Source organism: Bradyrhizobium sp. 21 (genome assembly GCF_023073335.1).
GTDB lineage: Bacteria > Pseudomonadota > Alphaproteobacteria > Rhizobiales > Xanthobacteraceae > Bradyrhizobium.
In genome coordinates, this window is record NZ_JADPJG010000002.1 from 361,346 (window position 1) to 415,836 (window position 54,491).

Here is a 54,491-nt window from a genome sequence, read left to right on the forward strand (position 1 = left end):
AGCCCGCTGCCACGACCAAATTATGTGGGAGCGGTCATCCCTCCCCATAAGTCATATTAGGCGCGAGCGCCCATCCACCCCAAGCGCCCATATGGCTCGACCCGTCCGGTTGTCCCCCCGGACGGGTCTTTTCTTTTGGGGCATCCGATTCTTTGAAGCCGCGCACGCGTTCAGCTTCCGGTTGAAAGACTGCGCCGCGTTCGCCGCCGCCGTGGACCAGGCAAGCAACACGTCCGCTATGCTTGTGCGAAGCTTGACTCGAAAACACGGCAAATCTCCGCACGACTACGGTGTTTTGCGACCGCGGCCGTGTCGTTGCTGGACAAGTCAAAACTTTTCCACAAAATATTCATGTCGCGTCTAAATTGATTCGTGTGCGTTGCGTCGCGTCCGTATTTATCTCCTGACGGGCTGGTTTATGACACATCGCCAAGAGGCTGTTCGCGACGTGGCTGTTGGCCGCGAGATTGCGGCACGCTGGTGCGCTCTCGCCGAGCAGCGGCTGCATCATCTCTCCGAAATGTTCGAGACCGGGCGCTGGCGTCGCTATCACAGCGAACTCGCATTCCTCGAAAACATCCAGGAAGCCAAGCGCGCCGTCCAGACATGGCGCGCGCTTGCCACCGGCGCCGATGTTGCCGCAGCGGCTGCAAGTGTTTCGCCTGCATTCGGCTGGTCGCCGGCGACCATGCCCCGGGTGGCGCGCGGCGAGCAGCAGGTGCAGACCATGCAGCCGAAGGCCGTCCACATCGTGCCCGAGACCGCCGTACCGGTCAGGCTAGATCCGAAGCCGGGCGTTCTCGCCGAAATCACCGAAGCCCCGATCGCGCCGCTTGCGGCGACGGCTCCGCTCAAAGTGCCAGCTGCCATGGCTCCGCCCACCGCGCCCGCCGCGATGACAGGGCCCAAGGTACCGGCCGCGATGGCGGCGCCCAAGGCGCCTGCTGCGATGGCGGCGCTTCTGCCGCAGTTCTCGCCGCCCGCCACCGAAATTGTCGCAGCCCCCGAGCGCCTCGTTGAGTTCACCTTCAGCCTCGACGGCCTCGAAGCGAAATACCCGCTGCTGAGGAACGCGTTCTAGCGTTTGTGAGCGAGGGCCGAGGGACAGCGCCTACCGCCGCACCGCATTCCCGCCGACCACCAATTGCGCAAATCGCTGCGCGCCGTCCGCCGACAGATCAGACGTCACGGCACGCGCGTGATCGAGCCCGACCACGGCGCCGCGCGGGGTCTCCGAGATCATGTTGTTGTTGACGAGCGCCGTGCCTGCGCCGGGCACGACGGATACCCCGACACCGGCCAGCGCCTTGCGGATCACGTTGCCGGTGATGGCGACGTCGCGGAGATATTTGCCCCAGCCGGCGACGATGCCATAGGACGGCGCATTCTCGATCACGTTACCGGTCACGGCTGAATCCGCCTCGATGTAGATGCCGACGCCGGCATCGTCGTCCGGCGCCGTGCCGATCGGCCGCTTCGGAATCAGATTGCGGATGATGTTGCCCTGGACCACGGCGATGCGGCCGCCTTCGTTGAAATTGCAGACGGAGACGCCGACGGCCGCGCCGTCGACAATGTTGTGGGCGATCACGGCGGCCTCGAAGGCGAATTCGGAATAGAGCGCGACCTCGCGCACGTCGCTGACGCTGTTGCCGGTGATGTGGATGTTGGAAGCCGAATTGCCGCGCACCGCCGAATAGTCGCAATTCTTGATGCGGTTGCCGCGCACGATCACATTGCCGGCGCGGAAAGCGTTGATGGCGTTGCCGTACTGCCCCGAGCCGCCCGGGCCGGCCTTGATATTCTCGATGCGGTTGTCGGCCACCAGCGTGCCGTCGTCACCGATGGCCGTGCGCAGGATTTCGATGCCGTTGTCGTTGGTGCCGACAATCGTGTTGCGCGAGACGCTGAGGCCCCTGGCGTCGAACGAAACCACCGCCGTCACCGCGATATCGGTAAAAATGTTGCCGGAGATCTCGCCCGACACCTGCTCGAGCCAGATGCCGCTGACGCCGGAGCCCGTGATCTCGCAATCGGTGATGCGGACGTCGCGCCCGCCGAGCACGTGGATCAGTCCGCGCCGCGTCGGCAGCGGAATGCCGCCGCCGTCGAAGGTGATGCCGGTGAGGCCAATCGAATCGGAGCGGTCGCTCTGGATCGCCGAGGCCCCGCCGGTGAAGACGAATTTTGTCGCGCCGCGCACGCCGATCAGTTGCGCGCCATTTGGCAGGCGCAACAGTCCGGTGCGGTAGATGCCGGGGGGCAGCGCCAGCGGCATCTGCGCCCGGGCAGCCTCGTCGATCGCACGCTGCAGCGCGCGGGTCTGGTCCTCGCTGCTGCCGGGTCGCACACCATACTGCGTGGCATCGCGGCCGAGCAGCGACGTCAGCGGCGCCGCACGCGCGGCGTCGGCAGGCATCGCGAGCGCGCCGGCGATGCCTGCGGTCGAAGCTCCGATGAGATGGCGACGATTGAGGTCCATGACGCGTCCTCCGGCGGACGCGGGGGTCCGCGGCGGTTAGGTAGCGCAGGGCGGCCGGTCGCGTGAGGATAGTTCGCGGTAGGGTTAAATGTTTACCCAATGGGGCTCAACGGCAACGCTGTATTCTGGTATCAAGAATAGTCGCGATATGGATCCAGATATGCCGAAGGCCGATCCGCGGCTGGCGCCGCTCAGCCCGTTTCCTCTTGAAGATAATGAAGCTCTCTTCATCAAAGACACGGTACGACGCTTCTATGGCGCGGATGCGGTGGTGCGTAATTTTGGCCCCGAAAGAGATCGTTTGATGCTGCATGTGGAGGCCAGTCAGCTTCCTGAGGGGCATGGCTACTGGGACTGCTGCGGAATCATCAATGCAAAGATCGATCGAAGCCAAATCTCTCTCTGCGTCACCAAGAGAGGGCAACGCCTCCGAGGTGAAGCGAAGATCGCCTATAGACAAGGGACCGTGCTCTAGGACGAAGTGCGCCCCTTCCGTGCCAACTGCACCATCTCCATCAGCATCGCCTCGCCGGCATCGACCAGTTCCTCCAGCGTGATCCGCGGCGCGCCCTTGCGGCGCACGGCGCCGCTGCGCGCGAGCAGGGGAATGTGGATGAACGCCGCAAGCTGCGGCCCGCCGGCCCTGACGTTCTCGATCGCGCGCCAGCTCAGATAATTGCAGAGATAGGCGCCGGCGTCGCGCGAGGGGCGCGCGTCGATGCCGGTGAGGCGCGCGGCGCGCAGCAGCCTTGCGGTGTGCGGCCCGAACGTCATCGCGTCCGCATTGCCGGCGATGCCGCGCTTGCTCGATCGGGTGTTGGCGGCGTCGGGCCACAGCATGGTGACGGCGTTACGCGCGCGGCTCTCGATGCGCAGATAGGGCGTTCGTGCCGCGAGGCCGAACATCAGCAGCGCATCCGGCTTCTCTTTCGCGAGCACCTCCGGCAATTGCCGGTCCACCGCGGCATAGGTCACCGGGAAGATGTGGCTGGAGATCGCGGCATCGTCGAGCGCCGGTCGGCGCAGTTGCGCCAGCCGGGCGACCAGCGGCTGGGTCGGGTTGTAAGGCGCGCCGGGGAACGGTCCGAAGCCGGTGAGGAGGATGCGGAGTTTTTCGCTCATTGCAGCAACTCTAGGATCTGCTCGGCGGCAAGCGCCGGCGTGAGATGGCCTTCGGCCACGTCAGCCTCGATCTTGCGGACCTTGGTCCGCACCGATGCCTCGCTGCGCAGCCGCGCCAGCATGCGCTGCTCCAGCATCGACCACATCCATTTCACCTGCTGTTCGCGCCGCCGCGCGCCGAAATCGCCGGAGGCATTCATCGCCTTGCGGTGATCCAGGACTTTTTGCCAGAGCTCGGCGATGCCGGTGCCGGCCAGCGCCGAATAGGTGACGACGGGCGGGTGCCAGTGCTCGGACCTCGGGGTCAGGATGTGCAGGGCGCCGCGATAGTCGGCGGCGGTGATGTTGGCGCGCTTGAGATTGTCGCCATCGGCCTTGTTGATCGCGATCATGTCGGCGAGCTCGACCAGCCCTTTCTTGATTCCCTGCAATTCGTCGCCGCCACCCGGCAGCATCAGCGCAAGGAAGAAATCAGTCATGTCGCAGACCGCGGTCTCGGACTGGCCGATGCCGACGGTCTCGACCAGCACGACATCGAAGCCGGCCGCCTCACAGAGCAGCATCGCCTCGCGTGTCTTGGCGGCGACGCCGCCGAGCGTGCCCGAGGCCGGCGAGGGCCGGATGAAGGCGTCGCCGGAAGCCGACAGCCGCGCCATCCGGGTCTTGTCGCCGAGGATCGAGCCGCCGCTGCGCGCCGAGGACGGATCGACCGCAAGCACCGCGACCTTGCTGCCCTGTTCGATCAGGTAAGTCCCGAGCACGTCGATGGTCGTGGACTTGCCGACGCCCGGCGATCCCGTGATACCGACGCGCACTGCCTTGCCGGTGTCGGGCAGCAGCATCTGCACGAGCTCGCGCGCCAGCGCCTGATGGTCGCCGCGCCGGCTCTCCACCAGCGTAATGGCGCGCGCCAGCGCCGCGCGGCTGCCGGCGCGGAGGTCGCGGGCGAGTGAGGCAATGTCGATGGATTTGCTACTGGCTATCATTGTCTTCGTGCGTCGTCACGATCGGTCCGACGTGCGAATGAAGGCTTCAACGCAGGATTTCAAGGAGGGGAGTTCGTTTTGAACAATATCCCATACAATTTCCGAGTTGGTTGCGTGGTAGGCGTGGCGCAGCACGTTCCCAAAATCGATCAGCCTGCGCCAGTCGATGGCTGGTGTGGATTGCTTCATTTCGCCCGGGATTGATCGCGATGCCTCGCAGATGATTTCGAGAAGCCGTTCCGTAGCCAAACGCGTCATTCGATCCGAAGCGAATCGATCGAAATTTGTGCCACGCAGGATATCTTCGATTTCAGCAACGGCTTCGAGGATATCCCGCAGCCGATCTTCTGCGGTTGGCGGCATTCAAAAGACCTCGACGAGATCGTCCGCGATACGTTCAGCTACGCGCGGCTTCAGGAGGTCGCGGATCGAAATTTGCACGCGGATACCAACATAATTTTCAATCATCTGCTGGATACCGAAATAGTCGAACCGCTGCGGTCCTCCTCGATCACCGGTTTCGACCAACACATCGAGATCGCTGTCGGACCGTGCGTCGCCGCGCACGCGGGATCCGAACAGGTATAGACGAGTGACGCCCGCCGCCTTCAGGGAGGGCGCAAGCTCTCGAAGCTTTCCGACAAGCGTTTCGAGTGAAATGTCTGCAACCTCGGTCATGGCTGGATACTAGCACAAGGTCGGCCCCCGGCCCAGCGATAGCGCGCCTGAGCGCGCCGATGGGACAGGCGAGCGCCTTCGGTTAAAAGAAGCCACGGGTCCCGGGTGGCAGTCCGCGCTTTCTGGTTAAGCCTTGCCAGCTAGGCCTTGGCAAAACCGGCTGCCTTCATGGCTTGACCCATCTGGCCATCCGCCTGGTCCATGAAGGTCGCGAACTGGCTGGCATCGCGCCACACGGTGCCGAAGCCCCGCCTGGTCATGAAGTCCCTGAACTCGTGGGAGTCATAGACCTTCTTCAAGGCCGCGATCAGCTTGGTGGCGGCCTCCGGGGCCAAACCCTTCGGCGCGCCGATGCCGCGCCATGAACTCGTGGAATAGTCGATGCCGAGCGCCTCTTTCAGCGTCGGGATGTCGGGGAAGATCGGGTTGCGTGCAGGCGCCATAATCGCCAGGCTCCGCGCCTGACCGGCCTCGATGGTCGCTCGTGCTTCGGGCACCGAGCAGGTGGTGAGGTCGAGGCTGCCTGCGACGAGATCTTGCATGGCCGGTGCCGCGCCATTCGACGCTGACCACGCGACCTGGTTGGCCGGCAATCCCATCGCCCGCATCCAGCCGACGAGTGCGAGATGCCAGATGCCGCCTTGCCCCGTGCCCGATGCCTTGAACTTTCCCGGTGGAGCCCCCTTGATGGCATTCGCGAGCTCCTTCACCGTCTTGTATGGCGATGACGTGGAGACCTGGATCGCGGGAGGGTCTTCGTTCATCAGCGCCAGTGGCGTGAAGTTTCGCGGCGTCAGAGGCGTTAGGGCTTGCCAATGCATCATCGAGATTTCCACGGTCAGCATGCCGATCGTGTAGCCATCCGGGACAGCGGTAGCGATCTCGGCATGGCCGACGACACCGGACCCGCCGGTGCGGTTGACGACGTTGAATGGCTGACCGAACTCCTTCTCCAGGAGCGTCGCGACGATGCGCGCGGTGGCATCCGTTCCGCCCCCCGCACCCCAGGGCACGATCAAGGTCACCGGCCGCGCCGGATAGGCTTGCGCGAGCGCAGGCGTGAGGAGAGCTGCAGTGGCCGCAGCCACAGAAGAGGCCGCAAAGGTGCGGCGCGAGATTCCTGGCATAGATGATCCGGCGGCGCCCTTCGGGAATCGGGCTCTTTTCAATGCAAACATTTTAGGCGGAATTGTTCTGATGTCGCAAGCAGCAGCACCGCCGCGCTGTGGGCAACGGGCTGCGTTCGAGCTTGAGGCAATCTTTGGCGCATGTGGCCAGCCACGGCCGTCCTGATCTCGTCAGTCGCGTCCAGAATATGGCCGATCCGGTCAGCAAAATTCGCGCACGTCAAAAAACTTCGAGGACGTCGTCTGCGATGCGCTGCGCAAAAAGCTGGGAGATGGACGCCGGACGGCTGCGTGGGGCTGCAAGCCGGTCGCATGCTCGATGATGTGCTCGACGTCGATCAGGGTGAGCAGTGAAAAAGACGTCTCCGGTTCGACTCGACCAGAAACCTGGCCGATTACCGGGCCCAATCGATCATTTACTCCGCCGCCTCGCTATGCCCGAGCCGGGCATTCAGCTTGCGGATCAGCTCCTCGGCCGCGTCCGCGATCACGGTGCCGGGCGGGAAGATCGCTTCCGCGCCGGCCGCATAGAGCGCATCGTAATCCTGCGGCGGCACCACGCCGCCGACGATGATCATGATGTCGTCGCGGCCCTGCTTTGTCAGCGCGGCTTTCAATTCGGGGACGGCGGTGAGATGGGCGGCGGCGAGCGAGGAGACGCCGAGGATATGGACGTCGTTCTCCACCGCCTGTCGTGCGGCTTCGTCGGCGGTGGCAAACAGCGGCCCGATGTCGACGTCGAAGCCGATGTCGGCGAAGGCGGACGCAATCACCTTCTGGCCGCGGTCATGGCCGTCCTGGCCGATCTTGGCGACCAGGATGCGCGGGCGGCGGCCTTCGGCCTCCTCGAAGGCGTTGATCAGCGCCTGAACCTTCTCGACCCGGTTACCCATGCTTGACGCCTCCCGCTTGTAGACGCCGGTGATGGACTTGATCTCGGCGCGGTGCCGGCCGAACACCTTTTCCATCGCGTCCGAGATTTCGCCGACGGTGGCCTTCGCGCGCGCTGCGTCGATGGCGAGCGCCAACAGATTGCCGTTGCCTTCGCCGGCCGAGCGCGTGATCGCGGCGAGCGCGGCGTCGACGTCCTTCTGGCTGCGCTCGGATTTCAGCCGCGTCAGCTTGTCGATCTGGAGCCGGCGAACGTTGGTGTTGTCGACCTTGAGGATATCGATCGGGGCTTCGTCTGACGGCTTGTACTTGTTGACGCCGATCACCGCCTGCTTGCCGGCATCGATGCGGGCCTGGGTCTTGGCGGAGGCCTCCTCGATTCGCAGTTTTGGCACGCCGGCCTCGATCGCCTTCGCCATGCCGCCGAGCTCCTCGACCTCCTGAATGTGGCTCCAGGCCTTCGCGGCGAGATCGCGGGTCAGACGCTCGACATAATACGAGCCGCCCCAGGGGTCGATGATGCGGGTGGTGCCGCTCTCCTGCTGCAGGAAGAGCTGGGTGTTGCGGGCGATGCGCGCCGAGAAGTCGGTCGGCAAAGCGAGCGCCTCGTCGAGCGCGTTGGTGTGCAGCGACTGGGTGTGGCCTTGCGTGGCCGCCATCGCCTCGACGGTGGTGCGCATCACGTTGTTGAAGACGTCCTGCGCGGTCAGCGACCAGCCCGAGGTCTGGCAATGCGTGCGCAGTGACAGCGAGCGCGGGTCCTTCGGATTGAAGGGCTTCAGCAGCTTCGCCCACAGCAGCCGCGCGGCGCGCAGCTTGGCGACTTCCATGAAGAAGTTCATGCCGATCGCCCAGAAGAACGACAGGCGCGGCGCGAAGCGGTCGACATCCAAGCCGGCGGCAAGGCCGGCGCGCAGATATTCGACGCCGTCGGCCAGCGTATAGGCAAGTTCGAGGTCCTGCGTCGCTCCGGCCTCCTGCATGTGATAGCCGGAGATCGAGATCGAATTGTACTTCGGCATGTTTTGCGAGGTGTACGCAAAAATGTCCGAGATGATCCGCATCGAGGGCGCGGGCGGATAGATATAGGTGTTGCGCACCATGAACTCTTTCAGAATGTCGTTCTGAATGGTGCCCGAGAGTTTTTCCGGCGCCACGCCCTGTTCGCTCGCAGCGGCGACATAGAGCGCGAGGATCGGCAGCACCGCGCCGTTCATGGTCATGGACACGCTCATCTGGTCGAGCGGGATGCCGGCAAACAGCGTGCGCATGTCGTAGATGGAATCGATCGCAACCCCGGCCATGCCGACGTCGCCGCCGACGCGCGGATGATCGCTGTCATAGCCGCGATGGGTGGCGAGATCGAAGGCGACCGACAGGCCCTTCTGTCCGGCAGCCAAGTTGCGGCGGTAGAACGCGTTGGAATCCTCCGCCGTGGAAAAGCCGGCATATTGCCGGACAGTCCAGGGCTGGTTGACATACATGGTCGGGTAGGGGCCGCGCAAATAGGGCGCGATGCCGGGATAGGTGTCGAGGAAATCGAGCCCGGCAAGGTCGGCCTCGCCATAGGCGGGCTTCACCAAAATGCCCTCGGGCGTCAGCCACGGCTCGGCGCTGCCGGTCGGCGCGGCGGTGGTGGCGCGCTCGAAGGCGACATCGGCGAAATTGGGAATGCGGCTCATGGTACCAACATATCATAGGCGCTCAATCGTGATCCGGATGCTGATGGCTGACGATGGTCGCCATCTTCTCCGGTCCGTAATTCTGCTGCGTGGTCTGGCTCGGCAAATTGGAGATGCCGACCACCCAGCCGAGGCGGGATTCGGTTCCGTACTGCCGCGTCGGCACAACGTGGTCGGGGCGGTCGAAGGCGCCGGTCATGATCTCGATCCGGTCGCCGTCGATGCGGCCGAAGCTCAACGGCGTGCCGCACGCCGCGCAATAGCCGCGCTCGGCGATCGTGGAGGAGCGGAAGAACGACGGCTGTCCCTTGGTCCAGGCAAGGTCCGCCTTGTTGATATCGGCGAAGGAGGCGAACGGCGCGCCGCTCGCCTTCTGGCACATCCGGCAATGGCAGATGGAGACTTTGTTGGGTGCTGCCGTCAGCGCAAAGCGGACCGCCCCGCATTGGCAGCCGCCGGCGAGAACGGGTTTGGTTGTCTCCGTCATGGCTGCTCCATCCGTCGATAGGCGTCGTGCAGCGTCGCAAGTGCATCGCCACCGGCGAAGACGAAGCCCGTGACGCCGGCCGCGCGCAGGGCCGCCTCGGCATCAGTCGGACGGCCTGCCAGATAGATATGTCGGCTACCTGCGGTTTGCAGGGCCTTCGCCGTGGGTTCGGCGTGTTCCGCATAGACCTTGTCGCTGGAACAAAGGCAGGCGAGCTCGGCACCGGAGGCCTTGAACGCGGCTACGAGCGTGGCCGGATCGGCAAAGCCCTCGCTGTCGACGGCCTGGATGCCGCCGGCCTCGAAGAAGCTTTTTGCGAAAGTCGCACGCGCGGTGAAATCGGCGGCCGTTCCGAGGTTCGCCAGAAACACTTTCGGCCGCGCGCCGCGCGTCTTCAATGCCGCATCGGATTTGTCGCGCAACGCCTCGAACGGTTCCGCAAGCCGGATCGGCGGCAGCGCATCGAACTTGTATTTTTGCTCGCCGTAAGGTGCGAGCGCAATTGGCGTCGCCGCCAGCACCGCCGTCTCGCGCTCATGCAGGTTCGGAAACTCGCTGGCGCCGGTCAGCACGTCGCGGCGCTTTGCGATGTTGGCGTCGCGCGATTTTCGCGCGGCCGCGACCTTGCTCTGGAACAGGCCCTGCTGAAGCGCGGCAAAGGCGCCGCCGGCCTTCTCGCTCTCCTGGAACAGCGCCCAGGCCGCTTCGCAGAGCTGCGCCGTCAACGTCTCGATGCCGCCTGCGCCAGCGGCGGGATCAGAGACCTTGGCGAGGTTGCTCTCTTCCAGCAGCAGGGCTTGCGTGTTGCGCGCAACGCGCCGCGCGAACGGGTCGGGCAGCCCGAGCGCCAATGTGTGCGGCAGCACGGTAATCGCATTGGCGCCCGCGAGCCCCGCCGCGAACGTCGCGATGGTTGCGCGCAGCATGTTCACGTAAGGGTCGCGCTGCGTCAGCATGCGCCAGGCGGTGTCGGCGGCGATGAACAGCGGTTTTGGCGTGAGCCCGCAGGCCGTCTCGATGCGCGCCCACAGCAACCGCAGCGCGCGGAATTTTGCCATGGTCAAAAACTGGTCGGCATCGGCGGCGAGCCGCGTATAGACCATGCCCTGCGCCTGTTCCAGGGGAACGCCGGCGCCTTCGATCGCGCGCAGGTAAGCGACGCCGCAGGCGAGCACGAAGGCGAGCTCCTGCACCTCGGAGCCACCGGCGTCATGGATCACGCGGCCGTCGGCGGAAGCAAACGGCCCCTTGAAGCCGAGCGCGGCGAGGCCCTTGATGGCGCCGGTGACGGCCGGAACGATCTCGTGCCAAGTATAGGGGCTGTGGCCCCACACCGCGCCGGCCGCGAGCGGGTCGAGCCCGAAGCGGATGTCGCAGGCAGCGGGATCGAGGCCGTTGCTCTTCACATGTTCCGCGACGTGGATCGCCGCCATCCGCGATTGCGGACCGATCTGGAGCTCGAGGCCGATGCCGGCATCGAGATGAATATCCTTCAAGACCTTTGCGACCGCTTCGGCCGAAGGTTCCAGCCCGAAACCGTGAGCGCCACTGCCCCCGGCGAACACCAGTGCAAGCCCCGTCGCGCCATTCTCCAGGTCCGTCAGCGCCTGCGCGTTCGCAAGCGCTGCATCGGGATGGTCGATCCGCTGCATGATCTGCCAGGGCGCCGCCGCCGGCCGTCCCACCACGGGTGCCACGCCCTTGGCGCGCGGATAGAGCGGATCGATCTTGATTCCGTCATAGGTCTTGCCGACCAGCTTCTCGAACGGCGCGCTCTTCAGCACGCCGTCGACCAGCTTGCGCCAGTCGTCGACGGTCGCCTTGGGAAAATCCGCCGCCAGCGGCAGGTCGTCAGTCACGGATGTCATGCGGCGAGGGGCTCCCGAAAATCTTGTTATTCGCAGGCGAAATTGCCACGGCCGGCCGTCTCTGCAAACGGTTGTTTTTGGTTAACCGGTATCCGGAAGCCGCTCAATGCCTTGCGTCGAGACGCTGGCGAGCCCGTCACGCACACGAATGCCTGATATCACGCGGTCAGGCGCGATTTCGGCCAGCGGCACCAGCACGAAGGCGCGCTCGAACAGGTGCGGATGCGGCAAGGTCAGGTCGGGCTTGTGCATCGACACATCGTCATAGGCGATCATGTCGAGATCGAGCGTCCGTGGCCCCCAGCGCCGCTCCTTAGTCCGCGTGCGGCCGAATTTCTGCTCGACCTTCTGCATCACGAACAGCAGCGCGTGCGGATCGAGGTCGGTCTCGATCTCGACGCAGGCGTTGATGAAGGGATCCTGGTCCTCGTCGCCCCAGGGCGGCGTCGCATAGTCTGAGGAGCGCGCGATCAACGCGGCCTGCGCCATGCCGCAGATATGGGCGATCGCCTTTTGGAACGTCGCGCGGACCTCGCCGACATTGCCGCCGAGCGCAATGAGGACGCTCGCCATGTCAGGGGTGCCGCGAGCGCGTCAGCATGATGCCGACGTCGTCGAAGATTGCGGCGATCGGCGCGTGCGGCTTGTGCACGGTGATCTTCACGGCGCGGATGCGCGGGAAGTGCGCCAGGATGGCGTCGGCCACCGCGCCGGCCGCGCGCTCCAGCAGCTTGTAGTTGGTGTTCTTGAACGCCGCGGTCGTGGTCGCCACGACTTCGGCGTAGGATACGGTATCGGCGAGCCGGTCGCTGCGCGAAGGCTCCGACAGGTCGGTATAGAGCTCGAGGTCGATGACGAAACGCTGGCCGACTTCGGTCTCGTGATCCATCACGCCGTGGCGGGCGTGGATCGACAGGCCGGTCACGAAGATCGTATCGGTCATTGCTTGCCTCTTGGCTTGCTCTCTGGCTTGCTCTCGATTGCGTGCGCCACCCGCAGGGCCTGCAAGGTCTCGGCGACGTCATGGGTCCGGATGATCTTCGCGCCGCGCTGGGCGGCAATCAGATGCGCGGCGATCGAGCCGGCGAGTCTTTCTTTCGGCTCAGACGGCGACACCGAGGCGATGAAGCGCTTGCGCGAGGCGCCGACCAGGACCGGCAGGCCGAACAGGTCGAAGTCACGCAGCCGCGCCAGTGCGGTCATGCTCTGCTCGGCGGTCTTGCCGAAGCCGATGCCGGGATCGAGCACGATCTTGTCGCGGGCGATGCCGGCTTGCGCCGCGATCTCCAGCGACCGCTGAAAGAACGCGGTCATGTCCGCGATGATGTCGATGGCGGGATCGACGCTGTCGCGGTTGTGCATGACGATGATTGGGACGCCCTTGGTGGCAAGCAGCGGCGCCATGCCGGCGTCGCGTTGCAGGCCCCAGACGTCGTTGGCGATCGCCGCGCCCTGGTCGAGCGCGAAGGCGACGACCTCCGCCTTCATGCTGTCGATCGATACCGGCACGCCGAGCGCCACGACGCCTGCCAGCACCGGCTTCAGCCGTACCAGCTCGTCGTCGGCCGTGACCGGCCGGGCGCCCTTGTAGGGTCGGGTGGACTCGGCGCCGATATCGATGATGTCGACCCCGGCCTCGATCATCGCCCGCGCCCGCACGAGCGCCTGCTCGGGCGCGATGAATTCGCCGCCGTCGGAGAAGGAATCCGGGGTGACGTTGAGCACGCCCATCACCGCCGGGATCGGCCGCTGCAATAGCGTCCGCAGCACGTCGGGCCCGACTGAACCGGCCGCCGGAACGGATGGAGAGGGCGAGGCATTCATGCGCGTGGCTTTGCGCGGTCGGGGAGGGGGAGTCAAGATGGCAGGGGGCGGTCGTTGCCTGCTCGCTGTCATTGCCCGCCTTGTGCGCATTTGCGCACTGGGGCGGGCAATCCAGTATTCCGAGGCAGTGCCATGATACGGAGAAGCCGCGGCGGTACTGGATACCCCGCTTTCGCGCGGGTATGACACCGAGAGCTAACGCTGCAATCTGTACGCTGAGAGAGATGCCGTCCTAATACGAAATCTTCGGCGCGAGCTTCTTCGCCTTGGCGATGATGTCGCCGACCGACTTTTCCGAGGGCAGGATGCGGAGGAGCTTTTTCTTCTCGTTGGCATCCCGCATGCTCTGGGCGAGCCTTGCCGGATTCCGATAGGCGAGCTCGCGCACGGTGGTGACGCCGGCGGCGCGGACCAGGCCGACCTTGGCCCGGCCCATGCCGGGGATGCGCATGTAGTCGGAGACGTTGGCCCATTCCAGCAGCAGCTGCTCGCTGATGCCGGTCTTGGCGGAGAGCGCCTTGCGGCCCCTCACGGTTGAGGCCGCCTCGAGCAGCGCATCGGTGGTGCGGATACCTTGCGCCTTCAGCTTGTTGGCGGCAAAGGCCGACAGGCCCTCAATCTCGGAAATCGGATATGTCATGATACTCGATATGAAATGCGCAAGCTTCAGGCGAACTGGCTGAGGCCCGGCGTCCCCGCAATGATCTTGCCCATCTGATCCGCTCCGATTTTGTCTCTGCCGAAGCGAAAAAGTTCACGAGCAATGTTCTGAATCTCGGACATGCCAAGTCCCAGGCCCATCAGGCGCGTGCCGACCGCCATCAGGCCGCCGCCCATCAGCCGCGACAGTCCGCCGCCGCTGGTGGATGCATCGATTGCGGCCTCCGCACCGGGGATATGATCGATCAGGGCCTGGACGCTGTCGGAAGGACCCTCGTTGCGGAGGAAGCCCAGGATAATGCCGACGGTCTTTTCAGCCACAGCACTATCTATGCTGGCGTTTGTCGCCAGCCGTCCGATCAGCTCGTCCATATGGCCTGCCCCTCAGCCGGTTCACATGCCGGGTATTGCTCTCGAAAATGATCTTGAGCCGGTGTGATGTGAAATACAAGCGATGAACGTAACCAACGTTCCGATTCATTCTCGAACGCGGGGAAAGTGTTGCAGCGATGCAAGAGCGGCGATGGAATCGGCGAAAAAATGCCGCGGTGCGAATGCGTCGTTCCTACTTTCGGCTGATGTCGCCCGCATGTTTCCGACAATGTCGCATGCTTGGAGCGCGTTGAATGGTTTTAATCGGCGTGCGACATGCGTTAAACTACGGAACTGGTGCATTCGAGTTTCAATACGCGAAACACGGCAGAGAGATCAGAGAGAATAATGGCCGCACAGGACAGCAAGCCCGGCGATACCGACGACAAGATCTTCGTCGGCAAGGGAGACGAGCAGGCATGGCTGACGCTGGCGCTCGCCAATCGCCATGGTCTCGTTACCGGTGCAACCGGAACCGGCAAGACGGTGTCGCTGCAAGTCATGGCGGAAGGATTTGCGCGCGCCGGTGTTCCGGTGTTCGCGTCCGACATCAAGGGTGATCTCTCCGGCATCTCCGAGGTCGGCGTGCCCTTGGATTTCATCGTCAAGCGCGCCACCGAGATGGGACTGACGTTCCAGCCCGACCAGTTTTCGACGGTGTTTTGGGACGTTTTCGGCGAGCAGGGCCATCCGGTGCGGGCGACCGTCACCGAGATGGGGCCGCTTCTGCTCGCGCGCATGCTCGACCTGAACGACGTGCAGGAGGGCGTGCTCAACGTCGCTTTCCGTGTTGCCGACGACGCCGGCCTGACCCTCATCGACATGAAGGATCTGCGCGCGCTGCTCGATGCCATCGTGCCGGATGGCGGCAAGAAGGGCGCGGATGTCGAGGACAGCTCGCTTGCCGACATCAAGAAGGCGGCGCAGGGTTTTGGCAACGTCACCAAGGCCACCGTCGGCACCATCCAGCGCCAGCTCCTGGTGCTTGAGAACCAGGGCGGCACCAAATTCTTCGGCGAGCCGGCGCTGACGCTGAAGGACTTCATGAAGACCGACCGTGACGGCCGCGGCATGGTCAACATCCTCGTTGCCGACAAGCTGCTCCAGAGCCCGCGGCTTTACGCGACATTCCTGCTGTGGATGCTGTCAGAGCTGTTCGAGGAGCTGCCCGAGGCCGGCGACCTGCCCAAGCCGAAGCTGGTGTTCTTCTTCGACGAGGCGCATCTGTTGTTCAATGACGCGCCGAAGGCGCTGATGGACAAGATCGAGCAGGTGGTGCGCCTGATCCGTTCCAAGGGCGTCGGCGTCTACTTCGTGACGCAAAACCCTATCGACGTGCCCGATCGCGTGCTCGGACAATTGGGCAACCGGGTGCAGCACGCGCTGCGCGCCTTCACCCCGCGCGATCAGAAAGCGGTCACTGCTGCGGCCCAGACTTTTCGGCCCAACCCGAAGCTCGATACCGCCAAGGTGATCATGGAGCTCGGCAAGGGCGAAGCGCTGGTGTCCTTTCTCGAAGGCAACGGGACGCCGGCGATGGTCGAGCGGGTGATGATCCGGCCGCCATCGGCCCGGATCGGACCGATCACGCCGGAAGAGCGCAAGGCGATCATGGATGCAAGCCCGGTGAAGGGCAAATACGACACCGCCGTCGATGCAGAGTCCGCCTATGAGATGATCCAGAAGCGCATTGCCGGCACGGCTGCGACTGCCGATCCCGGCGCGGCCGGGGGAGCTGGAGGCGGCATCCTTGGTCAGATCGGCTCGATCGTCGGCACCATCTTCGGCACCAACGTCAAGCGCGGCCGCATGTCGGCGGGCCAGGTCATCGCCCGCGACGTGACCCGATCGGTCACCAACCAGGTGATCGGGGGGATGGCGGCCAATATCGGCAAGTCGGTCGCCGGCCAGCTCGGTGGCTCGATCGGCCGTACGCTGGTCCGCGGCGCGCTCGGCGGGTTGCTGCGGCGGTAGGCAGCAAGCCTTGCTTGAGGCAGTTCGTCCACAAGCCGGCCGGTTGGGCGCGACGGTAAGAATTCGGGTGAAGGGGGCTCTCCAAGCGTCCGTCGGTCTGCTAGGTGCTATGGCCCCTGACTGGACCAAACCGTGACCTCACCTGAATCTTTCGCCGCACCCGGCGCATTCCGAACCCTGTCGCTGCGTGCCCCGCTCGACCTGCTCTTCGTGCTTTGCTGCTTCGTCCTGACCGCCGACGTTCTCGGTCCCGAGATCTTCGGCCACGGTAAGACCAAGGATTACGGGCTGTGGTACTGGGCCGGGCGGCAGGTCTTGCAGGATGGGCCGCTCTATCCCGGCGACATCCGTCAGTATTTCGAGTTCATCTACCCACCGCTGCCGGCGATCCTGCTGGCGATCCCGAGCTGGTTCGGCAAGATCGCGCTCTACACCGTGCTGTCGATCCTGAACGTGATGGCATGGTGGTACACGGGCATGTTCTCAAATGCCATGACTGGATCGGGCCGCAAGGCCGGCCCCTGGCTCGAAGCACTGCCGGCCCTCGCCACCGTGACCTTCGTGTTCGACATGTTCGATCTTGGCCAGCCGAACCTCGTCCTGCTGGCGATGATGCTCTACGGCTTCTGGAGCTTGCAGCATCAGCGCTCCTGGCTCGCAGGCTTCATGTTCGCGCTCGCCACCGCGATCAAGGTGTTTCCCATTGCGGTGCTGCCCTATCTGGTCTGGCGCAGGAAGTGGGGAGCCGTCCTCGCTACGGTCGCGTTCACCGGCATCCTGCTTTATGTCGTGCCGGCGCCAATTCGCGGCTTCGAGCGCAACGCCGCCGAGCTCAAGACCTGGTATCAGGGCATGGTGGGAGCGAGTTCGGAAAAGGGTTTTGGCCAGCGCGACGAGCAGAACTGGTCGTGGGTCAACCAGTCCCTCATTGCGGTGACGCACCGGCTGGTCCGCCCGATCAACTACAATCAGGAGGATCCCAACAAGCCGCCGCGCACGATGAATGTCATCGACGTCGACTACAAGACGGCGAACTGGATTGTACTCGCGGTCTCGGCACTGCTCGGGCTCGGCTTCCTCGCGGTGATGCCCCCGCAGGCGCGGCGAACAGCGCGCTCGGATGCGGAGGAGCTCGGCATCCTGTTCTGCCTGATGACGGTGGCATCGCCTCTGGCGCGGCAATACTACTTCATGTGGTTGTTCTTCCCGATGACGGTGCTGATGCATCGTGCCGCCTTCGACGAGCGGGCCAACGTACGCCTGGGAACCTGGCTCGCGCTTGGCGCCGCCGGAATCCTCATGCTGCTGGCGCTGCCATGGTTTCCCAATGTCCTCCAGGCCTGGGGCAATAACCTCGCGGCCACGGCGGTCCTCGCCGGTAGCCTCGCCTGGCACATCCGGCATCCGCCGGTTGCGGCTGGCTCCGACGCCGCGGCAGGGCTACAACCGCAGCCATCTTGAGACTCGAAAAGCAGGGAATACGACCATGGCCAATGCGCAGCTTCAATCCGTGCTCGACCACATCGACAAGGATTTCGACAACAGCCTGGAGCGCCTGTTCTCGCTGTTGCGGATCAAGTCGATCTCCGCCGATCCGGCCTTTGCGAAAGACTGCAAGGCGGCGGCCGAGCATCTTGCCAAGGACATCGCAAGCCTCGGCGTGGCCACCGAAGTGAGGCCGACCGCCGGTCATCCCGCCATCGTCGGCAAGACCGGGGCGGGCGGACGGCCGCATGTGATCTTTTACGGCCATTACGATGTGCAGCCGGTCGATCCGCTCGATCTGTGGCACCGTCCGCCGTTCGAGCCTGTCGTCACCGACCATGCCGACGGCCGCAAGATCATCGTCGCGCGCGGCGCCGAGGACGACAAGGGCCAGGTCATGACCTTCGTCGAGGCCTGCCGCGCCTGGAAGAAGGTGACGGGATCGCTGCCGATCGACGTCACCTTCCTAATCGAAGGCGAGGAGGAGGTCGGCTCGAAGAACTTCGTCCCCTTCATCGAGGCCAACAAGGACGAGTTCAAGGCCGACTACGTGCTGGTGTGCGACACCGGCATGTGGGACCGCAACACGCCGGCGATCACGACCTCGCTGCGCGGACTGCTCTATGAAGAGCTGAAGATCACCGCCGCCAATCGCGATCTGCATTCCGGCGTGTTCGGCGGCAGCGCGATGAACCCGATCCGGGTGCTGACGAAAATTCTCGGCGGCCTGTTCGACGACGACAACCGCATCACCATCCCGGGCTTCTATGATGGAGTGAGGGATCTGCCGCCGGATATCCTCGAGCAGTGGAAGAAGCTCAATCTCACGCCAGAGATGTTCCTCAAGCCGATCGGGCTGTCGATCCCGGCCGGCGAGAAGGGGCGGCTCCTGATCGAGCAGGCGTCCTCGCGTCCCACCTGCGACGTCAACGGCATCTGGGGCGGCTATATCGGCGAGGGCTCCAAGACGGTGATCCCGTCGCACGCCTCGGCAAAAGTCTCGTTCCGCCTGGTCGAGGGCCAGGATCCCCAAACGATCCGCAAGGCTTTTCGCGATTACGTGTCGGCGCGCCTTCCGGGCGATTGCAAGGTCGAGTTCGGCGACCATTCCGCTGCGCCCGCGGTCGCGCTCGACTGGAACATGAAGCCGCTCGCCGCCGCCAGCAAGGCGCTGACGGAGGAATGGGGCAAGGAGACGGTGCTGATGGGCTCGGGCGCCTCGATCCCGATCGTCGCCGACTTCAAGCGCACGCTGGGGCTCGACTCGCTGCTCGTCGGCTTCGGCCTCGACGACGACAACATCCACTCGCCGAACGAGAAATACGATCTCCGCAGCTTCCAGAAGGGCATCCGCTCCTGGGCAAGGATCCTGGCCGCGTTGGCAGAGGTGAAGTAAGGGCACTCGGTCCTCGTCATTGCGAGCACGGTGCGTAGGGTGGGTTAGCCGAAGGCGTAACCCACCATGCCTCCGCGAGTGCGGGACGAAGTTGGTGGGTTACGCTTCGCTAACCCACCCTACGACACCTGCGCCCTCACGAATAAAAACGCCGCCCGGAATTGGGCGGCGTTTCATTCCAAAAGGCGTAGAGGTTGGTTGGCGACTACCCTACACCAAATCCGGAAAATCTCAAGACCGGTAGCCCGGCAGCTCGCGGTCCAGCTTGCGGAGCAGCGGCGGCCACACCAGCTTGGTGGCGCGCAGCTCGGCGCGGTCGCGGTTGGCGAGCAGCTCGGTGTTCTTGTCGATCGCGACGTCGTCGACCGGATAGACCGGCGTGCCGAGCGCGCGGGTGCGCACCTGCATCGAGCAGGCGCGCTCGAGGTGATACATGCGCTCGAAGGCGGAGGCGACCGAGCGGCCGACCGTCAGCGTGCCGTGGTTGCGCAACAGCATGTGGTTGTGGTCGCCGAGGTCCTTCTGGAGCCGCGGCCGCTCGTCGTGGTCGAGCGCGATGCCTTCATAATCGTGATAGGCGAGGTCGTGGGTGACGAGCTGCGCGGTCTGGTTCAGCGGCAGCAGGCCTTCGGCGCTGCTCGACACCGCGGTGCCGTCGAGGGTGTGGAGATGCAGCACGCAGTTCGCGTCCTCGCGCACCTCGTGGATCGCCGAATGGATGGTGAAGCCGGCCGGGTTGATGCTGTACTCGCTCTCGGAGAGCTGGTTGCCGTGCAGATCGACCTTGACCAGGCTCGACGCCGTGATCTCGTCGAACATCAGTCCGTAAGGATTGATCAGGAAGTGATGCTCGGGGCCGGGCACGCGCGCGGAGATGTGGGTGTCGACCAGGTCGTCCCAGCCGTAGAGCGAGACGAGGCGATAGCAGGCGGCGAGATTGACCCGTTGCTGCCATTCCGCCTCCGTCATGTTCGACGGCACTTCCTTCAGGCGCGCTTCCGCTGGCGACATGGCACATCTCTCCGAACATCATTGTTGCGGGGAGGGAGCGTAGTCTCGGCTGGTGCCGGCGGCAAGGCGCTGAAAGCGCGGCAGTCCAGCGTAGCCCGCATGGAGCGAAGCGGAATGCGGGGGGCTTCACCAAAGGTCCCGGATTCCGCTTCGCTCCTCCGGGCTACAAGAGAGAAGAAATTTACGGCGCCGGGATCGAGAGCAGGCTGGAAATGCTGCTGCCGCGGATGTCGTAGACGCGGGCAAACACCACGTCGTCGCGCTTGATCTCGACCAGCACGGGCGCGGTCAGGCCCTTGCAGTAGAACTCGCCGAGCGTCATGGCGAAATCGGCGGCATTGGAATCCCAGCCGATGGTGAAGTCGGGGCCGAGCGCGACCTGGGCGGGGCGCTGCGGACCGCACACGGCGACCTTCCATTTGCGGTTGCGCGGGGGCACTTCCTGGCGTTCGACCAGCTGCTCGCGCAATTCGTCGGAGGCCTGCTTCAGCGCGAGGCCCCAATAATCCAGCATGAAGCGGTCGTCGGCACCGCGAACGGTGCCGGCGATGTGGTTGAAGTGGGTGTATTGATAGGGATGCAGCCGGATCATCTCGGCGAGCGAGAGCGCCAGGCCAAAGCAGAAGGTGGCGAGCACGACCGGCTGCCAGGTGCGGTGATTGGTGCGCAGGCGCTCCATGGCCCAGGCAAAGGCGACGCCGCCGAGCACCGCCATCGGCGGGATCACGAAGACGAAGTGGCGGATGCCGTTGTACAGTGCCGGCCGCTTCACCATCGCGATCGCGAGTGGCAGGGTCGCGGCGAGCGTCAGCATCAGCAGGATGGTCTTGCGGCGGGCGGGAACCTCGCTACGCGGCAATATAGCGAAGGTGCCGATCACGGCGCCGAACATCAGCACCAGCATCACCTCGGGCAGCTGAAGCGCGAACAGCGTCGGCAGGTAGGACCACGGCATGTCGGGCACGGATACGATCGCGCCGTCGAACATTTCCTTCCAGGGTTTCTCGAAGAAGTGCGAGAAGTACGTCAGCGCCTCGAAGGGGTTGCCGGGCTCCATGATCGACCACGGCCAGATCAGCCCCATCACGAGGTAGCCGAGCGCGAGGCCGGGCAGCAGCACGTAGACGACATGAGCGAAGCGGCGGATCGATTCGCGCAGGCCCTCGCTGCGTAGCTCTTCCAGCAACAGCGGCATGAAGCCGATCACGGCGTAGACCAGCGCCAGGCCGCCGAGGATGCGGGTGCCGAGCGAGAGGCCGGCGCCGAGGCCGATGATGAGGATCGTGCGCGGCGAAGGTTTTGGATATTCCTCGGCGAGGCGGACGAGGCCCAGCATCAGGATGATCATGGCCACCGCGAAGGGCGCGTCCTTCGGATTCATGAACATGTGGCCGTAGAAGATCGGGCAGAGCGCGAGCAGCAGGAGTGAGGCGAGGCCCGCAAGGGGGCCACCGATACGGCGGCCGAGCCGCCACGTCACCGCAAGTCCGATCACGCCGACGACGGCGCCGACCAGACGGCGCGTCTCGAACAGCTCGAGCGGAATCACCTTGTGCAGGAGCGCCGCGACCATGTCGAAGCCGCCGCCATACATATAGAGATTGGCGAAGGAGAGCGCCGCGGTGTCCCTGAAACCGGAACCGAACATGCGCAGCAGCAGGTCGGCATATTCGGCGTGGGTGTAATCGTCCCAGCCGAGTCCGTAGTCGCGGAAGGTCAGGCCGGCCGTGATGGCGACCGCAGCCAGCACCAGCATCGCGAGATCGTCGCAAGTCCGTTCAACCGAGCGCCGCAGAGGCGTGTCGATCGCCGAAGTCGTGATGGATGTCATGGCTATTGGTGACCCGGAATCCCCTCTTGGCCCTGCTGGTGCGCGCGGGCCTGTTCCCCGGAATCCCTATAGCGCAGTTCCATTAGCAAGTAATTGGGCATTATGGCTAAATTCCTGATGCGACGCAGCAAATCCGACCAACTTGAGAGCAACCCAAAAGTAGCGGGCCGTAGCTGAAGGGAATGTGAATAAGTCCCTGATTTCCTTTCCTTTAGGAACGCGGGCTCCAATTCGCCGTTGGCGTGGAACACCGTATGACGGTATCGTGGCGTGACGGGTGTCGCGTATGGCTACGCGGCCGGGGGTGAGTTCGATGACCTTGGCTTTGTTGATCGCTGGGATTTTCGCCATGGTGGCGGGCCTCCTTGCGATCCTGTTTGGCTTCACCGTCAGGGAATTCAGTCTCGGCAGTACCCTCATAATCTCCGGCACGATTGGCGTCTGCTCCGGGATGTTACTGGCCGGCCTCTACGTCGTGGCCGCGGAACTGAAGGGTATCGCCCGCCGACTGGCTGGATCGGTCGCATCGCCCGATGTACGGGTCAGGCCCGTGCTGCCGGGCCTCGCGATGCCTGGAACGCCCGAGCCGGCGGGCCCAGCAAAGACCGAGCCGCCACCGCCAACCGCCGGGGCGCAGCCGTGGCAGAACGAAACGGCCGCACGAGAGCGTCCGCGCGCCGAGCCGCTGCCGGAGCCGGAAGTTCCGCACGCCCCTGAGGCTCCGGAACCCCCGCGCCGGCGTAACCTGATGTTCGCCTCGAGTTCCCGCAAGGAGCGCGAGCGCGCGGAGGCGAAGTCCGGCGAGGGCTTGTCGCCGCAGCCGCATGCAGATTCGTCAGCGGCGCCACCGGACATTCCGCCTGCGAGCTTTGACGACGCCTGGCCGAAGCCGGACCGTATGAGACCTCCGGAGCCGACGGTCGCCTCGCGGCGCCCGCCGCCGCGCTCGCCGTCGACATTCGCGGAGGTTGCTCCCCCGCCTGCACCCGAGCCGGCGCCAGCGCTCGAGCAGGCGCCCGTGACCGTGCTCAAATCCGGCATCGTCGACGGCATGGCCTATTCGCTGTATTCCGACGGCTCGATCGAAGCGCAGATGCCGGAGGGCATGATGCGCTTTGCCTCGATCGACGAGCTGCGCGCCCATCTCGATCAGCGGTCCTGAGGCCCACGTCCAAGTAAAGTGCCGCCGTTCTTGTCACGTCGCCAGTAATCAGCTCAAATTCGTCAGTCGTCTTATTTCAGCCGAACGTATTGTTGACACGGAATACTTTGGCGTCGTCAATCCCGTGAGACGCAAGGTGGAGAAAGGTCGGGCCCATGTCGGATCCCGGGGCTAAGAATGTCATTGAGCTGACGGCGAGCATCGTGTCGGCCTATGTCGGCAACAATCCGACGCCGGCCACTGATATCCCGAACCTGATCAGCCAGGTGCATGGCGCGCTGGTGCGTGTCTCGTCGGGCCGCGCCGAGACGGCGCCGCTCGAGCCGGCGAAGCCGGCGGTGTCGCTGAAGAAGTCGATTGCGCCGGACTATCTGGTCTGTCTGGAAGACGGCAAGCGCTTCAAGTCGCTGAAACGCCATCTGCGCACCCAGTACAACATGACACCCGAGCAATACCGCGAGAAATGGGGCCTGCCGGCCGACTATCCCATGGTCGCGCCGAACTACGCGGTGGCGCGCTCGCAGCTTGCGAAGCAGATGGGACTGGGGCAGCAGCAGCGGAAGCGGAAGTAGAGCCACGCACTCCGCCCTCATCCTGAGGAGCCCGCAAAGCGGGCGTCTCGAAGGATCGCCGCGGGCGGGAGCCGGGCCTTCATGGTTCGAGACGCGCTTCGCGCTCCTCACCATGAGGGTCTTTAAGAAGCCTCCGCGAGTGCCTCTTTGGCGTCGGTCTTGATCCGTTCGACCATCGAGCGCAGGCCGTTGGAACGCTGCGGCGTCAGATGATCGCGAAAGCCGAACTCGTCGAACACCGCGATCGCATCGGTCGCAAGGATCTCCTGCGGCGTGCGGCCGGAGTAAAGCGACAGCACGATCGCGACCAGCCCGCGCACGATGTGGGCATCACTGTCGCCGCGATATTTCAGGATCGGCGCGCCGCCATCGCGATTGACCAGCTTCTGGAGCCAGACCTGGCTGACGCAGCCGTTCACCTTGTTCTCGGCCGAATGCTCGGCCTCGGGCATCGGTTCCAGGGTGCGGCCGAGCTCGATGACGTACCGGTAGCGGTCGTCCCACTCGTCCAGAATCTCGAAATTGTCCCTGATTTCGTCGATCGTCGTCATGCTGGCCCGTGTTCCCGTTCAGGCCAATATAAGGACGCAGGCGCGTGAAATCGATAGGGTTTGGGGGCTAATTCGCCGGCGCAGGCGTCGGGCCGCGCCATTCCAGCGCGAGGTCGTCCTGGGACAGGGTGTCGCGCGGCGACTCGCTCGCAGCAGCATCGCCTTCGCCGGCCAGCGCGATTGAGCCGGTATGGTCGGGCGCCTTCTTGTCGGGCTTCTCGAGCTGCTCTTTCTTGTCGTTGATGATCTGGTAGATCTTGCGCGCGCCGTCCTGTGCGCGCTGGCCGATGATGGTCGCGGCCTGTCCGCCGACCTCGCAGGCCGCGGGCTGGCGCTTGCAGAACTGGGTCATGTCGGAGACGGCCGCGGTCGCAGCCTGCACCGCATCGGCGGCGCCGATCTGCGGCAGCTTCTCCGAGTCGGGCGTCTTGTCCCGCGGCAGGAGCACCAGCACTAGCCCGAGCCAGAATGTGATGCGAAGCAGAAAGCGCATCTTGCGACCTGTATGTTAGACCCCGCCGCGGCGATCTCCGCGGATGTCGGACCTAGCAACTCTCGATAAATCGCAAGTGATTGCCTTCCGCTTAATTCGCGGAAAATTTACGCAGAAATCTTCGCAAACGACGTTCCGGTAAATTTTCGATTGACGTCCACGCCCGCGATTTCTGCCGGCACGCGCATCCACCATTTCGAAACCATGCGGATCACGGTGAAACCCTGTGTTCACCATCCTCGCCGATGTCAGCGTCAAATCGTCTAAAAAGCCCTGCGACGACACGGTGTCCGGCGGCATGCCGCGCCGCCTTAGTGTTCGTTTAAGGTCGCTCTGACACGGTGGCTCAACGACAAGGAGGCGTTCCGGCGCGTCTTCCAAAGACGAGTGAGCTGAAGCGCGAGACCCGTGACAGTTTTGAGTATCATCCGCGATTGTCTCGATGCGCTGCTGCATCCCTCCGCGCGTTACGACGCGCTGACGCGAGCGCGCCATCGTGCCTTCATGGCCCCGCGGCTGCTCGGCAGCCTGGCCGCCTTTGCCGCATTCCCGGTCTATCTCGCCATGCGCGGCGCACCGAGCGCGATCGAGGTCGCCGCCTTCGCCTGGCTGATCGCACCGATCCTGTTGTCTTGGTTCCTGTCGCGCACCGGCCGCTATGAAGGCGCGCATGTGCTGTCGTCGCTGGCGCTCGCGGGCCTGATCATGTCGATTGCGGTGACGACCGGCGGCATCGAATCATTCGCGACGATCTGGCTGGTCGTGGTTCCCCTCGAAGCTGCGCTGTCGGCCTCGCGCCGCGTCGCGGCCTTTGCCTCGCTGCTCGCGCTGTCCTGCGCCGGCGTTCTGATCCTCGTCAGCCAGCTCGGCTGGCTGCCGATTGGCGACACCAGTGCCGCGCAACGCGGGGTGCTGATGGCGTTCGGCGTCGCCTCGGCGACGCTCTATGCTGCGGGCCTCGCCTTCGGTGCGGAATCGCTCGCGCGTACCAGCGTTACGCTGCTGTCGCGAGAGGAGGAGCGTTACCGCCTCCTGGCGCGGAACATGAGCGATGTCATCTCGCGGCATCAGCGCAACGGCGCGGTGCAGTTCATCTCGCCGGCGGTGGAAGCCATGCTCGGCATGCCCGTCGCGCGGCTGCTCGGCCACGGCCTGTTCGATCGCGTCCATGTCGCCGATCGCCCGGCGTATCTGACGGCGCTGTCCGATGCCGCGCGCGGCGACGTGCGCAGCGTCGAGTTCCGGTTGCGCCGGGAGCCTGTCGGCTCGGAGCGTGGCCAGATTGATTTCATCTGGGTCGAGATGCGCTGCCGCCCGCTCGATCAGGATATAGGCCGTGATGCCGCGCGCGAGGCCGACGTCGTCGCCGTGATGCGCGACGTCAGCGATCGCAAGCACGGGGAGGAGGCGCTCGACCAGGCCCGCAGCGCCACCGAGGCGGCCGATGCGGCCAAGACGCGCTTCCTCGCCACCATGAGCCATGAATTGCGTACGCCGCTCAACGCCATCATCGGCTTCTCGGAGATGATCGCGCAGGAGCAGACCTTGATGCTGGGCGCGGCCCAGCGCAGGGAATACGCCCAGCTCATCAACGATTCCGGCCAGCATCTGCTCTCGGTCGTCAACGGCATCCTGGACATGTCCAAGATGGAATCGGGCAATTTCGAGATTGCGTCCGAGCCGTTCGCGCCGCGCGCTTCGTTGATGCATTGCTGCAATCTGCTGGCGCTGAAGGCGCGGGAGAACGGCGTCGATCTCGTTACTGATGCGCCGCAGGACCTGCCCGTCATGACCGGCGATCCGCGCGCCTTCAAGCAGATCGTGCTCAACCTCGTCGCCAACGCCATCAAGTTCACCGAGCGCGGCGGTCAGGTCACCGTAACAGCCGCTGTGTCCGGCTCGCAGCTTGCTCTGCGCATCAGCGACACCGGAATCGGCATCGCGCCTGACGATCTCAAGCGCATCGGCGCGCCGTTCTTCCAGGCCGGCAAGACCTATCAGCGACGCCACGAAGGCACTGGTCTTGGTCTTTCGATCGTCAAGAGCCTCGTGGCGTTGCATCTCGGCGAATTGACGGTACAAAGCAGGCTCGGCGAAGGCACCGCCGTCACCGTCAAGCTGCCGCTCGTCTACACGCCGCAAGCCAAGTCGTCTGATGGAAAGTCGTCTGATGGAAAGTCGTCTGATAAAATGATGTCGGATAGAAAGACGTCCGAGGCGGGCGAGAGCAAGATCACGACGCTGACGCCGGTGCTGCGTCAGGAGTCGCACGACCAAGTTCAGGACCAACCCGCTCTGGTGAAGAAAAGTGCCTAAGAAGTCTGCCAAGGACGAAACCGCTCCGCGCCGCCGTGGCGCCAAGGCCGCGGTCATCGACGTCGAGACCGAGCGCAATCTCGTGTTGCGCGTGCTGCTGCACAGCCCCAAGGATACGCTGGCCGGTCTCGTCGCCGTTGCCGCAATCAGCGCGATCGTTGCCAATGCGCTGTTCCTCCAGACCGGCCGGCATCCGGCGCCGATGTTCGGCACCGTGATCAATCTTCCCGCGCCGTCGTCCCTGCCGCTGCCGAACCCGTTGCCGCGTCCGCGTCCCGTCGGCGCCGATACCTCGCCGCTCGAGCCGAGAGCGACGGAGTTTCGCGCCGAGCCCAGACCTGCGGAGAAGCCGCCGGAGAAGCCCGTCGAAGCGACCGCATCGACGCCGCGCACGGCCGATCCCATGACCAATCTGGTCAAGCAAACGATTTCGGCGCCGCCGTCCGTTGCCGTCGCACGTCCGCCGGCGCCGATTCCGGTGCAGCAAGGCCCGGCCGCGCGGCGTATCGCCGGCGTGCAGCGCGCGCTGTCCGAATACGGCTACGGGAATTTGAAGATCACGGGCACGATGGGCGGCGAGACCCAGTCCGCGATTCAGAAATTCGAGCGCGAGCACAAGATGCAGGTCACAGGGCAAGTGTCCGAGCGCCTGCTGCGCGAACTCGGCGCCGCCATCGGCCATCCCGTCGAATAGTCGCTACGCTTGCGCGAAGGCTGGTGCTGATTGCAGCACTGGCCTATCGTGCGCTCATGCGTCTGAAATCAAATATCTGGGTCGCAGCCTATCTGCGCCGCTGCCAGACCGAGGGCGTGTTCGGCGCGGTGCGCCGTCGCGGAGCCGAAGAGGCGGGCGCTGTGTTCGTCAAGGTGTCGCTGCTCGACGGCAATGCGATGCTGTACGTGCCGGCGCCACAGACCTCCTATGATGACGGACGGCCGGTGGATCGCTTCTTTGTCCCGCTTGCGGCGCAGCCGATGCCTGAACCTGCTGTCGAAGAGCGGCTGACCAAGGAAGTCCGCTTCGACCCGGATGCCTGGATCGTCGAGACCGAGGATCGGGCAGGCCGGCATTTCCTCGAACTGGCGAAGACCTAGCGGTCCGATCCATCAGTGCCCGTCCGCACCGCAGGCGCGGAGCCGGGCTGCACGCCCGGGCGCGTCTGGCTGGCGCCCGCACGCGCGCGCTGGCGCTCGCTGTCATGCAGCGAGGGCTGGTACTTTGCGCGGGTGACGGCGAGCGTCGAGCCGCGCCACGCAGCCAGCATCACCAGCGCCGAGCGGTCGCTGAGGCGATCGTAGAGCCGCGATAGCCGGTACACGTCGGTCACGGAGTTTCCGATCTCCGGCTTGAAGAACAGCAGGATGCGCTGGAACACCGGGCTCGGCATGTCGAGCGCGCGCGCCGCCACCGCGAGCGCTTCGCCGCTTGCGTCGTCGACGATCTGGGCGGCGACGCGCGAGGGCAGGATCAGGCTGTCGCCGAGCTCGAAGGTGAAATTCTCGACGTCGCCCGCAATCGCCGCCATCTCCAGGATCTGGATCGCGCGCTTGGCGCGCACGGTCGGAATCCGCGGCGCGGCCTTCAGCGGCGTTTGCGCCAGATTGTGCAGGATCAACGCGCGCTGCGAGGCCGCGGCGCCGAAGAACATGTCGTGGATCTCAGCCGCTTCCTTCGGTTGCATCGCCATGTTGGCGGCCATGCGCAGCTCGGCGGCGGTCGGCGTGCGGACGGGTGAGGGGGTAGGCGCCGGAGCCGGGATTTCGCGCGCGAGCGGAACCCTGCGGCCTTCCTGGGCCGCGACCAGCCCGAGCTTCTGAAGGACCGGGACGGGTGTCTGCGGATAGATCGCAAGCTTCGCCTTGACGGCCGCGCGCGTCGCATCGTCGACCTGGTCGATCAGCCGCGTGGCGAGCTCGACGAACTGGCGCTGCTCGTCCGCGTTGTGGGCGGGCGCCTGAACGTAGAGGTCGGTGAGCACGCGCAGCAGCGTCGGGCGAACATCGACGCCTTCGCGACGGGAGAGGTTCATCAGCCCGTCGAATCCGGGAAACAGCGACTTGGTCATGGAGAGATACGCGACCTGGAAAAGATACTCGCAGGCAGCCTATCGCAGCCCCCTTTAAAGGCTCGTTAAGGAAAACGAGGCGTGAAGCCGAAGGCGTATTTTGAAGCGTTCCCGTGCCGCAACGGGACGACGGGTCCGGCCCGTGCGGTTACGGTCCGGGTCGGCCCGTTTACACCCCGTTAACCATGAACTGATCTTAATGAATGCACGTTGCATGAGCGCGCCGGGTCGCGTGGCAATTGATAGAGAGCTGACATGGGGACCATCATTGAATTTCCGGCCGGTCGCCGGGTGGGCTCGTCGGGGGACGTGGCTCCGCGCGCGGGCATGGGAACGATTTTGATCCTCCCCGTGATCCGCATCGAGCGCGACAGCGACGAAACCAGCGGCGATCAAGGGCCGGAGCAGGGCACAGCGCCGGGGCGCCGTCGTCGCCGCCGCTAGCCTTCGGCATTTGCAATGCCGGAAAACCTCCGCCAGATCCGGCCTTTCTTGACGGCCGTCCTGCTCGCATTGCTGGGCGCGAGCCTCGCCGCCTGTAGCGGCGGCGATTTCGGCCGGACCCGCGCCGACATGCGCAGCGACGACATGCATCGCTGGCTGGGCGCGGAAGTCACCTCCAGCGTCGGCCTGAAGCCGTCACAATTCCAGCTCACCGACGAAGAGCGCCAGCTGCGCGACCTCGCCTATCCCCTGATCGAGCCGCCGCTGTCGCGGCCTGCCTGGAAGAGCGTGTTCGGCGACTACAAGGCGCTGCCCTCGCCCTGGCGGCAAAAGATCGTGTTCGACCGCACCATGTATGGACGCACGCTGATCGACGAGCCGCACCGTTCGCATTCCTCGCGCTATGCGCAGATGATCGAGGACGTGCGCAACGACATCACCCGCTTCGAGCCGTTCTTCGGCTCCGCGATCCGCGTCATCGACCTCGACAAGAAGCGCAATGCCAGCATGGCACGCGTCTCCGGCCTCTCGCCGAAGGAGAAGGAGGACGCGGTCGAGCGCATGCAGGAAAATTCGCTGATCATCCAATGGGTGCAGCAGTGCCTCGAGCAGCGCGTCTCGTCCTATCGCTGGGGTCTGGAGCGGCTGGTGATCCAGGCGCCCGACGGCATGGCCGCCGATGCCGACCGGCTGATCGGTGAGCTCGCAGCCCAGACCGCCAACCCCCCGGTCGCGGCCCAGCCGCCCTACGGCCGCGCGGTCGTCTCGAAGGGCTGATCATTTCAAGGGCTGATCATCTTGCGGCTGTGCGCCGGCGCTTGATTGCATCGGGCCTGGTGCGCTGCTTCTGGAGCTTGCCGACAAAATCCTTCAGCGCATCCGCCAGCGGCACCGAGGCACGATAGGCGAGCCCGACCTCGCGCTTCACCTTGACCTCGATCTCGCGCACGGCGACGTCGGGATTGCCGCGCGCCACGCCTTCCGGAACGATGGCGATGCCAACGCCGGCCGCGACCAATGCCATGGCCCAGTCTTCCGATTGCGCGATCGCCGCGGTCTGGCCCCGCTTTGAAGCGCGACCGAAGAATTCGCTCTGCTCGCAATGGCAGCGGTCGATCAGCGGAGCATCTGCGAGATCGACGGCGCGCAGCTTCTCTTTCAGCGTCAGCGGATGCGACGGCGGCAGCACCGCGACATAGCGCTCGCTCCACAGCGCGACGAAATGCTCGTCATTGCGCAGCATGGTTTTCGAGATGATCCGCGCATCGGCACGCTCGTCGCTGCCGACGAGGCGGAGCGCGATGTCGGCGCGGGCCGTCAGCGGCTTGAGCAGCGCGATCGTTCTGGGCACGTCGAGCGTCCGCATCAGGCCCAGCGTGACGGTGGTCCTGGTCGCCGGCCTCCTGAACAGGCTGCGCGCGGCATCGGTCTCGTCGATGATGCGGCGGGCCAGTGCATGAAACTGCTCCGCCGAGGCCGTCGGCGCAACGCCCTTCTTGTGGCGGATGAACAGCGTGGTGCCGAGCTCGGCCTCAAGACTGGTGATCGCAGTCGAGATCGATGGCTGCGACACGAAGCAGGTGCGTGCCGCGGCGGTCAGATTGCGTTCGCGGTAGACGGCGGCGAAATAGCGAAGCTCGCGGATATCCATAGGATCGTCCTAGAGATGACATCAATAATCTATATTTTACCTATGGATCGAGCGATGACAAGAACGCTCTGCTCGCAACAGGCAGGGACGCGCGATGAAAATCCACCATCTCAACACCGGCACGATGTGTCCGATGGGGCGGCGCCTCGTAAACGGCTCCGGCAGCCTGTTCCAGCGCGCCCGCCTGGTCTGTCATTGTCTGCTGGTGGAGACCAATGGCGGGCTCGCTTTGGTCGATACCGGCATTGGGCTTGGTGATATCGCAGCACCCGAGCGGCTGGGTCGGCGATGGCTGCGGCAGACCGCGCCGAGGCTCGATCCGGCGGAGACGGCGGTGCAGCAGGTGAAGGCGCTTGGCTATTCACCCAAAGACGTGCGTCACGTGCTGCTGACGCATCTCGATCGCGATCACGCCGGCGGCGTGCCCGACTTTCCCCATGCCGCGATCCACGTCCACCGCGCCGAATACGACATGGCGGTGCTGCGCAAGCCGGCGCCGCCCGAGGGGCGCTATGTCACCGGACAGTGGAGCCACGGACCGAGCTGGACATTCTACGGCGAAGCCGGCGAAGACTGGTTCGGCTTCGAGGGCGTGCGCGCGCTCGGCGACAACGACGCCGACATCCTGATGATCCCGCTCGCCGGCCACACGCTCGGCCATTGCGGCATCGCGGTGCGGTCAGGCGACAGATGGCTGCTGCATGCCGGCGACAGCTATTTCCATCACGCCCAGCTCGACGCATCGCCCCGCATGCCGCTGATGCTGGGCTATTTCCAGCGCAAGGGCGACATGGACCGGGGCATGCGGATTGCCAACCAGGCGCGGCTGCGCGCGCTGAAACGCGACCACGGCGACCGCGTCACGATCGTCAACAGCCACGATCCCGTCGACTACGAACGCTGCCGGTGCGGCACGCATTGATCGCGCCCGTCAGCGCTGCCCATCATGCACGGAGATGTCGGATGCCGCGAGGCCCCCGATGCGCGAGTGAGGCCGGCCGCCGGTCGCCATCACGAGTCCGAAGGCGATCTCGTCGCGCCGTGGCGAATCCCACAGCGTCATCTCCGCCGTGCCGAAATGGCTGCGCACATAACACGCGTGGATGTGGCCGAGCGGGACCATCAGGCGCGTGCCCGGACCTCCGATGGTCTTTGCCGCCGGCACGATCGCTTTGGGTTGGCCGAGCACCTCGCGCATGCCGTGCCCGCCGGCTTCGTGCCAGACGGCGCCATGCTCGAGCTCGCCGTCCTCGCCGACGATGATGCCCTTGCCATAGGCCTCGACGTGCGCCGCGCCGCCGAGCTGCGCGATCAGTCGCGTTGCGAGCTCGCGCCCGAGCTCACGCAAGGAAGCTTGAAACGGCATCAGATTGGGCTCGTAGCGGCCCGCGAAGGGATTGCGGATCACCGCGACGGCGGTGCCAACAAGCAGCGGCTTCTCCAGCCGAGGGCCGCGCTCATGCCAGACCGTCTCGACGTTGAGCGCGGTCTTACGAATGTCGTAGGCGGACATGCGCAGGCTCTATGCTTCGTCGACGACGGGATTGCGCAGCACGCCGATGTTCTCGATCTCGACCTCGACCACGTCGCCGGGCTTGAGGAAGACCGGCGGCTTGCGGGTGAAGCCGACGCCGGCCGGCGTGCCGGTGGCGATGACGTCGCCGGGGACGAGGTCGAAGATGGTCGAGCTGTACTCGATCAGCCGCGGGATCGAGAAGATCAGCATCGAAGTGTCGGAGGACTGCACCACCGCACCGTTGACGCGCGTTTCGAGCTTCAGCTTGGTGGGGTCGCCGATCTCGTCCGGCGTCACCAGCCACGGTCCGAACGGGCCGGTGCCGACGAAGTTCTTGCCGGAGGCGATCTGCTGGGCGTGACGCTGCCAGTCGCGAACGCTGACGTCGTTGTAGATCGAGTAACCCGCCACGTGACTCCAGGCGTCGGCCTGGCTGATGTGACGACCGCCCTTGCCGATGACGACGGCGAGCTCGCCTTCCCAGTCGAAATTGTCCGAGACCTTCGGTCGGATCACCGGCGCGTTGTGCGCGACCTGGGAGCGCCAGACCCGGAGGAAGATCGGCGGAAACTCTGTGATCTCGCGCTTCATGCCGAACGCCACCGCTTCATTGTGGTGGTCGAGATAATTGCGCACGGCGCAGACGATCTTCTCGGGGCGCGGGATCACCGGAAGATATTTGACGTCGCTGAGCGCCATGGTCGGCTTGTGCCCGGCGACGATGGCCTCGCGCCGCGCGTAGTCATCGCTGCCGAGAAAGTCCGCGAGAGCAGGGTACTGGGGCAGGGCGCGGGCGAGATCCACGACGCCATTTTCGACAATTGCGCCCCAGCTTTCCCGATTTCCGTCCAAAAACGACAGCAGCTTCATGGTTTTGCCCCGAGGGTTCGCTTGAGAGGATGATATTTTCGATGACGTGCATTATTTTCGAAAATATGTCGGGACGCAAGCCCACCGCGGCAAAAAGCCGGCAGCCTATTCGGTGTCGAGCAGGTGCCCGGCGTATGCCGCGACGTTGTCGGCGGTCGTGCGGATATGCGTCTCGATCAATTGCACCGCGAGATCCGGATTGCGCGCGATGGCGGCCTGCATGATCGCCTGATGCTCGCCGGCCTTGTCGCGCGGGCGCGGCCGGAAATTGGCCGACAGATGCCGATAGCGCTCGGCGCGATCGAACAGCTCGGCGCGAATGGCAAGAAGGGTGGCTGAGCCGCAAGCGGACACCAGTGCCTGGTGGAATTGGCGGTGGGCGATCTTCCATTCGGGATCGCGCAGCGGGTGCTCGGGATCGCGCTGCTCGATCCGCTTCAATCTGTGCAGGGTCGAAATGACGGCGATTTCCCAATCGTCGTCGCCCCTTTCAATCGAGCGCCGGATCAGTTCCACCTCGATCAGCACCCGGGCATCGGTGACCTCCACCAGATCGCGGCGGCTGACCGGCGCCACGCGATATCCGCGTTGCTCCTGCGCGTCGACCAGGCCTTCGGCGGCGAGCGCGGTCAGCGCCTCGCGCAGCGTCGTGAAGCTCGCGCCGAATCGCTCGCGCAGGACGTCGAACCGCAACGGCTCGCCCGGCGCCAGGGCGCAGGTAATGATCTCCTCGCGCAGCCGATGGGTGATGTCGGCGGCAATGGTCTTGCCGAATTCCTTGCGGGGGCGAATGGCGCTGTCGGGCATGGTGCCTGTCATTGAATCGATGCCCCAAGATGCCGCGCCAACGAGCATCTTGCAATAATTTTCGTAAAGGATATGATTTTCGAAAATATAGGCGGGGGAGCAGTGAAATCATGAGGGCAGTGCTGGTGCGTCAGCCGGGTGGGCCGGATGCACTCGAATTGGTCGAGCTTCCGGCGCCTGTGCCCGGTCCCGGCCAGGTGCAGATCCGGGCCGAGGCATTCGGGGTGGGGCAGCCCGATGTGCTGATCCGCCGTGGAATCTACAAATGGATGCCGCCGCTGCCGGCCAATCCCGGCAATGACGTCGCGGGCCGCATTGCCGCGCTCGGGCCCGGCGTCGAGGGGTTTGCGATCGGCCAGAAGGTGCTGCTGAGCGCGCGCGATCTGTCTCAGCGCGGCGGCTGCTATGCCGACTATGTGGTGGCGCCCGCCGACGCCGTTCACGCGCTGCCCGACAATGTCGATCTGCGAGCCGCCGTATGCCTGTCGAACTACCAGGTCGCCTACGCGCTGCTGCACGAATGCCGCCATCCGCGCGCACCCGCGAGCGTGCTGGTGATTGGCGCTGCCGGCGGCGTCGGCACCGCGCTGGTGCAACTGGCAAAACTCGCCAAGATGAATGTCATCGGCACGGTCTCGACCGACGAGAAGGCAGCGTTTGCGAAGGCGAACGGCGCCGATCACACCATCTTCTACCGCCGCGAGGACGTCGTGGCGCGGACGCGTGAACTGACAGACGGCGAGGGTGTCGGCCTCGTGCTCGATCATGTCTGCGGTCCCGAGTTTACTGGCTATCTCGGCGCGCTCGGCAAATGGGGAACGCTGCTGTCGTACAATGCCTTCGCCGGATTGCCGGAAGAGAATTTGATGGCGGCGATGCGCGACCATCTCGACATCTGTCCTGCGATACGCTGCTTCTCCTTCCACATCTACGACCACGATCGGGACGGGCGTCGCGCGCTGATGCGCAACGTGATCGATGCGCTGAGCCGCAATGCGATCAAGCCGGCGATCTCGGCGGTCCTCACGCTCGACGAAGTCAGCAAGGCCCATACGCTGCTCGAGCAGGGCTCCGCGCTCGGCAAGATCATCATGACGCCATGAGGGGGTGGATTGCACGATGACGACACAAGCACCCATTGCACGCTTCACCCGGCTTCGGCACGCGAGCTTTGCCTCGCCCGATCCCGAGCGGCTGCTCGACTATTATCGCGCCGTGATCGGGCTTGGCCTCGTCGGCCGCGACGGAGACCGCACGTTCCTCGCCAACGATTCCGAGCAGCTTTCGCTGGTGATCGAGCCCGGCGACGCGGCGCTGACGAGCATCGGCTTCGAGATATCTCCCGACGTCCAGATCGAGGCGCTGGGTGCCGCGCTGAAGCAGGCCGATCTGCGGCCCGAGCTCCAGAGCGATCCCCTGCCTGGCGTTTCCAAATTGTTGTCGTTCAGCGATCCCGACGGCACACGCTTCGAGCTGATCCAGGGCTGGACGCCGACGCCCGCGCAGGAGCGGATCGGTGCGCTTGCCGTCACCAAGCTCGGCCATGTCGCCCTTCGCACGCCCGATCCGCGCGCGGCTTCGGAGTTCTATGCGAAATTCATGGGCCTGCGGGTCTCGGACTGGATCGAGGACCGCTTCGTCTTCATGCGCAGCGGCTATGAACATCACACGCTGAACTTCGCCCGCGCCCCCGACCGCGGCCTGCATCATGTCGCGTTCGAGCTGCGCGGCCCGACCCATATGCAGCAGGCTTGCGACCATCTCGCCCGGCACAAGCTTGCCGTTCTCTGGGGACCGGTCCGTCACGGTCCCGGCCACAACACGGCGATCTATCACCGCAATCCCGACGGGCATCTGGTCGAGCTGTTTTGCGATCTCGACCGCATGACCGACGAGGCGCTCGGCTATTTCGAGCCGCGTCCCTGGCATCGCGATCGTCCGCAGCGGCCAAAAGTCTGGGTCGGCCTGCCGCGCGACGTCTGGGGCATGCCGCCGTCACCTGAATGCACCGAGTTCGCCCGCTAGGCGAGCCGACGACGACTTGAAGAACGCCGCATCGTTGCGGCCAACGACATAACAATCAAAGGGAGAAGCATCCATGCGACGGATGAAGCGGCTTGCTGCGGCCATTTTTCTGCTTGGTAGTTTTCTTGGCGGTTGTCTTGGCGGTTTTCTCGCAACCACCCCGGCGTCGGCGGACAATTATCCGTCGCGCCCGATCCGGCTGTTGCATGGATTTGCCGCGGGTGGGGCGGCCGATACGCTGTCGCGCATCGTCGCCGACGGGCTCTCGAAAAAGCTCGGGCAGCCGGTCATCGTCGAGGCCAAGCCCGGCGCCGGCGGCAACATCGCGGCGGATGCGATCGCGAAGGCCGCACCCGACGGCTACACGCTCGGCCTCGTCACCGGCGCTCACGCCATTTCCGCGGCGACCTACAAGAGCCTCGCCTACCAGCCGGCCGAGAGTTTCGAGATGATCTCGACGCTGGTCTACTATGCGCTCGTCATCGCGGTGCGTAGCGACTACCCGGCAAAATCGCTGGGCGAGCTCGTCGCCCTGGCAAAGCAGAAACCTGGCGCGCTTTCCTTCGGATCGGTCGGTTTCGGCAGCACGCACCATCTTGCAGGAGAGCTGTTGAACGCAGCCGCCGGCGTCGAGATCGTGCACGTGCCGTATCGCGGCGATTCTCAATCTGTCACCGCCCTGCTCGGCGGAGAGGTTCCTGTTATCGTCGGCACGCCGGTCCTGCTCGCCCCGCAGATCCAGAGCGGTGGGATCCGCGGCCTGGCGGTGACCTCGCCGACGCGCACCGCATTGTTGCCCGACGTTCCGACGGTTCAGGAAGCCGGCATCAAAGGATATGACGTGCGCACCTGGGCCGGCCTCCTGGCCCCGAAGGGAACGCCGCCCGCCATCATGGCGGCGCTCAATGCCGCGACGCTCGAGGTGCTAAAGGATCCCGAGACCAAGCAGCGGCTGGAGACCGCCGTCGGCGGCGAAGTCCGCGGCAGCACGCCGGAAGAGATGAAGGCCCTGATCGAGACCGAGATCAGCAAATGGACCGGCGTGGTGGAACGGGCGAAGATTCCGAAGATCTGACGATCGAAAGTGCAGAAGTGAACATAGCGCGTCCTCCCGCGTGCGGTAGTTCACAGCGTGGGAACCGGATTGCCGCGCCGGCTCTGATTGTTCGACGACCGACTTGAATGTCGGTCTGCGGCGTGCGTCATTTATCGCTCGGGAGGAGAGCGTGGCCGCCAAAGCAATCAGGCATACTTTGCGGGCGTTGATCGTTGGTGCTTGCCTGATTGCGGCTGCCCAGTCCGCGGCTCAGGAGGACAAGAAAACCGACGACGACAAGCCTGCCGATCCCGATACCGGCGAGAGCACGATCGAGGAGAAAACGCTCGGGCTGCTGCCGAACCCCTGGCAAAAATACGGGGTGAAGCTTGCGGCCACCTATATCGGCGAGGGGCTTGGAAATCGGACCGGCGGCCTGAAGCAGGGTGCGATCTACGAGGGCAGGCTCAATCTCGCCGTCGACGTGGACCTCGACAAGCTCGCAGGTCTCGACAAGCTGACCTTTCACGCCAACATGTTTCAGATCCACGGCGACGGCCTCTCGCGCTCGAATCTGCAGAATTTCTTCGTCGTCAGCGGGATCGAGGCCTTGCCGTCGACGCGACTCTACGAGGCCTATTTCGAGAAGCAATGGGGCGACAAGAAAGTATCGCTCAAGTTCGGCCAGCTTGCAGCCGACAGCGAGTTCTTCAACACCAAATACACCGATGTTTTCACCAACGCCTCGATGGGCTGGCCGGCGATCACCTCGATTGTCCTGCCGAGCAGCGGACCGTCGCCGCCTTTGGCGGCGGTAGGCGCGCGCTTGCTGTGGAACGTCACCGACCAATTGTCCGTTCTTGGCGCGATTTTCGACGGCGATCAGGCCGGTCCCGGTCCGGGCGATCCGCAGGAGCGCAACCGGTATGGCGTGAATTTCCGGGTCAACGATCCACCGCTTCTGCTCGGCCAGGTCCAATATGCCTGGAACAACAGGAAGGGTGACCCGAATTTAACCGGCCAGATCAAGCTCGGCGGCTGGCGCCATTTCGGATCGTTCGGGGATCAGCGCTTCGCATCCAACGGCGTTTCGCTGGCCGCGCCGACGAGCAGCGGCGAACCGCTTCTCCTGTCAGGCGATATCGGAGCTTGGGCGGTGTTCGAGCAGCAGATCTATCGGGTGCCGAACAGCGACGATCGCGGCATCGGCATTTTCGCGCGCGTGTCCGGCGCGCCGGCCGACCGCAACCTGGTCGATGCCTATGCAGACGGCGGCGTCGAGTTCATCGGGCTCAGCGATGCGCGTCCCGACGACAAGTTCGGCATTGCCGCCGGGTATGCGCATGTCTCAAAGCGTGCCCAGGCGCTCGATGCCGATTATGGCAGGTTCGTCGATCCGCGCTGGCCGGTGCGGAGCTTCGAGGGGCTGCTCACGGCCGTCTACCAATATCAGATCAAGGACGGCTGGACCGTTCAGCCCAACTTTCAATACATCGTTCACCCCGGGGGTGGCGCGACGGCTCCGGCAAGTCCGCTGCCGGGAAAGGCATTGCGAAATGCCTCGGTCTTCGGATTACGCACGACCCTGAAATTTTAGGGCGCGGCAAACGGGAGCGAGGCTATGTCGGCAATCATCGTGCCTCGACCCCCTCGCAATCCTCCTTCACGAAGCGGCCGGCGGGCTGATCCAGGAGATCGATCACCGCTTCCGAGGGCCGGGACAAGCGCGCACCCTTGGGCATCACCACGATCGGACGGTTGATTGGCGCAATTCTACTCGGCGGTGGAAATTCGATCGATGCGCAATCGATGCCGGTGATCGGTGAGAAGTCGAGCGCCTCCCATCACGGCGGCGAGAGTTCCCAATCCCGTGCCGCCGGCGATCAAGAACATGATCAAGAGTTGATACTTAACGGCGTCTATCGGTTCGACGCCTGCAAGGATTTGACCGGTCATCATCCCCGGCAAAGAGACAAGGCCGATCGCAGCCATCGCATTGATGGTCGGCATCAGCCCGCTCCGCATTGCGTCCCGCAGGACCGGCAGCAACGCCTGATACCGAGTACCGCCAAGAGCAAGGCAAGCTTCGACGGCGGCCCGTTCGCGCACCAGGCTATTCGTCAGCACGTCCAGGCCCAGGCTTATCCCGGTCATGGTGTTGCCCAGGATCATGCCTAACAATGGCAGCGCATAGCGCGGATGATACCAGGGATCCGGGCGTAGCTCCGTCAGAAGCGCGAACATCGTGACGGTACCGGCCGCGAGCAGCATGCATCCCGCCCCTAAGCCATAGCTCCAGATACCCGACAGGCGTCGCTTTTGCCGAGCGACGATTTCCCGTGATGCGAAGAGAACCATGGTGACGGCGGTGAGAGCGGTCCAGAGCGGTGAGACCGCGGCGAACAGGAATGTCAATACGTATCCGATTAGCACCAGCTGAAGCACCATTCGCACGGTGGCGATGGCCAGCTGCTTTTCAAGCTTGAGGCGGAGAGCAAGCGAGAGAGCGCCGTCCATGACGACAAGGAGCGCGGGCAGGACCAAATCGCCGTATGCCAGGTGAATGTAAGTCACGGCCGATTTTCCTCGATTCCGCCGTCGGCATTCATCACAAGGACCCTCGACCCGACGCGGCGGGCCTGGGCGTTGTCGTGAGTACTCCAAACGACACTCGTTCCATTCGAAATGCGTTCCGCGATCAAGGATTCCACGGCCGCCGTTGATGCCGAATCGAGAGCCGAAGTCGGCTCGTCCAGTAGAAGAACCTGCGACCGCAGCATCAGCGCCCGCACCAGCCCCAGCCGTTGCCGCTCTCCAGTCGAAAGTCTTTGGACCGGCCAGGGACCGCAACTGCACGGTAACCCCAGTCTCTTGACCAGCGGTAAGGCATCATCCCAGCCGCCGAAATGATCTTGCACGATGTCTGACCACCAGCCCGGTTCGGCGGCGAGGTAGGTCACTCGCTTTCGCCAGGCAGGGGCGGGCATCGCCTCTCTGAGCGTTCCGTCCAGTTTGACCATTCCTTCGTTGGGATCGAGATCCGCGATCGAGCGAAGGAGTTGGGTCTTCCCGACGCCGGAGGGCCCTTGCAGGGCGACGCATTCGCCGTCCTGCAAGTCGAATGAAACGGAGATGTGCAAGCGCTTGAGCGCGCGGACCGTCAGCATGCGTCAAAGCTTGCGCCGGAGCCGATCGGCAACGCGCCTCGCGATCTCCGCAGGCGCCTCTTCCGGATAAGGATGCACCGAGCTGACATTGATCTCACCGAGTACATAACTGTCGGTCCCGTCGGGAAGGACCGGGCCAAGCATGAAGTCGGCGTCCCAAATCGCAGGCAGGTCAAGTCGCGCAATATCCAGCAACGACGTCATCTGGGGCGTCCACTCGTCCTCCATCAACCGACGCAGCCGCTGGAAGCGCGGGTCTGCGTTGGACGAATAGAGCCGTGGTCCGGCCTCGGCGCGTGCGGCCGGCGAATCAACCAGGGCTTTGACCTTGTGATGGCCAAAGCCGGCGCAGCGATCGCCTGCCATGTAGCAACGTACGACGCCCTCGCTCAGGCGAGGCTGGAACGGCTGGTCGATCACGCTGCCGTTCTCGAAATACTCCGCGCAGCGACGGAGAAAATCATCCAGCGTCAGTTCCTCGGGCGCGTCCTTGGTCGCGTCCAGCACCTTGATCATGGAGGTCGGCAGCCGCTCGACTTTCCACACGCCTTGGCCGCCGTTGCCCCGGTTGCGCTTGATCACGCGCGAACCGCTGGCGAGCCGTGTCGGCAACTCGGCGCGCATGGCATCGGCAGTTTGATACAAAGCGGTGTCGCATCCCCACCCCATCGAGCGGGTACGATAGAGTACCTCCTTGGTGCCCATCTTGAGAATGACGTCCGGATGAGCGCTGACCCACACGCCCCGTGCGGCCACGTCGCGCAGCAGCGCGTCGAGACCAGCGCGATTTCGACCGTCTTGAATGGGGTTGACCCAGACGAGCACGCCGTCCACCGCGAGCAATTGTTCACGGACGTCCTCGGCAAAGCTTTCATCATAGATGGCCGGGCGCGCCTCGATGCCGACGGTGGCGAGGGCCTCAAAGAGATGCGCGAAGCGGCTGTTTTGGGCCGTCGCGTCGCGGCGCGCGGCAGCGTCTCCGCGTGAGAGGATGGCGACGGTGTGTTGGTGAGAAGGGCGTCGTTCGATGTCCATGCGCAAGCTCCACGAATGGCGTGCTGCGCAGAGCTTGGACCGAAGCCTCACGGGGAGTCTGCTTTGTCCCCACGCAAACGAGACTAGCGAGCCCGTCCGCGAGTTTCAAGACGTGGCTGGCGGGGTTCCGCGGAGCAGTGAACTCTTTGTGACGTTCGCCGGGGACGTCGCTGGGCCGCCTGAAAGCCTACGCCCGTTGACAGCTGCCGCTCTCGGGTTTTTACTTGGGGCTCGGGGATGTGCGATCTCCCCGTGAGGCGACATGCCCAAGCATCGCGTCCTGATCACCAAGGGCGCAGCATGTCATCATACATCCCCGATTTCATCCGTCAGACCGGCTCGACTTTTTGGCACGGCGTCCGCGCCGGTCGCGTCGCTGTGCACATTAATGCCCGCGGCCTCTTGCGCCTTGTGGGCATCGCGTAGGGGAAGATCGCGAAACGGACTTCACCTGGGGCAAGAAAACTTGGGGCAGGACAAACCAGGAGAATGATCATGCGAACACGACCAATCTTCCGCACGGTTCTGTTGCTTGCGGTCGCGGGCGGGCTGTCGAGCGCGCACGCCCTGACACAGGAGGAGCTCGTCGCCAGGATCCAGGCGGCCGGTTACGCGCAAGTCAGCGATATCAAGTCGACGGCCGAAGGCATCACCGCCAAGGCGGTGAAGAACGGCAAGGCGGTGACACTCGTCGTCGACAGCAGCGGCCAGGTCAAAGAGCGAAATTGAAGGTGAGGAGTAGCACGATGAAAAAAATCATCTGGGCCGTGGTCGGCATTGGTGTCTGTCTTCTTGCATTTCGCTTCGGCTCCTTCATCCCGGCATATGCTCAGGATGCCGACTGGCAGAAGGTGGACGAGACCCTGGGTCGCAAGCCCGCCGTCTCGGACGACGTCCGCCGTTACGGCTTTCCCCGCAGCGATCTCTCCGTGACGTTGGACGGGGTTGCGATCAAGCCGGCGCTGGCGCTGGGCGGCTGGATCGCGTTCAAACCTACGCATGGCGGCGCCATGGTCATGGGCGATCTCGTGCTGCTCGAGACCGAGATCAATCCTGTCATGGCGAAGATGATCGCGAGCGGGCTCGAGATCACCGCCGTGCACAATCATCTGCTGCGTGCGAGCCCGGCCACGTTCTACATGCACGTCGCCGGCCATGGCGATCCCGTCAAATTGGCCTCGGCGATCCATGATGCGCTGGCCGAAAGCAAGACCCCGCTGACGGTCACGGCGCCGGCGAACCCGCCGCCCGCCATCGACCTCGACACCGCGAAGCTCGATCAGATCATTGGCGTCAAGGGGCAGGCGAACGGGGGCGTCTACCAGTTCAACGTGAAGCGGCGCGATCCCATCACGGAAGACGGCATGTTGTTGACGCCCGTCGGCGCGATGGGCGTCGCGATCGCCATCAATTTCCAGCCGACGGGCGCGGGTAGGGCGGCCATCACCGGCGACTTCGTGCTGACCGGCGACGAGGTGAACCCGGTCGTCGTAGCGCTACGCACGCACGGTATCGAGGTGACGGCGCTGCACAGCCACATGCTGGATGAGCAGCCGCGGCTCTTCTTCATGCATTTCTGGGCGACCGACGATGCCGTCAAGCTGGCCGAGGGCTTGCGGGCGGCCCTCGACAAGACCGCCAGTACGAAGAGTTGAGCCAGGATCGAGAAGGAGACGTCGGCTCATCGCGGCACTCGCCGCGCTGACTTTGATAATGGGAGGAAACGCCGTGGCCGAGACCCTGCATTTTGACGACGCTCCTGCCGGAATGCCGCCCGAGGGGTGGACTTTGACGATGACCGGCAAGGGGCAGCCGAAATGGACAGTCGAGGCCGAGCCCTCGGCGCCAAGCAAACCGAACGTTCTCAAGCAATCCGGACGAGCGACGTTTCCGGTGGCCATCAAGAACGGTACGACCGTTCGCGACGGCTTCGTCGAGGTCAAATTCAAGGCGGTCACCGGGTCGGAAGACCGCGCCGCGGGACTCATCTGGCGCGCGAAGGACGCCGACAATTACTACGTCGTCCGGGCCAACGCGCTGGAGGACAATGTCGTGCTCTACAAGACGATCAAGGGCGTCAGGACGTCGCTGGGGATCGTCGGTCGCAAGGGCGGCTATGGCGTCGACACACCCGTGACATCAGGGCAATGGCACGCGCTGCGTTGCGATTTCGCGGGAAGCCGGTTCAAGGTGACCTATGACGGACAGCCGATATTCGAGGTGGAGGACGCCACCATCGCGAACGCGGGCATGATCGGCCTGTGGACCAAGGCGGATAGCGTGACGCTGTTCGATGATCTGGCATATGGTGAAATCAGATAGGCGTTTGTCCACCTTTTGCCGGAGCTGGCCATGAATGTTCGATGTCTGCCGGTCGCGATCACCCTGCTGATCGCGTCCGTGAGCCCAATGCGGGCGGAAGAAGCGTTCGTGGCCTCCAAATCACTGACTCCGGAGCTGGCGCTCGATCTTGCGCGCGCTGCGTTGGGCAGCTGCCGCAGCCGCGGCTATCAGGTTGCCGTCGCGGTCGTCGATCGCTCCGGCGTCCCGCAAGTGATGCTGCGCGATCGCTTTGCAGGCGCTCATACCCCGTTGACGGCATCCGGCAAGGCGTGGACAGCCGCGTCGTTCAAGACCAGCACGACCGAGCTGAACGCGATCAGCCAGCCGGGCATGATGCAGTCGGGCATTCGTAATCTTCCCGGGGCCGTCATCATCGCAGGCGGGCTGATTGTCGAAGCAGGCGGCTCTCTGGTCGGAGCGGTCGGCGTATCCGGGGCTCCGGGCGGTGACGCGGACGAAGCGTGCGCGCGAGCCGGGATCGAGGCCATCCGTGACAAGCTGGAGTTTTGAAGGGGCGAACTCAAGATAGCGGATGGCGTGGCCTTGGCCCTTTGCTGCGGGCTTCGAGCCGTCTGATGCGTGGAGACAAGCAGGCGCCGCCCCCGCACGGCCGGGGACGGCACCTGATCGATAGAACAACGAACAATCACCGACTGTCGCGCGAACCAAAGAAGGAAGAGTTTCGCGCGACCGCAATGGTCGTTCGCGATACACCGATGTCTGCGAGCATCCGGTCGTCGAGTTCGAGCAGCTCGTTGTATTGGCGGCGCCGTTCAAGTCCGTTCAGGATCGCGAGCGGAATTTTCCAGAGCCATTTGAGATTTGGAGAGGGGCCGAAGGCGGCGCCGGATCTATCGGCCAGGCCAATGGCGCTGTTGCAAGACATGTTTCACCTCCGTAGTGGAGCGAAACAACGCTTGGCTCGAAAGCTTGTCGGGCGGTTGTATTTGACCCGAAGCCCATCGCTACCATGCTCCCCGTCGGCGCACAAGCAATGCTGCGGTTGCGTTGATGGCGACGCTGGCGCCGGATCGCACCGGTGGCGCTGATGCCGACCGGCTTTTCGCGAGATGGCGGAATAGGTCCGCGACCGGCCGGACGCACAAATGGCTTTCAGCTCGGTTCCCGACGCAACGCACCGGACCGCATGCTTTCGCCTGCGAGAACGTTGACACAGATCAAGCCTTCCCGGGGTCGGTCAGGGACAGTCGCTTTCCTGACAGGGAAGGAGATTGCTATGAGACACATCAGCCTGAAGCGGGCGTTGTTGGTTGCCGCCGTCCTCGCGTGTGGGGTTTCCGGTTCGGTCGGCTGGTCAGAAAATGACGGCCTCTCGCTATCCGTTGATAGCGCGCAAGCACGTGTTGGACGACCGCTGACACCCGTGAGTGTCGCCGGCGTCGCACGTCGAACCACAAGGCGAGCGGTTGTGGGCGGAGCGGTCGTCGGTGGCGCGGTGGTTGCCAGGCCGCGCTGCGGGTACGCGCCCTACGGACCGTGCTACTAGCCTCGGCTGAGCAAGGCTCGCGGCAAGGCTCGCAGCAAGCTCGCGCCTTATGCCCGTGAACATCAATGGCCCCGTGACGGAAATCCCCACGGGGCTTTGCCGGGACCCGCAACTGCGACAGCGCGACGGACGGCTCCGCGCGGGTGTTACGACCTTTCGATGTGCCATCCTGCCAGCGTTTTGCCCGACGCGTTCAAGCGCCTTTGCTACCGAGCCACAGCAGCATCAACCGCAGCAGGGCTGTTTGGCTTTCGGTGCGCAGCAGGATTGCTGCTCCTGGAGCCAGCGGTCGCGGGGCTTGCAGCTCGACGGACGCGCCGAGAGATAGACCCGTATCGCGGCATCGCCGGTATCAATGCGTTCCGCACGATAGATTTGCATGGGTCGCACACCGTCGCTGACTTCGAAGGTCAGCTTTGCCAGCGGATCGAAGCCGACGGCCTCGTCGACCTTGCGGATGATGGCGAGAAACTTACCCGCCGGCATATGGCCCCGGTTTTCCTCTTCGATATCCCAGAGCTGAATGAAGGTCTCGCTCCAGCTTTCAGGGTTCGCACCGCAATCGAGCCCCCGGAACAGACCGGTTTTCACTTCGGTGACGTGGTAGCTGGGGCGCACGTCCCTGCCGTCGTAACTGAAGATCAGCGGCTTTTCCTTGTGCGCATCCAGGCAGGACAGGAGCGCTGCAGAGGAGAGTTCCTCCACCGGAAGCAGGGCACCGACGACCGAGCGGGTATTGGCAAGCGCATCCATGACTGCTATCCTCGTTTCAATGATTCTTGAATTGTAGGATTGTCGAAATATGGAGGAGCGTCAAGCCCGAACCGCCTTCGCCGCGCTGTCGCAAGAGACGCGGCTGCGCATCGTGCGGTTGCTGGTCCAGGCCGGGCCCGCCGGAATGGCAGCAGGGGTGATCGCCGAGGCCGTTGCAGTATCGCCATCCAACGTGTCTTTCCACCTGAAGGACCTCGAGCATGCCGGCATGATCGTGCCACGTCGCGAGGCGCGTTCGATCATCTACTCGGCGGATTTTTCCGGCTTGCGCGATCTCGTCGACTTCCTGATGAAGGATTGCTGCGCGGGCCACCCGGACATCTGCGCACCGGCGCTTGCAGATGTCCCTTGCGGGCCTTCCAAGGCCAAGAACAAGGCCAAGAACACGGCCCAAAACACGACCAAGAACACGACCAAGCAAAAGGCGCGTGCATGATGCGCGACTTCGACCTGCCGAGACGTCTTGTGGCCGAGGGCCTCGGCACTTTGCTTCTGGTCGCAACCGTCGTTGGCTCCGGCATCATGGCCGAGACGTTGACCAAGGACGTGGCGCTGGCGCTGCTTGGCAATACCCTGCCGACCGGCGCCATTCTGGTAGTGCTGATCACGATCCTCGGACCAATCTCCGGCGCGCACTTCAATCCGGCGGTCACGCTGGTGTTCACGCTCAAGGGCGAACTACGTCCGCCGCACGCCGCCCAGTACATCGCGGCGCAGGTGCTCGGAGGAATCCTGGGCGTCATAGTGGCGCACGCCATGTTCGGCCTGCCGCTGCTGGAGGTCTCCGCGAAGGCAAGGACCGGATTTCCGCAATGGTTTGCCGAATGCGTCGCCGCGTTCGGACTGGTCGCAACGATCATCGGTGGCCTGCGGTTTCGTGAGGCCGCAATTCCTTGGCTGGTCGGGCTCTACATCACGGCCGCCTACTGGTTTACCGCGTCCACGTCTTTCGCCAATCCGGCTGTCGCAATCGCGCGATCATTGACCAACACGTTTTCCGGCATCCGCCCGCAGGATCTGCCGGGGTTCATCGTCGCGGAAGTCCTGGGAGCCATGGTCGCGGCGGCATTCATGACATGGCTCTTGCGGAGCGCTGAAACCGCGAAGGAATCAATCCGATGACCATCACGATCTATCACAATCCCGATTGCGGGACGTCGCGCAACACCCTGGCAATGATCCGCCAAAGCGGGGAGGAGCCCGAAATCGTGGAATACCTCGAGAACCCTCCCGCGCGCGACAAGTTGATCTCGCTGATCGCTGCCATGGGGATGACGCCACGTGCGCTCCTGCGCGAGAAAGGCACACCTTATGCCGCGCTCGATCTTGCCAACGAAAAATGGAGCGACGACGAGCTGATCGATTTCATGATGGCGCATCCGATCCTGATCAATCGGCCGATCGTGGTCTCGCCCAAGGGCGTGAAATTGTGCCGGCCGTCCGAGGTCGTCCTTGATCTCCTCGCAGCGCCCATCATCGGTCAATTCGTCAAGGAAGACGGGGAAGTGGTTTCGCCGAAGGCGCCGGCTGCGCGCGCCGAATGAACCGCGGTGCAGATTATCGTCTGATTGCCGCGCTCGGGACCGCACAGACCGTTGCATGGGCGTCGAGCTACTATCTCCCGGCCGTCCTGGCCGGGCCGATCGCGCGCGATCTCGGTCTTGCGCCGACTTACGTGTTCGGCGCGCTGTCGGGCGCGCTCGTCGTCTCCGGGCTGCTCGGCCCCCGCGTCGGGCATGCCATCGATACGTTCGGCGGGCGCAGCCTGCTTGCGATCTCGAACCTCGTCTTTGTGGCAGGCTTGCTCTTGCTGTCCGTGGCCCACGGCGTGGCGGTGCTGATCGCAGCCTGGGCGTTGCTGGGGATCGGCATGGGCATGGGCCTCTATGAAGCGGCCTTCGCGACACTTGCGCGCATCTATGGCACCAATGCGCGACGCACGATCACCGGAATAACCTTGATCGCCGGTTTTGCCAGCACGCTCGGCTGGCCGCTCACGACTTGGCTGGATGCGGAATATGGCTGGCGTGTCGCCTGCCAGGTGTGGGCGGCGATCCATATCGCTCTCGCGTTGCCGCTCAATCTCTCGCTGCCGCGTGCTGCTCCATTGGATCAGGCGTCGCGACCGCATACGGGCGCGAGCCAACAATCCCAACGCCGGAGCGAGACGTTCTCGATGGTGGTGTTGGCCTACATGTTCGCAGCGACGAGTTTCGTCAGTTCCGGAGTCTCGGCGATCCTGCCGACGATGCTGGTCGCGTTCGGCGCGACGCCGGCCGAAGCCTTGGTCTCGGGAGCGTTGGTTGGACCTGCCCAGGTCGCGGCTCGCGTCCTGGAAGCAGGATGGCTCGGCCGGTTTCATCCGCTTCTATCGGCAAGGCTGGCCACGCTCATGAATCCGCTGGGCATCGTTGCGCTGGTCGCAGGCGGCCCTTTCCTCGCGCCGGCCTTTTCGGTGCTGTATGGGGCGGGCAACGGCATCATCACCATTGCCCGTGGCACGCTCCCATTGGCGATCTTTGGTCCGGTCGGATTCGGCAGACGCGTCGGAATGATCTCGCTGCCAGCGCGGGCAACAGGCGCTTTCGCGCCGCTCACTTTGGGCTTGATGGTGGAGCATTTCGGCAGCACCGCGCTGTGGATCAGTGCGCTCGCCTCGCTCTCCGCGTTTTTCGCGCTTCTGTTGCTTCGTGCGGAGAAGACCACGAAAGCAGGCGCGAAGACCGACTGACGGTGACATGAAAAAACCCGCGGCGGATGGCTCCGCGCGGGTATGACGAAATCTTCGATGCTGCCATTCTGCCAGTGTTTTGCCCGACGTGTCAAACTGCTCCCCCGCCCCCGGCGCCTCGAAGTGGCACGGGCAGCCAGCTTCATATCGTCGACTGAAGAGCCCAATGATTTCAACGCCCCCGCTACTGTGCATGGGGTTGTTTTTCAGTTTTTTGTTTTGAGCGTGCCAAGACGGCCGCGCGTCAGCGCCGGCCGCGCGGTGCCTCGGCCTTGGCGGGCGCCTCGGTCTGCGGCGCGCAGGTGGCGGCCGCGAGCGAGCCTTGCGCCTGCGGCATCAGGCCGGGCTCGGGCGCGAGGGCCTTCATCACGATCAGGCCCGTCGTGCTCGGGGAATCGATGATCAGGCGGTCGGCCGCGGTGATCTCCTCATCCTCGGGCAGCTCGTTGTGCTGGGCTTCGGTCATCAAATCGAGCTCGATCACCTTCCGGCCCGCCGAGCGGTCGTTGATCGCGTAATAGGCGATCTCGTTGCGGGTGTAGAACGACACCGAGGTGTAGGCCTGGCTCACGGGTACCGTGAGCTTGATCGGTCCGCCCGTGAGGTCATAGCGGCAGATCGCCAGCGCAAAGGCCGGGTCCATGAACGGCATCGGCGAGGTGTTGGGATCGGCGAGCGGAAGCTGCGTGACGCCGTTGAGCTTGGTCATCGGCGTTAGCCGCGAATAGGCGTCCTGGGTCGCGATCCGCGGCAGCGCCAGCACGCTGACGAGATGGACCACGAGGCCCAGCACCACGCCCGCGACGATCGTGAACAGGAGGCGGATCATGAGCAGCCCACCGTTGAGATCGTGGGCATCGGCGCATCGCGCTGGGTGCGCGTCGCGACGCCGACGGGGGTGTCGTAGAACCGCAACATCAGCGCGTAGCGCTCGATGCCGCCGGTCGGCAGCCAGTTGCCGGCGCGCGAGCGCGAGGCGATGCGGATCTCGAACGAGCCGTCGGACTGCCGCACGATCTCCTGGCTGGTGAAGCCGTAGCGCTGCAGCGAATTGGCGACGAGGTGACCCTTGCGGTCATAGAGCGTCAGCGTCCAGAACCGTGCCGGCGGCGTCACTCCGGAGACCACGACATCGCAGCGGCCGTCGAGCGCCTTCTTCTTGTCGTCGGCGGTCGCGGTAAAGGCGACGCCGTCGCCGGTGCCGATCGGCAGTTCGCCGCTGCGCACAATGGTGGCGCGCGAATAGGGATCGACGTCGGCAGTGCCGGTGCGCGGGCGGGCGGTCCAGGGGCCGATGGTCAGCGCGCCGATCTCGGTGCCGCGCGTCGTCGTCATCCAGGTCGCGCCGACGCCCACGACGCTCGCGAGCAGAAGGGCCGTCAATGTGATCAGGATCAGCCGCACGGGTTTCGATCAGTTCTTGCGCGGAGCGGATGTGTTCGCATTCTCTTCCGCATAGTTCTTCGGGAAGGCGAGCGCGCTCGTCGATGATGCCGGCGAGGCGGGCTTGCTGTCGTTGGCGGTCGATTTGGTCGCCGTCCTGGCCGCGTCGTCCAGCAGCTTCTCGACGCGCACCAAGATGTCTGCGCCACGCTTGGTCAATACGGGCGGCGGACCGGGCTTGGTCTCCAGCACCTTCGGCGCCGCGTTCGCTTGCGCTGCCATTGGATGCGGCGGCAGCTTCTGGCCCATGCCGATGCCGGGGATTTCCCGGACCTCGACGCCCTGATGTGCCGCGACCATGATGTCGTGCCAGGTCTGCGCCGGCAGCGAGCCGCCGGTCATGCGGTTGGTCGGCGAATAGTCGTCATTGCCGTACCAGACCGCGCAGGTGAAATTGCCGGTGTAGCCGACGAACCAGGCGTCGCGATAGGCATTGGTCGTGCCGGTCTTGCCCGCGGTCGGAATGCCGTCCAGCGCTGCGCGCCGCGCGGTGCCTTCGCTGACGACGTGGCTCATCATGCCGGCCATGTCGGAGGCGACAGAGGCGGGGATCGCCTGCCGCGGTTTCGGCCCGTCGCGGTCCCAGCGCCAGACCAGATCGCCCGCGCCGGTGCGCACCTCCAGCACCGAATGCGGCGTTACGGCCTTGCCGCGGTTCGGGAACGTCGCATAGGCGACGGCGTGCTCAAGCACGGTGACTTCGTCGGAGCCGATCGGCAGCGACGGCGTGTCGGGCAGCGGCGCCTTGAGGCCGAAGCGGCGGGCGACCTCGACGATCTTGGCGCGGCCGATCTTGGCCGGGTTCGGCGCCTTCGGCTGCTCCTTCTGGCCGATCGCGATCGACAGTTTCACGGGCACCACGTTGATCGAGCGCGTGATCGCCTGCGTCAGCGTCACCGCGCCGGAATAGGAATGGCCATAATTCTGCGGGCACCAATTGCCGATGCAGACCGGGCCGTCGACCACGATCGAGTTCGGCGTGAAGCCGTTCAGCAGCGCGGTCGTGTAGACGTACGGCTTGAACGACGAGCCCGGCTGGCGATAGGCGTCGGTGGCGCGGTTGAACTGGCTGGCGCCGTAGTCGCGGCCGCCGACCATGGCGCGGATGCCGCCATCGAGGTCGCCGACGACGGTCGCGGCCTGCGTCGCGTGATAGTCGCGGCCGAACTGGCGCAGTTGGTTCTCGATCGCGTCTTCCGCCGCCTTCTGCACGTTGGCGTCGATCGCGAGCCGAACCACGAACACGCGCTCGGTGTAGGATTTCGGGAAGGTATCGACGAGCTTGCGCATCTCGTCGAAGGCGTAGTCGAGATAATAGTTCGGCGAAGCCTCGTCACGGCGATCGACCGCGAAGGCGGGGTTGCGGCGGGCGCCGAACACCTGGCCCTCGGTCATGAAGCCGGCGTCGACGAGATTGTCGAGCACGACGTTGGCGCGGGCGCGCGCCGCGGGCAGGTTGATGTGCGGCGCGTATTTGGTCGGCGCCTTGAATAGGCCGGCGAGCATCGCGGCTTCGGCAAGCGTCACGTCGCGCGCCGATTTGTTGAAGTAGAAATGCGCGGCGCCGTCGACGCCGAAGGTGCCGCCGCCCATATAGGCGCGGTCGAGATAGAGCTTCAAAATCTCGTTCTTGGTCAGGCGCCATTCCAGCCAGACCGCGAGGAAGGCTTCGTTGACCTTGCGCTCGATGGTGCGCTCGTTGCTCAGGAACAGGTTCTTGGCGAGCTGCTGGGTGATCGAGGAGCCGCCCTGGCGGACGCCGCCGGCCTGGGCGTTGGTGACGAGCGCGCGGGCGGTGCCGGCGATATCGATGCCGAAATGCTCGTAGAAGCGGCGGTCTTCGGTGGCGAGCGTCGCCTTGATCAGCACGTCCGGAAAATCTTCCAGCGGGATCGAGTCGTTGTGCTTGATGCCGCGGCTGCCGATCGGGTTGCCGTAGCGGTCGAGGAAGGACACCGCGAGGTCGGACTTCTTCAGCCAGTCCTCGTCCGCGGTCTCGCGGAAGGCGGGGATGGCGAGCGTGAGCATCACCACCAGACCGCCAAGGCCGAGGGTCGCAGCTTCCGACAGCGGTTCGATGAACACCCAGCGCTTCCACCGCCCGACATAGAAGCGGTCCATGAAGGTCGAGTAGCGCTCGTAGAGCTCGCGGATGCCCTTGGCCGAGGAGAACAGCGAGGAGTCGATGCGCGCATCCAGGTCCAGAAAGAAATTCCGGACGCGGCTCTTCCAATTGGATGGTGTGTTCTGGACCACCTAGAACCCTTGAGGCTCGCTTCGAAAGCGTTCAAGCACCCGGCCGGGGCGGCATCGAGACGTCTTGCGGGAATGTTGCGGCAAACCCAAGGCGCCCGTTTCGCGTCCGAGGGGGACTTGCTGTTCCTTCTAGCCGAGCAGGGCCTATAAACCAATGGTCAGGCTGGCGATTTCGAGCAACAGGCCTAATTGACCCCGGTTCACTACGGGCCTCACGCGGGCGTTGCTTGCAGCGCCATGGCCGGACGCCCTAGATGGCACCAACCGTAGCTCTTTCGAACCTTTGTTGAGGCCCATGACCGCAGCTCCCAAACGACCTTCAGGCCAGGAAGGATTCTTCTGGAAAACCAAGACGTTGGAAGAGATGTCGGGGCCCGAATGGGAGAGCCTGTGCGACGGCTGCGGGCGCTGCTGCCTGAACAAGCTCGAGGAAGACGGCACCGGCGACATCTATTTTACCCATGTCGGCTGCAAGCTGCTCGATGGGGCGACCTGCGGCTGCAAGGACTACCCGAATCGCTCCGACAAGGTTCCGGACTGCGTCCGCCTGACTCCGGCCAATGTCCGCACCCTGAACTGGCTGCCGCCGAGCTGCGGCTACAAGCTGGTCGCCGAGGGGCGCGACCTCTATTGGTGGCATCCGCTGGTCTCCGGCGATCCCGACACCGTGCATGAGGCCGGCGTCTCCGTGCGCGGCCGGGTCGAGGGCAGCGAGGTGGAGATTCCGGACGACGAACTCGAGAACCACATCGTGCAATGGCCGGCGCAGCTGCCGAAGCGGGCGCGCCTGAAGCGACGTCCGAAGGACTGATCCGACAGGGGGTTCGGATCACGTCTTCGGGATGGCCGTGAGGTGGGATGCTCCCATGCGCCGCGGTGCCTGCCTGAGAAGAACTTTGCTGTCTACATTGGACTGCATAGAACGAATCCTTCGCGGCATTGCGCCGCTGCACCATGTCCGATCAAGATGAACAAGTTCGAACGGCAGAGCGAATCTGCCGACAGCCAGACATTGCCTGACGACATCGCCGAGGAGCTGTCCCGCCTTCCGAGCGAGGTGATCAGCGTCAGTGACGCGCCCTCGCTGGCGCCGCCGGCGCCGCTGTCACAGGACGAGGTCCGCACCATCGTCATCAGCCTGATGCTGACGATGTTCCTGGCCGCCCTCGACCAGACCATCGTCGCCACCGCGCTGCCGACCATCGGACGCCAGTTCCAGGATGTCTCGAACCTGTCCTGGGTCATCACCGCCTATCTGCTTGCCTCGACCGCGGTTGCGCCGGTGTTCGGGACGCTGAGCGACATCTACGGCCGCAAGGCCATGATCATCGTGTCGCTGAGCCTGTTCATCGCGGGCTCCGTGCTGTGCGCGATCGCGCCGAACTTGCCGATGCTGATTTTGGCGCGCGGCCTCCAGGGGCTCGGCGGCGGCGGCATCATGCCGGTGGTTCAGACCGTGATCTCCGACGTCGTGAGCCCACGTGAGCGCGGGCAGTATCAAGCCTATTTCTCCAGCGTCTGGATGGTCGGCGGCATCCTCGGCCCGGTCATCGGCGGCGTGTTCGCCGAGCATCTGCACTGGTCGATGATCTTCTGGATCAATCTGCCGCTCGCGGCCGCGGCACTCGCGATGCTGCTGCCGAAGATGAAGAAGATTCCGGTGTTCCACCGCAAGCGCAAGGTCGACTGGCTCGGCGGCGTGCTGCTCATGGCCTCCGCCGTCGTCTTCATGCTGGTGCTGACCTGGGGCGGCACGCGCTTCCCGTGGCTGTCGCCGACCGTCGTTGCGATGGTGGGTGGCGCGGTCGCGCTGGCCGTCACCTTCGTGTGGCACGCGCGGCGGGCGGACG

General features: G+C 64.5%; 59 protein-coding genes and 1 pseudogene. 28 read left to right on the plus strand and 32 right to left on the minus strand.

Annotated elements, in window-relative coordinates; all coding sequences use genetic code 11:
* The first annotated feature begins 448 nt into the window (after nt 1-448).
* Entirely contained in the window at nt 449-1,081 is a 633-nt protein-coding gene (locus IVB31_RS01585) for a TIGR03809 family protein (protein WP_247319349.1), read from the plus strand.
* A 30-nt stretch (nt 1,082-1,111) separates the two neighbouring features.
* Here IVB31_RS01585 and IVB31_RS01590 read toward each other — a convergent pair whose 3' ends face one another.
* Nucleotides 1,112-2,482 (minus strand): TIGR03808 family TAT-translocated repetitive protein, encoded by a 1,371-nt coding sequence (locus IVB31_RS01590; RefSeq protein WP_247317734.1) that lies wholly within the window; start codon nt 2,480-2,482, stop codon nt 1,112-1,114.
* Nucleotides 2,483-2,642: 160 nt separating this feature from the next.
* Between IVB31_RS01590 and IVB31_RS01595 the strand changes: the two genes are divergently transcribed.
* Nucleotides 2,643-2,957: a hypothetical protein gene (locus IVB31_RS01595; RefSeq protein ID WP_247317736.1), complete on the plus strand. Its 315-nt coding sequence runs from the start codon at nt 2,643-2,645 to the stop codon at nt 2,955-2,957.
* On the opposite strand, the gene IVB31_RS01600 is transcribed toward IVB31_RS01595, so the two are convergent.
* The 13 genes from IVB31_RS01600 to IVB31_RS01660 form a co-directional block, all read right to left on the minus strand.
* Nucleotides 2,954-3,604, minus strand: a complete 651-nt coding sequence (locus tag IVB31_RS01600) for a pyroglutamyl-peptidase I (RefSeq protein ID WP_247317738.1) — start codon at nt 3,602-3,604, stop codon at nt 2,954-2,956. The two genes, IVB31_RS01595 and IVB31_RS01600, sit on opposite strands and share 4 nt — an antisense overlap.
* On the minus strand, nt 3,601-4,590 hold the full coding sequence (meaB, locus tag IVB31_RS01605) for a methylmalonyl Co-A mutase-associated GTPase MeaB (RefSeq protein ID WP_247317742.1): 990 nt from the start codon (nt 4,588-4,590) through the stop codon (nt 3,601-3,603). Before meaB ends, IVB31_RS01600 begins: the two co-directional genes overlap by 4 nt.
* Nucleotides 4,591-4,605: 15 nt before the next feature.
* Nucleotides 4,606-4,953: a DUF86 domain-containing protein gene (locus IVB31_RS01610; RefSeq protein WP_247317746.1), complete on the minus strand. Its 348-nt coding sequence runs from the start codon at nt 4,951-4,953 to the stop codon at nt 4,606-4,608.
* Nucleotides 4,954-5,268: a nucleotidyltransferase domain-containing protein gene (locus IVB31_RS01615; protein WP_247317749.1), complete on the minus strand. Its 315-nt coding sequence runs from the start codon at nt 5,266-5,268 to the stop codon at nt 4,954-4,956.
* Between the two features lie 140 nt (nt 5,269-5,408).
* Nucleotides 5,409-6,395, minus strand: a complete 987-nt coding sequence (locus IVB31_RS01620; protein WP_247317751.1) for a tripartite tricarboxylate transporter substrate binding protein — start codon at nt 6,393-6,395, stop codon at nt 5,409-5,411.
* Nucleotides 6,396-6,811: 416 nt separating this feature from the next.
* On the minus strand, nt 6,812-8,968 hold the full coding sequence (gene scpA, locus IVB31_RS01625) for a methylmalonyl-CoA mutase (RefSeq protein ID WP_247317754.1): 2,157 nt from the start codon (nt 8,966-8,968) through the stop codon (nt 6,812-6,814).
* A gap of 22 nt (nt 8,969-8,990) precedes the next feature.
* Nucleotides 8,991-9,455, minus strand: a complete 465-nt coding sequence (locus IVB31_RS01630) for a GFA family protein (protein ID WP_247317756.1) — start codon at nt 9,453-9,455, stop codon at nt 8,991-8,993.
* On the minus strand, nt 9,452-11,323 hold the full coding sequence (locus tag IVB31_RS01635; protein ID WP_247317758.1) for a methylmalonyl-CoA mutase family protein: 1,872 nt from the start codon (nt 11,321-11,323) through the stop codon (nt 9,452-9,454). Before IVB31_RS01635 ends, IVB31_RS01630 begins: the two co-directional genes overlap by 4 nt.
* Nucleotides 11,324-11,404: 81 nt before the next feature.
* Entirely contained in the window at nt 11,405-11,896 is a 492-nt protein-coding gene (folK, locus tag IVB31_RS01640; protein WP_247317760.1) for a 2-amino-4-hydroxy-6-hydroxymethyldihydropteridine diphosphokinase, read from the minus strand.
* 1 nt (nt 11,897) lies between these two features.
* Nucleotides 11,898-12,266 (minus strand): dihydroneopterin aldolase, encoded by a 369-nt coding sequence (gene folB, locus IVB31_RS01645; RefSeq protein ID WP_247317762.1) that lies wholly within the window; start codon nt 12,264-12,266, stop codon nt 11,898-11,900.
* Nucleotides 12,263-13,147, minus strand: coding sequence for a dihydropteroate synthase (gene folP / locus IVB31_RS01650; protein WP_247317764.1), 885 nt, complete (start codon nt 13,145-13,147; stop codon nt 12,263-12,265). Before folP ends, folB begins: the two co-directional genes overlap by 4 nt.
* A gap of 232 nt (nt 13,148-13,379) precedes the next feature.
* A complete protein-coding gene (locus tag IVB31_RS01655; protein ID WP_247317766.1) occupies nt 13,380-13,787 on the minus strand; it encodes a DUF4332 domain-containing protein in 408 nt (135 codons plus the stop codon).
* 26 nt (nt 13,788-13,813) lie between these two features.
* Nucleotides 13,814-14,179, minus strand: a complete 366-nt coding sequence (locus IVB31_RS01660; protein WP_247317768.1) for a DUF2267 domain-containing protein — start codon at nt 14,177-14,179, stop codon at nt 13,814-13,816.
* A 348-nt stretch (nt 14,180-14,527) separates the two neighbouring features.
* Between IVB31_RS01660 and IVB31_RS01665 the strand changes: the two genes are divergently transcribed.
* From IVB31_RS01665 to IVB31_RS01675, 3 genes are all read left to right on the plus strand, one after another.
* Complete coding sequence (locus IVB31_RS01665; protein ID WP_247317769.1) at nt 14,528-16,153, plus strand: helicase HerA-like domain-containing protein; 1,626 nt, start codon at nt 14,528-14,530, stop codon at nt 16,151-16,153.
* 132 nt (nt 16,154-16,285) lie between these two features.
* Nucleotides 16,286-17,614, plus strand: coding sequence for a glycosyltransferase family 87 protein (locus IVB31_RS01670; protein WP_247317770.1), 1,329 nt, complete (start codon nt 16,286-16,288; stop codon nt 17,612-17,614).
* 25 nt (nt 17,615-17,639) lie between these two features.
* Complete coding sequence (locus IVB31_RS01675; RefSeq protein ID WP_247317773.1) at nt 17,640-19,034, plus strand: M20/M25/M40 family metallo-hydrolase; 1,395 nt, start codon at nt 17,640-17,642, stop codon at nt 19,032-19,034.
* Between the two features lie 231 nt (nt 19,035-19,265).
* Here IVB31_RS01675 and IVB31_RS01680 read toward each other — a convergent pair whose 3' ends face one another.
* Both IVB31_RS01680 and IVB31_RS01685 read right to left on the minus strand, forming a co-directional pair.
* A complete protein-coding gene (locus IVB31_RS01680; protein ID WP_247317776.1) occupies nt 19,266-20,045 on the minus strand; it encodes a class II aldolase/adducin family protein in 780 nt (259 codons plus the stop codon).
* A 181-nt stretch (nt 20,046-20,226) separates the two neighbouring features.
* Nucleotides 20,227-21,876 (minus strand): glycosyltransferase family 39 protein, encoded by a 1,650-nt coding sequence (locus IVB31_RS01685; RefSeq protein WP_247317779.1) that lies wholly within the window; start codon nt 21,874-21,876, stop codon nt 20,227-20,229.
* 313 nt (nt 21,877-22,189) lie between these two features.
* Between IVB31_RS01685 and IVB31_RS01690 the strand changes: the two genes are divergently transcribed.
* Both IVB31_RS01690 and IVB31_RS01695 read left to right on the plus strand, forming a co-directional pair.
* Entirely contained in the window at nt 22,190-23,038 is an 849-nt protein-coding gene (locus IVB31_RS01690) for a DUF308 domain-containing protein (protein WP_247317782.1), read from the plus strand.
* 155 nt (nt 23,039-23,193) lie between these two features.
* Nucleotides 23,194-23,610 carry a MucR family transcriptional regulator gene (locus IVB31_RS01695; RefSeq protein ID WP_247317784.1) on the plus strand — a complete coding sequence of 139 codons (417 nt, stop codon included), beginning with the start codon at nt 23,194-23,196 and terminating at the stop codon, nt 23,608-23,610.
* Between the two features lie 122 nt (nt 23,611-23,732).
* On the opposite strand, the gene IVB31_RS01700 is transcribed toward IVB31_RS01695, so the two are convergent.
* Together IVB31_RS01700 and IVB31_RS01705 are read right to left on the minus strand one after the other, a co-directional pair.
* Nucleotides 23,733-24,161, minus strand: a complete 429-nt coding sequence (locus tag IVB31_RS01700) for a SufE family protein (protein ID WP_247317786.1) — start codon at nt 24,159-24,161, stop codon at nt 23,733-23,735.
* Nucleotides 24,162-24,228: 67 nt separating this feature from the next.
* Nucleotides 24,229-24,654 carry a DUF5330 domain-containing protein gene (locus tag IVB31_RS01705; RefSeq protein ID WP_247317787.1) on the minus strand — a complete coding sequence of 142 codons (426 nt, stop codon included), beginning with the start codon at nt 24,652-24,654 and terminating at the stop codon, nt 24,229-24,231.
* A gap of 408 nt (nt 24,655-25,062) precedes the next feature.
* Between IVB31_RS01705 and IVB31_RS01710 the strand changes: the two genes are divergently transcribed.
* The 3 genes from IVB31_RS01710 to IVB31_RS01720 are packed head-to-tail and all read left to right on the plus strand — an operon-like array spanning nt 25,063 to nt 28,065.
* Nucleotides 25,063-26,970, plus strand: a complete 1,908-nt coding sequence (locus IVB31_RS01710) for an ATP-binding protein (protein ID WP_247317789.1) — start codon at nt 25,063-25,065, stop codon at nt 26,968-26,970.
* Nucleotides 26,963-27,664, plus strand: coding sequence for a peptidoglycan-binding domain-containing protein (locus IVB31_RS01715; RefSeq protein ID WP_247317791.1), 702 nt, complete (start codon nt 26,963-26,965; stop codon nt 27,662-27,664). The genes IVB31_RS01710 and IVB31_RS01715 overlap by 8 nt, the downstream gene beginning before the upstream one ends.
* 56 nt (nt 27,665-27,720) lie before the next feature.
* Nucleotides 27,721-28,065, plus strand: coding sequence for a DUF1491 family protein (locus tag IVB31_RS01720; RefSeq protein WP_247319361.1), 345 nt, complete (start codon nt 27,721-27,723; stop codon nt 28,063-28,065).
* Here IVB31_RS01720 and IVB31_RS01725 read toward each other — a convergent pair.
* Nucleotides 28,062-29,036 (minus strand): DUF2336 domain-containing protein, encoded by a 975-nt coding sequence (locus tag IVB31_RS01725; RefSeq protein ID WP_247317794.1) that lies wholly within the window; start codon nt 29,034-29,036, stop codon nt 28,062-28,064. The two genes, IVB31_RS01720 and IVB31_RS01725, sit on opposite strands and share 4 nt — an antisense overlap.
* A 255-nt stretch (nt 29,037-29,291) precedes the next feature.
* On the opposite strand from IVB31_RS01725, the gene IVB31_RS01730 reads away from it, so the two are divergent.
* Entirely contained in the window at nt 29,292-29,480 is a 189-nt protein-coding gene (locus tag IVB31_RS01730) for a hypothetical protein (protein ID WP_247317795.1), read from the plus strand.
* Nucleotides 29,481-29,495: 15 nt separating this feature from the next.
* Nucleotides 29,496-30,257, plus strand: coding sequence for a hypothetical protein (locus tag IVB31_RS01735; protein ID WP_247317797.1), 762 nt, complete (start codon nt 29,496-29,498; stop codon nt 30,255-30,257).
* Between the two features lie 16 nt (nt 30,258-30,273).
* On the opposite strand, the gene IVB31_RS01740 is transcribed toward IVB31_RS01735, so the two are convergent.
* A complete protein-coding gene (locus IVB31_RS01740; protein WP_247317800.1) occupies nt 30,274-31,131 on the minus strand; it encodes a LysR family transcriptional regulator in 858 nt (285 codons plus the stop codon).
* A gap of 94 nt (nt 31,132-31,225) precedes the next feature.
* On the opposite strand from IVB31_RS01740, the gene IVB31_RS01745 reads away from it, so the two are divergent.
* The gene (locus IVB31_RS01745) at nt 31,226-32,053 is read left to right on the plus strand and encodes an MBL fold metallo-hydrolase (protein WP_247317802.1); all 828 of its coding nucleotides are present in this window, start codon (nt 31,226-31,228) and stop codon (nt 32,051-32,053) included.
* A gap of 9 nt (nt 32,054-32,062) precedes the next feature.
* On the opposite strand, the gene IVB31_RS01750 is transcribed toward IVB31_RS01745, so the two are convergent.
* The 3 genes from IVB31_RS01750 to IVB31_RS01760 all read right to left on the minus strand — a co-directional run bounded on the left by IVB31_RS01750 (nt 32,063) and on the right by IVB31_RS01760 (nt 34,324).
* Nucleotides 32,063-32,644: an amino acid synthesis family protein gene (locus IVB31_RS01750; RefSeq protein WP_247317804.1), complete on the minus strand. Its 582-nt coding sequence runs from the start codon at nt 32,642-32,644 to the stop codon at nt 32,063-32,065.
* A 9-nt stretch (nt 32,645-32,653) separates the two neighbouring features.
* The gene (locus tag IVB31_RS01755; RefSeq protein WP_247317806.1) at nt 32,654-33,517 is read right to left on the minus strand and encodes a fumarylacetoacetate hydrolase family protein; all 864 of its coding nucleotides are present in this window, start codon (nt 33,515-33,517) and stop codon (nt 32,654-32,656) included.
* Between the two features lie 105 nt (nt 33,518-33,622).
* A complete protein-coding gene (locus IVB31_RS01760) occupies nt 33,623-34,324 on the minus strand; it encodes an FCD domain-containing protein (RefSeq protein ID WP_247317810.1) in 702 nt (233 codons plus the stop codon).
* 110 nt (nt 34,325-34,434) lie between these two features.
* Here IVB31_RS01760 and IVB31_RS01765 point away from each other — a divergent pair, with 110 nt between their 5' ends.
* From IVB31_RS01765 to IVB31_RS01780, 4 genes are all read left to right on the plus strand, one after another.
* A complete protein-coding gene (locus IVB31_RS01765) occupies nt 34,435-35,427 on the plus strand; it encodes a zinc-dependent alcohol dehydrogenase family protein (protein ID WP_247317814.1) in 993 nt (330 codons plus the stop codon).
* A gap of 16 nt (nt 35,428-35,443) precedes the next feature.
* Nucleotides 35,444-36,349, plus strand: coding sequence for a VOC family protein (locus tag IVB31_RS01770; protein ID WP_247317817.1), 906 nt, complete (start codon nt 35,444-35,446; stop codon nt 36,347-36,349).
* Nucleotides 36,350-36,422: 73 nt separating this feature from the next.
* Nucleotides 36,423-37,424, plus strand: coding sequence for a tripartite tricarboxylate transporter substrate binding protein (locus tag IVB31_RS01775; RefSeq protein WP_247317820.1), 1,002 nt, complete (start codon nt 36,423-36,425; stop codon nt 37,422-37,424).
* A gap of 151 nt (nt 37,425-37,575) precedes the next feature.
* The gene (locus IVB31_RS01780) at nt 37,576-38,982 is read left to right on the plus strand and encodes a carbohydrate porin (RefSeq protein WP_247317824.1); all 1,407 of its coding nucleotides are present in this window, start codon (nt 37,576-37,578) and stop codon (nt 38,980-38,982) included.
* Between the two features lie 34 nt (nt 38,983-39,016).
* Here the strand turns inward: IVB31_RS01780 and IVB31_RS01785 are convergent.
* The 4 genes and pseudogenes from IVB31_RS01785 to IVB31_RS01800 form a co-directional block, all read right to left on the minus strand.
* Nucleotides 39,017-39,148 (minus strand): annotated as a pseudogene (locus tag IVB31_RS01785) (arsenate reductase (glutaredoxin)); the annotation flags it as partial.
* A 10-nt stretch (nt 39,149-39,158) separates the two neighbouring features.
* Nucleotides 39,159-39,959 (minus strand): iron export ABC transporter permease subunit FetB, encoded by an 801-nt coding sequence (gene fetB / locus IVB31_RS01790; RefSeq protein WP_247317827.1) that lies wholly within the window; start codon nt 39,957-39,959, stop codon nt 39,159-39,161.
* Complete coding sequence (locus IVB31_RS01795) at nt 39,956-40,552, minus strand: ATP-binding cassette domain-containing protein (RefSeq protein WP_247317830.1); 597 nt, start codon at nt 40,550-40,552, stop codon at nt 39,956-39,958. The genes fetB and IVB31_RS01795 overlap by 4 nt, the downstream gene beginning before the upstream one ends.
* A 3-nt stretch (nt 40,553-40,555) precedes the next feature.
* Entirely contained in the window at nt 40,556-41,587 is a 1,032-nt protein-coding gene (locus tag IVB31_RS01800; protein ID WP_247317832.1) for a Cj0069 family protein, read from the minus strand.
* A 495-nt stretch (nt 41,588-42,082) separates the two neighbouring features.
* Between IVB31_RS01800 and IVB31_RS01805 the strand changes: the two genes are divergently transcribed.
* The 4 genes from IVB31_RS01805 (at nt 42,083) to IVB31_RS01820 (ending at nt 44,440) form a co-directional block, all read left to right on the plus strand.
* Nucleotides 42,083-42,316 carry a hypothetical protein gene (locus IVB31_RS01805; protein WP_247317834.1) on the plus strand — a complete coding sequence of 78 codons (234 nt, stop codon included), beginning with the start codon at nt 42,083-42,085 and terminating at the stop codon, nt 42,314-42,316.
* Nucleotides 42,317-42,333: 17 nt separating this feature from the next.
* Nucleotides 42,334-43,242: a DUF1259 domain-containing protein gene (locus IVB31_RS01810; protein ID WP_247317837.1), complete on the plus strand. Its 909-nt coding sequence runs from the start codon at nt 42,334-42,336 to the stop codon at nt 43,240-43,242.
* 73 nt (nt 43,243-43,315) lie between these two features.
* Nucleotides 43,316-43,909, plus strand: a complete 594-nt coding sequence (locus IVB31_RS01815) for a hypothetical protein (RefSeq protein WP_247317839.1) — start codon at nt 43,316-43,318, stop codon at nt 43,907-43,909.
* 30 nt (nt 43,910-43,939) lie between these two features.
* Complete coding sequence (locus tag IVB31_RS01820) at nt 43,940-44,440, plus strand: heme-binding protein (protein ID WP_247317841.1); 501 nt, start codon at nt 43,940-43,942, stop codon at nt 44,438-44,440.
* 136 nt (nt 44,441-44,576) lie between these two features.
* Here IVB31_RS01820 and IVB31_RS01825 read toward each other — a convergent pair whose 3' ends face one another.
* Complete coding sequence (locus tag IVB31_RS01825; protein ID WP_247317843.1) at nt 44,577-44,816, minus strand: DUF1127 domain-containing protein; 240 nt, start codon at nt 44,814-44,816, stop codon at nt 44,577-44,579.
* Nucleotides 44,817-45,167: 351 nt separating this feature from the next.
* Here IVB31_RS01825 and IVB31_RS01830 point away from each other — a divergent pair, with 351 nt between their 5' ends.
* Entirely contained in the window at nt 45,168-45,437 is a 270-nt protein-coding gene (locus tag IVB31_RS01830; protein ID WP_247317845.1) for a hypothetical protein, read from the plus strand.
* 225 nt (nt 45,438-45,662) lie between these two features.
* On the opposite strand, the gene IVB31_RS01835 is transcribed toward IVB31_RS01830, so the two are convergent.
* Entirely contained in the window at nt 45,663-46,190 is a 528-nt protein-coding gene (locus IVB31_RS01835) for a DUF6428 family protein (RefSeq protein ID WP_247317848.1), read from the minus strand.
* 49 nt (nt 46,191-46,239) lie between these two features.
* Here IVB31_RS01835 and IVB31_RS01840 point away from each other — a divergent pair, with 49 nt between their 5' ends.
* Genes IVB31_RS01840 through IVB31_RS01855 form a run of 4 tightly spaced genes read left to right on the plus strand, consistent with a single transcriptional unit; the run spans nt 46,240 to nt 48,942 of the window.
* On the plus strand, nt 46,240-46,647 hold the full coding sequence (locus tag IVB31_RS01840) for a metalloregulator ArsR/SmtB family transcription factor (RefSeq protein WP_247317851.1): 408 nt from the start codon (nt 46,240-46,242) through the stop codon (nt 46,645-46,647).
* Nucleotides 46,644-47,333 carry an MIP/aquaporin family protein gene (locus tag IVB31_RS01845; protein WP_276576605.1) on the plus strand — a complete coding sequence of 230 codons (690 nt, stop codon included), beginning with the start codon at nt 46,644-46,646 and terminating at the stop codon, nt 47,331-47,333. The genes IVB31_RS01840 and IVB31_RS01845 overlap by 4 nt, the downstream gene beginning before the upstream one ends.
* Nucleotides 47,330-47,755 carry an arsenate reductase (glutaredoxin) gene (gene arsC / locus IVB31_RS01850; RefSeq protein WP_247317855.1) on the plus strand — a complete coding sequence of 142 codons (426 nt, stop codon included), beginning with the start codon at nt 47,330-47,332 and terminating at the stop codon, nt 47,753-47,755. Before IVB31_RS01845 ends, arsC begins: the two co-directional genes overlap by 4 nt.
* Nucleotides 47,752-48,942, plus strand: a complete 1,191-nt coding sequence (locus tag IVB31_RS01855) for an MFS transporter (RefSeq protein WP_247317860.1) — start codon at nt 47,752-47,754, stop codon at nt 48,940-48,942. The genes arsC and IVB31_RS01855 overlap by 4 nt, the downstream gene beginning before the upstream one ends.
* A 244-nt stretch (nt 48,943-49,186) precedes the next feature.
* Here the strand turns inward: IVB31_RS01855 and IVB31_RS01860 are convergent, their stop codons facing one another.
* From IVB31_RS01860 to IVB31_RS01870, 3 genes are read right to left on the minus strand one after another with little or no spacing between them, the layout of a single operon-like run.
* Entirely contained in the window at nt 49,187-49,771 is a 585-nt protein-coding gene (locus IVB31_RS01860) for a DUF1254 domain-containing protein (RefSeq protein ID WP_247317863.1), read from the minus strand.
* Nucleotides 49,768-50,346, minus strand: a complete 579-nt coding sequence (locus tag IVB31_RS01865; RefSeq protein ID WP_247317865.1) for a DUF1214 domain-containing protein — start codon at nt 50,344-50,346, stop codon at nt 49,768-49,770. Before IVB31_RS01865 ends, IVB31_RS01860 begins: the two co-directional genes overlap by 4 nt.
* A 9-nt stretch (nt 50,347-50,355) precedes the next feature.
* Nucleotides 50,356-52,641 (minus strand): PBP1A family penicillin-binding protein, encoded by a 2,286-nt coding sequence (locus IVB31_RS01870; RefSeq protein WP_247317866.1) that lies wholly within the window; start codon nt 52,639-52,641, stop codon nt 50,356-50,358.
* 295 nt (nt 52,642-52,936) lie between these two features.
* Here IVB31_RS01870 and IVB31_RS01875 point away from each other — a divergent pair, with 295 nt between their 5' ends.
* Together IVB31_RS01875 and IVB31_RS01880 are read left to right on the plus strand one after the other, a co-directional pair.
* A complete protein-coding gene (locus IVB31_RS01875) occupies nt 52,937-53,452 on the plus strand; it encodes a YcgN family cysteine cluster protein (protein WP_247317868.1) in 516 nt (171 codons plus the stop codon).
* Nucleotides 53,453-53,608: 156 nt separating this feature from the next.
* Nucleotides 53,609-54,491 (plus strand): MFS transporter (locus tag IVB31_RS01880; RefSeq protein ID WP_247317869.1); only part of this gene is annotated, 883 nt, incomplete at its 3' end.

Coding starts and splice junctions, on each gene's coding strand:
- IVB31_RS01590 (WP_247317734.1), bottom strand. CDS start 2,482: ATGGACCTCAATCGTCGCCATCTCATCGGAGCTTCGACCGCAGGCATC.
- IVB31_RS01595 (WP_247317736.1), top strand. CDS start 2,643: ATGCCGAAGGCCGATCCGCGGCTGGCGCCGCTCAGCCCGTTTCCTCTT.
- IVB31_RS01600 (WP_247317738.1), bottom strand. CDS start 3,604: ATGAGCGAAAAACTCCGCATCCTCCTCACCGGCTTCGGACCGTTCCCC.
- meaB (WP_247317742.1), bottom strand. CDS start 4,590: ATGATAGCCAGTAGCAAATCCATCGACATTGCCTCACTCGCCCGCGAC.
- IVB31_RS01610 (WP_247317746.1), bottom strand. CDS start 4,953: ATGCCGCCAACCGCAGAAGATCGGCTGCGGGATATCCTCGAAGCCGTT.
- IVB31_RS01615 (WP_247317749.1), bottom strand. CDS start 5,268: ATGACCGAGGTTGCAGACATTTCACTCGAAACGCTTGTCGGAAAGCTT.
- IVB31_RS01620 (WP_247317751.1), bottom strand. CDS start 6,395: ATGCCAGGAATCTCGCGCCGCACCTTTGCGGCCTCTTCTGTGGCTGCG.
- scpA (WP_247317754.1), bottom strand. CDS start 8,968: ATGAGCCGCATTCCCAATTTCGCCGATGTCGCCTTCGAGCGCGCCACC.
- IVB31_RS01630 (WP_247317756.1), bottom strand. CDS start 9,455: ATGACGGAGACAACCAAACCCGTTCTCGCCGGCGGCTGCCAATGCGGG.
- IVB31_RS01635 (WP_247317758.1), bottom strand. CDS start 11,323: ATGACATCCGTGACTGACGACCTGCCGCTGGCGGCGGATTTTCCCAAG.
- folK (WP_247317760.1), bottom strand. CDS start 11,896: ATGGCGAGCGTCCTCATTGCGCTCGGCGGCAATGTCGGCGAGGTCCGC.
- folB (WP_247317762.1), bottom strand. CDS start 12,266: ATGACCGATACGATCTTCGTGACCGGCCTGTCGATCCACGCCCGCCAC.
- folP (WP_247317764.1), bottom strand. CDS start 13,147: ATGAATGCCTCGCCCTCTCCATCCGTTCCGGCGGCCGGTTCAGTCGGG.
- IVB31_RS01655 (WP_247317766.1), bottom strand. CDS start 13,787: ATGACATATCCGATTTCCGAGATTGAGGGCCTGTCGGCCTTTGCCGCC.
- IVB31_RS01660 (WP_247317768.1), bottom strand. CDS start 14,179: ATGGACGAGCTGATCGGACGGCTGGCGACAAACGCCAGCATAGATAGT.
- IVB31_RS01665 (WP_247317769.1), top strand. CDS start 14,528: ATGGCCGCACAGGACAGCAAGCCCGGCGATACCGACGACAAGATCTTC.
- IVB31_RS01675 (WP_247317773.1), top strand. CDS start 17,640: ATGGCCAATGCGCAGCTTCAATCCGTGCTCGACCACATCGACAAGGAT.
- IVB31_RS01680 (WP_247317776.1), bottom strand. CDS start 20,045: ATGTCGCCAGCGGAAGCGCGCCTGAAGGAAGTGCCGTCGAACATGACG.
- IVB31_RS01685 (WP_247317779.1), bottom strand. CDS start 21,876: ATGACATCCATCACGACTTCGGCGATCGACACGCCTCTGCGGCGCTCG.
- IVB31_RS01690 (WP_247317782.1), top strand. CDS start 22,190: ATGACCTTGGCTTTGTTGATCGCTGGGATTTTCGCCATGGTGGCGGGC.
- IVB31_RS01695 (WP_247317784.1), top strand. CDS start 23,194: ATGTCGGATCCCGGGGCTAAGAATGTCATTGAGCTGACGGCGAGCATC.
- IVB31_RS01700 (WP_247317786.1), bottom strand. CDS start 24,161: ATGACGACGATCGACGAAATCAGGGACAATTTCGAGATTCTGGACGAG.
- IVB31_RS01705 (WP_247317787.1), bottom strand. CDS start 24,654: ATGCGCTTTCTGCTTCGCATCACATTCTGGCTCGGGCTAGTGCTGGTG.
- IVB31_RS01720 (WP_247319361.1), top strand. CDS start 27,721: ATGCGTCTGAAATCAAATATCTGGGTCGCAGCCTATCTGCGCCGCTGC.
- IVB31_RS01725 (WP_247317794.1), bottom strand. CDS start 29,036: ATGACCAAGTCGCTGTTTCCCGGATTCGACGGGCTGATGAACCTCTCC.
- IVB31_RS01730 (WP_247317795.1), top strand. CDS start 29,292: ATGGGGACCATCATTGAATTTCCGGCCGGTCGCCGGGTGGGCTCGTCG.
- IVB31_RS01735 (WP_247317797.1), top strand. CDS start 29,496: ATGCCGGAAAACCTCCGCCAGATCCGGCCTTTCTTGACGGCCGTCCTG.
- IVB31_RS01740 (WP_247317800.1), bottom strand. CDS start 31,131: ATGGATATCCGCGAGCTTCGCTATTTCGCCGCCGTCTACCGCGAACGC.
- IVB31_RS01745 (WP_247317802.1), top strand. CDS start 31,226: ATGAAAATCCACCATCTCAACACCGGCACGATGTGTCCGATGGGGCGG.
- IVB31_RS01750 (WP_247317804.1), bottom strand. CDS start 32,644: ATGTCCGCCTACGACATTCGTAAGACCGCGCTCAACGTCGAGACGGTC.
- IVB31_RS01755 (WP_247317806.1), bottom strand. CDS start 33,517: ATGAAGCTGCTGTCGTTTTTGGACGGAAATCGGGAAAGCTGGGGCGCA.
- IVB31_RS01760 (WP_247317810.1), bottom strand. CDS start 34,324: ATGCCCGACAGCGCCATTCGCCCCCGCAAGGAATTCGGCAAGACCATT.
- IVB31_RS01765 (WP_247317814.1), top strand. CDS start 34,435: ATGAGGGCAGTGCTGGTGCGTCAGCCGGGTGGGCCGGATGCACTCGAA.
- IVB31_RS01770 (WP_247317817.1), top strand. CDS start 35,444: ATGACGACACAAGCACCCATTGCACGCTTCACCCGGCTTCGGCACGCG.
- IVB31_RS01775 (WP_247317820.1), top strand. CDS start 36,423: ATGCGACGGATGAAGCGGCTTGCTGCGGCCATTTTTCTGCTTGGTAGT.
- IVB31_RS01795 (WP_247317830.1), bottom strand. CDS start 40,552: ATGCTGACGGTCCGCGCGCTCAAGCGCTTGCACATCTCCGTTTCATTC.
- IVB31_RS01800 (WP_247317832.1), bottom strand. CDS start 41,587: ATGGACATCGAACGACGCCCTTCTCACCAACACACCGTCGCCATCCTC.
- IVB31_RS01805 (WP_247317834.1), top strand. CDS start 42,083: ATGCGAACACGACCAATCTTCCGCACGGTTCTGTTGCTTGCGGTCGCG.
- IVB31_RS01810 (WP_247317837.1), top strand. CDS start 42,334: ATGAAAAAAATCATCTGGGCCGTGGTCGGCATTGGTGTCTGTCTTCTT.
- IVB31_RS01820 (WP_247317841.1), top strand. CDS start 43,940: ATGAATGTTCGATGTCTGCCGGTCGCGATCACCCTGCTGATCGCGTCC.
- IVB31_RS01825 (WP_247317843.1), bottom strand. CDS start 44,816: ATGTCTTGCAACAGCGCCATTGGCCTGGCCGATAGATCCGGCGCCGCC.
- IVB31_RS01830 (WP_247317845.1), top strand. CDS start 45,168: ATGAGACACATCAGCCTGAAGCGGGCGTTGTTGGTTGCCGCCGTCCTC.
- IVB31_RS01835 (WP_247317848.1), bottom strand. CDS start 46,190: ATGGATGCGCTTGCCAATACCCGCTCGGTCGTCGGTGCCCTGCTTCCG.
- IVB31_RS01840 (WP_247317851.1), top strand. CDS start 46,240: ATGGAGGAGCGTCAAGCCCGAACCGCCTTCGCCGCGCTGTCGCAAGAG.
- IVB31_RS01845 (WP_276576605.1), top strand. CDS start 46,644: ATGATGCGCGACTTCGACCTGCCGAGACGTCTTGTGGCCGAGGGCCTC.
- arsC (WP_247317855.1), top strand. CDS start 47,330: ATGACCATCACGATCTATCACAATCCCGATTGCGGGACGTCGCGCAAC.
- IVB31_RS01855 (WP_247317860.1), top strand. CDS start 47,752: ATGAACCGCGGTGCAGATTATCGTCTGATTGCCGCGCTCGGGACCGCA.
- IVB31_RS01860 (WP_247317863.1), bottom strand. CDS start 49,771: ATGATCCGCCTCCTGTTCACGATCGTCGCGGGCGTGGTGCTGGGCCTC.
- IVB31_RS01875 (WP_247317868.1), top strand. CDS start 52,937: ATGACCGCAGCTCCCAAACGACCTTCAGGCCAGGAAGGATTCTTCTGG.